Consider the following 57,671-nt stretch of genomic DNA (forward strand, 5'->3'; position numbering starts at 1 on the left):
TTCAGTCGGTGTCAGTTCCACCTCAATTCCATTCTTCCACAGCTTCCGTTCCTTCGACGATAACACAAAAATGCCCGACTGAAGCTGCCCCCCCATTTCATACGCCACAGGATGCAATCTGCGGTAGAGCGCATTAATCCGGGCCAACAGCTCTGTTGGACTGAACGGTTTGCATATATAATCATCCGCTCCCATTTCAAGAGCGGCCACCAGGTCTTCCTCCTGTGTTAGTGCTGTTAGCATAATAATGCCCATTTTCGGAAAGGAGCGCCTGAGCATTCTACACACATCAAGCCCGCTAATCGCGGGCAGTTGAATATCAAGCAAGGCTATATCTATGTCCTTCTCCCTCTCGACGGCTTCCATCGCCTCCTCACCAGATTCCGCCTCCACAACGACGATCCCCTGCCGTTTCAAGTTGATGCGCACAAAATTACGGATCGGGCGCTCGTCCTCCACAATCATTACTTTCATCTGTACAACCTCCAACACTGCCTCAAAATTTCGTATCTGTAAAACCGCTGACCAGTTCTTTCACCGAAATAGCCAACGATTGAATCGCATTCGGATATCCATCCAAACTCTCCGGGAAGATGCCAGCAATCCACTTGTCTTTGCCTTCGCGCAAGGAGACAAATTGATAGCCTGCGTTCTTCCATTTTTCAATCTCTTGACTCTTGCCGGACATGGGCACCATTTTGATCTCCAGGAGCGATATCTCAGGGTTTCGCAGGGGTCTGAACGATATGCCCTCGTTATTGTCGCCGATGTACTGCAGTGTTACCTGATCGGTCCAACGCACTGGCAGTTCAAAGCGATAATTGTTCTCAAAGTCGTAGAAGCTGTCCATCACGGGCTGCAGCTTGCCTTGTGGCGTCCACTGTATCCACTCATGAATGAACGGCATATCCGCGTAAGGGATATCCTCTGTTCCCGGAGGCTCCTTCATCCGGTCAATCTCCAGAATTCCGTCCCCGTTGACATCTTCGCTCAAGGTCGTCTGGGCATTGAAAAATTCCGGGTTGAGCGGATCGGCATTAAGCACATCCTTTAACTGTCCTTGCTCCTTAATCAGCATCGAAGTATAAGAAGAGTGGGCACCGATATCGGCCACGATGACAATTCCCTGGCGTTCTCCATTTACTTTGCCGGTAACAACCTGAGCATAGCCGTTAATGGCTCCATCTAGATCAAGCGCCGTTTGCTTGACCAACTGTCCATCTTGAAAATCATATAAAGCGGCTTCCGCTACCATTTTTTCGGAATCCCAGGACAGGTTGAACAGCTCCGGTCTGTTATTGCCTTCAAGATCGGTAACAAGCATCTGTGTATACAGCATATCCCCGTCCAGTTCAAGCTTGTCCTGCTCATTCACTGAATGAATCTGGAGCTCATTGCGTCCGCGGACCCCGCCTTTCCAGCCGGTAATGATCTCGCTGCGTCCATCTCCATCAAGATCGGCAAGCTGGAAGAAGTCGATACCGCGGCTCGGAACGGTGACCTGGTCCATCCGTTCCCATTTCCCTTTATTCTCCCGCAATACAATATACCCATGTTCAAATTCGTCGCTTTCATTGGCATAAAAGGCAATCACCTGCCGGTGGCCGTCCCCGAGAATGTCTTTAATGAATATCGCCGTCGCCCCATAAGGTCCGTTATCGGGTATGACCAGCTTGGAATGAGGCGGCAATTGCTGCAGTACCTCCTGGCGGATATTGGACTGCTGCTGGGACTGGGCAGGGGGCTGCAGCAGCTGAAATGGCGTACTACCCAGACCGCAGCCGCCGAGAAGCAAGACGATTCCGCTCATTATGAATACAAGGATCATTCGATTAATTCTCATGTCATCACCATTCAATTATTTCATAGACTGACTAACTATATCTCTAATCATATAGAATGACGAGATGAAGAGGTTACAGAACCATTACGCCAACAATGAACAAAGGCTATCACACAAGGTCAGATGACCTTAGGATAGCCTACATCAACGGTTCTCATTATCGAATCACCCTTGACGGGCTCTTAATTCCGCTCACCATTCAATATCTCTGTCTTCAGCCGTCGTCCTGTAGGCGTGTCTGCAAGTCCGCCTTGTGCGGTCTCTCGCAGTGCAACCGGCATCGCTTGACCAATCCGGTACATCGCTTCTATCACTTCATCACAAGGAATCGCACTCGTAATACCAGCCAGCGACATGTCTGCAGCTACCATGGCAATCGCTGCTCCCATCGCATTCCGCTTCACACACGGAACTTCAACCAGGCCAGCAACAGGATCACATACTAGACCGAGCAAGTTCTTAAGCGCTATGGCCATCGCTGTAGCAGATTGCTGCGGTGTCCCTCCGGCCAGAGCCACGATTGAACCTGCTGCCATACCCGTTGCAGAGCCCACTTCGGCCTGACAGCCTCCAGCAGCGCCGCTAATCGAGGCATTGTTGGCGACAACCATCCCAAACGCCCCGGATGTGAACAGAAAATCAATCATCTGATCCCGGGTCGGATGAAGCTTATCCACCAGCGCGAATAATACGCCCGGGATAACCCCCGAAGCGCCAGCGGTCGGCGTGGCACAAATCAGTCCCATTGCCGCATTCACTTCATTGGTAGCGACCGCTTTGCTAACTGCATCAAGCACAGTAAAGCCGCTTATTCCTTGACCACTAGCGATATATTGTTGCATTTTTACCGCATCACCACCGGTCAATCCCGAATGTGACTTCACACCGCTGAGTCCTCTTTCTACAGCCTTCTCCATCACCTCAAGATTGCGCGACATTTGCTCGCGGATCTGTTCCCGGCTCTTTCCGCTAACTTCCATCTCCTGGCGGATCATGATCTCCGCAATGGAACATGATTTCTCTTCCGCTAGTGCGATTAACTCTGCCACATTAGAAAACATTGTAGTCCTGCCTCCTTTACATATAATTTGTGTTCAAAAAGTAGGGCGCTCTGCTAATCCTCCATTGACAGAACCCGGTCAACACCCTCTAGCTTCCTAATGGTATCGATCACTTCGCCGCCAATCATCTCATCCGTCTCGATGACCATCAGAGCCATCTTGCCCTTTTCCTTACGGGACACCTTCATATTTCCGATGTTGACATGATTTTCACTCAATATATAGGTCACTCTGGCGATAACGCCATAGCGATCATGATTAATAATTAGAATAGCCGGACTTTCGCCAGACAGGCCCAATTGGAATCCATTCAGCTCACGCAGCTCAACCTTGCCTCCGCCGATAGAAATCCCTACCAGATCAATCTCCTCGCTCCCGCTCTGCATGGTGATGCGGACCGTATTCGGATGCTCCGGAATCGCCTCTTCTGTTCTAATGATAATCTCTACTCCCGCTTCCGCCGCATATTTTGCAGCCTGAGGCAGACGTGGATCATCCGTATCATACCCCAATAATCCGGCAATTAATGCCACATCAGTGGCATGTCCCTTATAAGTATCAGCAAAAGAACCGTACAGCGACAATACAACACGCTTCGGCTCTTTGCCAAATATACTGCGCGCCAGCCTGCCAATCTTCGCCGCCCCTGCTGTATGAGAGCTAGAGGGACCGACCATAACCGGACCGATTACATCAAACACGCTACGGTATTTCATTATCATTCTCCCTTGTACATAAATCATGAAATATCTCGAGCAAAAAGAATCACTAATCCATAATATGCGCTTCACAGAGACGATGCAATAAGATTGGCCATACCCGGCAACAGCACAAAGGCCGCCCTTTGGCCAAGCCTGACCGCAAGACAGCCTGTGTATCTAGTTATTGCTTATTATACCCGCAAACGATGAATTCCCTTGTTCTCGAGACCACGAATAAGTGGGGTCCAATCCTCATCCTCCGCGGTTGTGTTCAATGCATCTTCCACCATCTGCAGCTTCGCATCAAGTGCATCGATATGGTGCAAGGCCACCGCTTCCGCCGTCTGCGGCTGTACCGGACTACCCCACTCGCCCAAGTTATGATGTGAGAGCACCAGATGCTGCAGTCCCATCACCTTCGGTGAATCCAGGTCAATATCAAGCCGGATCGCCGCCTCTGTAATCCAGTTGGACGCCATTGAGATATGGCCTAGCAGCTTGCCTGCCGTGCTATATTCGGACACAATGCCGAGCTGTGCTACCATCTCTTCGGGTTTGGCAATATCGTGCAATATAATTCCCGCCCGGAGCATATCTGGATTCAGAAATGTACGCTGCCCACAGAGAAACTCACCAAGCTCCAGCATCCTGACCATGTGATAGGCAAGGCCGGCAAAATAGGCATGATGATGCGTCTTCGCAGCCGGATAATGCATCAGCTTCTCTTCCACTTTATCAACACAATAAGTTACGATGCTGCGGATCTCCGCATCCGATATAGTAGCGATCGTCGCCTGGATCGTATGGATCAAGTCCACCGCCCGAATCGGAGCGGAACGGACGAACTCCGTCAACTTCACTCCATCTTCTTCTTTGACCGGACGCATCTGGATGATCTTCATTTGCAGCCGCTCCCGATAAGTTTGTACAACACCGCGTACCTTTACGAGCCCCATTGGGAAGAAGGTCTCTTTATCAACCTCTGAAGCATCCCATAATTTAGCAGAGATTTCTCCACTGGAGTCGCTCAGCACGATATCCAAATAATTTTTGGGAGGCGTACTATTCGTTAATTTAACTTCTACTTCCTTCAGTAAATAATAACCGATGAATTCCTCTTGATTTACAAATTCTTTAATTAATGTCATGGATTCTCCCCCACAAAATAATCATATCTCTATTATACTATGGGTCCCTAGCTAAAGCAGAAAAAAGAATCGATGTTTCATCCAACCTTCTCGGTGCTGAAAATTGAAATTTTGAACTTCATATTAATGAGACAGTTCAAAAAGGCCGGCAGCCCCGGATCTATCCGGTACGACTGCCGGCCACACCTGCAACTATTCCACTATAGTATCGTGGACTCATCCTTGCTTGCGATCGCAATCCAGGTGATAAAGCCATAATTGATCGGACTATCCTTCAGTCTTGATATCTCAACAGTAGCCATATCCGGGGACCGATCCTTCAAACTAACATAGTACGCTGGATGATTGGTCATCGCCACAAGCACATAATGCGCATGATCAAAGGGCTCATCAAAATGAATTGTAATCTCGGTCGACTTCTCATAACCTTGCAGTAAGAATGCTGACATGCCGAACTGTTGTATAGCCTGTTGACCGCTGATTGCCTGGACCGGATTAATCCTTAAATGCTCGGAGCCTACAGAATTTGGCGACAGATGATTAGATGTGATTGATCCATAAGCCAGATGCCGGGACTGCACAGAATCATCCACCAGATGATACCCGAATACTGATCCTTCTTGGATATGTTCTGAGCTGACCGACCATTTCGACAGATGATTGGATTCTACTGCTCCGTCAGCCAAATGATGTGACTGAACAGATTCATTGACCAGATGATTTCCGGATACTGACTCTTCCTGAATATGCTCAGAACCAACGGAGTGCTTCGATAGATGATTGGATTCTACCGCCTCAGCAGACAAATGACGGGACTGTATGGATTCATCGACCAGATGATAGCCGTATACAGCGCCCTCCTGAATATGCTCAGAACCAACGGAGTGCTTCGACAGATGATTAGATTCTACCGCTTCAGCAGACAAATGACGGGATTGTATGGATTCATTGACCAGATGATTTCCAGATACTGACTCTTCCTGAATATGCTCGGAGCCAACGGAGTGCTTCGACAGATGATTAGATTCTACCGCTTCAGCAGACAAATGACGGGACTGTATGGATTCATTGACCAGATGATTTCCAGATACTGACTCTTCCTGAATATGCTCGGAGCCCACGGAGTGCTTCGACAGATGATTAGATTCTACTGCATCAGCAGACAAATGACGGGACTGTATGGATTCATCGACCAAATGATTTCCAGATACTGACTGTTCCTGAATATGCTCGGAGCCCACGGAGTGCTTCGACAGATGATTAGATTCTACCGCCTCAGCAGACAAATGACGGGACTGTATGGATTCATCGACCAGATGATAGCCGAGTACAGAGCCCTCCTGAATATGCTCAGAACTAACCGATTGCTGACTAAGTACGTCAGAATCTACCGTATTATCCTGCAGATGCTCTCGGGAGACCGAGCCCGCCTGGATATCTTCTCCCCGGATCCCGCCTTCAGGCAAGAAGCCGTGTTCTCTAATCTCCACTGCTAAGTGCTCTCTGCTGATCACGTTAGGTGCAATATGATGCGAAGCAATCGCCTTCTGCTCAATATGCGTGCCATCGATGCAATTCTCTGTAAGATGTCGCGAACTGACCGAATTCTCCGCCAGATGCTGCGCTTGCACCGACTCAGCAGTCAAATGCAGGCTGAAGATCGAATTGGACTGCAAATGATCGGCTCCCACAGAGTGACTCTGGAGCACACCCGCATCTACGGCATTTTGCTCTAGATGAACACGGCTAATTGAGCCGGGCTGCAGCTCTTTACCGCTGATACCGTTCTTCGGAAGTAGACCCTCCTGCTGAAGCTCAGGAGATAGATGAGCGCGATTTACAGAGCCTTCACGAAGATGCCGTGAATAAACAGCTCCTTCATGGATGTGGGAGTCATGCACACTGCCTTCCATCAAATGCTGTGCTTTGATAATATTCGAAGATAGATGCTGAATCTGCACAGCTTCATCCGCCAGATGATACCCGGACACCGAGCCTTCCTGAATATGTTCCGAGCTAACCGACCATCTCGACAGATGATTGGATTCTACTGCTCCATCAGCCAAATGGTGGGACTGCACAGATTCATTGACCAGATGATTTCCAGATACTGACTCTTCCTGAATATGCTCGGAGCCAACAGAGCGCTTCGACAGATGATTGGATTCTACCGCATCAGCAGACAAATGACGGGACTGTATGGATTCATCGATCAGATGGTGGCTGAATACCGATCCCTCCTGAATATGCTCAGAACCGACCGATTGCTGACTCAACACGTCGGAATCTACCGTATTATCCAGCAAATGCTCTCGGGAGACCGAGCCCGCCTGGATATCTTCTCCTCGGATCCCGCCTTCAGGCAACAAGCCGTGTTCTCTAATCTCCACTGCTAAATGCTCTCTGCTGATCACGTTAGGTGCAATATGATGTGAAGCAATCGCCTTCTGCTCAATATGGGTGCCATCGATGCAATTCTCTATAAGATGTCGCGAACTGACCGAATTCTCCGCCAGATGCTGCGCTTGCACCGACTCAGCAGTCAAATGCAGGCTGGAGATTGAATTGGCCTTCAAATGCACGGCTCCCACAGAGTGACTCTGGAGCACATCTGCATCAACGGCGTTTTGCTCTAGATGAATACGGCTAATTGAGCCGGGCCGCAGATCTTTACCGCTGATTCCATTCTTTGGAAGCAGCCCCTCCTGCTGAAGCTCGGGAGATAGATGAGCGTGATTTACAGAGCCTTCACGAAGATGCCGTGAATAAACAGCCCCTTCATGGATATGGGAGTCATGCACACTGCCTTCCGTCAAATGCTGTGCTTTGATAATATTCGAAGATAAATGCTGGATCTGTACAGCTTCATCCGCCAGGTGATACCCGGACACCGAGCCTTCCCGAATATGTTCCGAACTAACCGAACATTTCGACAGATGATTGGATTCTACTGCTCCATCAGCCAAATGGTGGGACTGCACAGATTTATTGACCAGATGGCCTCCAGATACTGACTCTTCCTGAATATGCTCGGAGCCAACGGAGTGCTTCGACAGATGATTAGATTCCACTACATCAGTAGACAAATGACGGGACTGTATGGATTCATCGACCAGATGGTGGCTGAATACCGATCCCTCCTGAATATGCTCAGAACCGACCGATTGCTGACTCAGTACGTCGGAATCCACCGTATTATCCAGCAGATGCTCTCGGGAGACCGAGCCCACCTGGATATCCTCTCCTCGGATCCCATGTTCAGGCAGTAGGCCTTGTTCTCTAAGCTCCTTTGCCAAATGCCCACGGCTGATCACGTTAGGAACAATATGATGCGAAGCAATCGCCTTCTGCCTAATATGGGCACCACCGATGCAATTCTCTGTAATATTCCGCGAACTGATCGAATTCTCCGCCAGATGCTGCGCCTGTACCGACTCATCCGTCAGATGTAGACTGAAGATCGAATTGGCCTGCAAATGCACGGCTCCCACAGAGTGACTCTGGAGCACATCTGCATCAACGGCATTTTGCTCTAGATGAACGCGGCTGACCGAGCCGGGCCTTAGGTCTGTACCGCTGAGTCCATCCTTCGGAAGTAGCCCCGCCTGCTGAAGCTCAGGAGATAGATGAACGTGATTTACGGAGCCTTCACGAAGATGTTGTGAATCAACAGCTCCTTCATGGATGTGGGAGTCATGCACACTGCCTTCCGTCAAATGCCGTGCTTCGATAATATTCGAAGATAAATGCTGAATCTGCACAGCTTCATCCGCCAGATGATAGCTTTGCACCGATTTCAGCTGCAAGTGCAGCGAACCAACCGATTCATTCTGCAGCGCTTCATCATCAACAGCACCTTTTTGCAGGTGCGTGCGACTGATTGAGCCGGATTGTAGACTTTTTCCGCCAATCCCCCCTTCGGGCAGGATGCCTTCTCGCACAATCTCCTCATCCATCAGTACCTTAGAAATCACGCCAGGCTGGATATGCTCAGCCGTAACCGACCCTTTCGCAAGCGTTTCGCTGTCAATAGTTCCCGGGACGATATGACGGGACTGGACAGCTCCGTCGGCCAGATGATCGCTCTGTACCGAAGAAGCAACGATATGCTGACTTTGGACGCTATGTGCCTGCAGATGGCCTATACCTACCGAGCCAAGCTGCAGAACCTCTCCATCGACCGCTCCCTTCTGCAAATGAGCGCGACGAATGGATGAAGGCTGAATGTCCATTCCGCTAATTCCTGCTTCCGGCAGCAGTCCTCCCTCCTGCAATTCAAGGGACAGATGCTCTAGCTTCACTACCTGAGGAGTGAGGTGATGCGATTCGATTACACCTTCCCCAATGTGTGTTCCCTTAATGTTGGCCTCTGCCAGATGACGAGACTGAACCGTGCGATCCGCTATTTTGTCGGAAGTGACTGCTTGATTTTGCAATGCTTGCCCGGGCACCGATTCGGTTGTAAAGTGATCCTCCGTGAGTACATTGGTTTGTAAGTGACTGGCGTCAACCGCAGCCTTCGCTAAATGCTGTGACTTAACGGCGCCCTCTGCCAAATCCTTGGATAGTATCGCCCCCTCTGCCAAATGCCAGGATTGAATCGTCTCTGGGGCGATTTTAGAGGAGACCACACTGCCTTCTGCCAGTTTACTGCTCGTAATCGACAGATCTGTAATCTTGTCGCTGCTCACGCTCTCTGGGGATAGCTTCAAGGCCGTCACAGCATGGTCCTGCAAATGATAAGAGAAGATGACTCCCTTCTGCAAATGGTCCTCATGAATCGAATCCTTCTGCAGTTTGTCGCTGCTCACGCTGTTCTGAGCCAGATGCTGCTGCTGAATCGAGCCGGAGACAATATGACTTGACTGCACTTGATTGTCCCCAATGATTTTGCTAGTGACTGCTCCCCTCACGAGTTTACTCTCGGTCACGCTGCCTTCGGCCAGCTTCTCCGATACAATGCTCCCAGGCTGGAGATGTCTCTCTTCGATGGCTTCCTCTGAAATATGCTCACCAATAATCGCATCGATATCGATCTTATCACCGGTAACTGCGGAACCGGCAAGATGCCATTCCTGAACTGCATTAGGGGAGATGTGATCGCGATGTACTGCCCCCTGCTGTATATGTGCAGCATTAAGCGTATTAGTCGCAATTTGCGGCCCTTGCACAGATCCTTTAGCCAAATGCCTTGTCAGTACGGATTCATCCGCCAGCTTATGTGGCAATATGCTCTGGTCGGCAATCTTCGAAGAAGTAACTGACTGCTCAACGATCTGTGAAGTTCCGACAGACTGATCGGCTAGCTTAGTAGAGATGATACTGCGATCCGCCAAATGCCTACCCTTGATTTCACTGCTTCCAATGTGTTCTTCTCTAACGCTGCCAGCTTGCAGATGGATACTCCCAATAGCGCCTAGAGCAATATGCCCCCCCTCTACGACTTTCTCCTTGAGATGATGCGCAGCCACGCTTCCCTTCTCAATCTGCTCAGCCCCTACGCTGGCATGGGCCAGATGCTCTTTGGCGATCAATCCGGGCCCGAGATTATTAATGGTGATTGCATTCTCAGCTAGATGACGGCTCTCAATCACGCCGTCCTGCAGCTTAGCTCCCGTTACGGACCCGTCCCTCAGCTTCGCAGAGGTAACAGCACCTTCGCTCAATTTGGAAGTATCAATCGCTGTATTGGCGATATGATAGGAATGAATACTTCCACTGCGCAGCTTCTCTGTAGTTACCGCCTGATCCTGAATCAGATCCGTCGTTACGATCCATTCCCGCAAATGGCGGCTCTCAATGGATCCGTCGGCGAGCTTCTCTCCACCAATCACACCATCAGCGAATTTATCGGCAGTAATACTACCTTCCTCCAGCTTGCTTCCGCTGATCGAACGTTCACGAATCTTTCGTCCTTCAATGGCTCCATCCACCAAATGATCGGCTGTGATGGAGCCGGGGGCGATCTTGGAGGAATTTACTGCCGATTCGGCAATTTTAATATTGCTTACCGAATAATCAGCGATCCATGCAGTACCGATCGCCCCATGCCTGATCTTGGTCGAGTCGATGGTAAACGGTGCAATTTTATCACCTGTTACAGATGAACTCGATAGATCGTCAGTGTAAATAATTCCTTTCTCGAGCTGTGAGGCTCTTTTTTCCTGAAGGGCTTCCTTTACCATCTGATCATGCCGGGCAAGCTGCCCAGATTCATTCTGCGCTACTCTCTCCTTAGCGCTCAGATCCTTGGCCTCCTGCAGTTTTGAAGCCTGCTCGGACCCCTCATGGGAAAGAGAACCCTGTGCATGCTTCTGTTCCACTGTGTATTCGTCAACCTCAACCATTGCAAGAGACTGGTGTAGTTTGATCTCCTTTTCCTCCTGCTGGCTCTCGGCCTTGAAAGAACTCAGCAGATTCAGTTCATTCATATCCGGGTTATCCACGAAGTATAGCGAGTTTTTTGGCCTGCCGTTTTTCGCGGTTTTCGTTCGCTTTTTCAGAGCCGTCCTCCCCTTTGCCAAAAGATAAATCTCCTTAGGCATCATATGCGGACAGTTAGGCTCCTGTCACAGCAACTCCGCGACTTATCCGGACTTCCCAGCATTATTTTTCGGATTCCCTTCAGGTTTCACGAAGAAACCCTGCCGCATCCGCAGCAGGGCTAATTTATTCTAAGCTATAAATTTTCACCTTCTGAACTCAATTCTGCAGGCTTGTGTACCGCATTCAGCATATTCGACACTCTCTGATAGAGATATGAAATACCAAGCAGCAGCAGACCGAAGCTGAAGTACGCGATAATCTTGCTGCCGGTCGTCATCAGCGACAGATCAAAGAGCAGCATTTTCCCTGTAGATAGCAGCGTCAGGCCAAGCCCCATCCGGCGGATTAAGATATATCTCCTGCGGAATCCGTAAGCGATATACGCGATCGCCAGCAGAAGGTAGATCAAGCTGAACAGCCAACTTACATCCCCAAGCCTGAATTGGATCCCTAAAAAGGCTGTAATAATACCGAAAATATAAACCCCAAGACATACCGGAATCCATTCCAGCCCCCCGGCTTGGCGGCCAATGACCCGAAGCAGCAAATCCCGCCCGCTAAAAAAGACAAATACGTTGAATACAATCAATATGACCAGCGCCAAATAATTCTCAAACGTATTGTATTCCCCGTTCGTATTCAGCGCAGGCATCCCAAGCGTAACTCCCAGGCACAGGACATACCCAATAACATACAGAATAAGGTAATAATACTTAATTACCCTGTCATACAATATCTTCGCCTTGCTCAAACCATAGGCCAGACCGAACGTAATCGCCGCGAAGAGCAGCCATTGATAGAAGCTATATAATATGGCGTCTGCAGGCATCAACGCCTCGTAGATCCGGTTGATTTCGTACAGCAGGTAGAACCATATATTGATAGATGATATATACTTTAATACCGCCAGCAGCGAATGATCTGTCTGTCTGTAACACTTGATCTCCTGTTCATCACGGAGACGGAAACCATAGAAGCAAGCCAGACCGAGCAGACCAATCGAGATAAAGCTGTATTTCCAAGCAAAATCAACTTCGGGATTACTGAACAAGCCTCCTACCAAATCGACCAGGACAAAAGCTCCCATCGTCAGCGCCAGAATCCCCCAGCCAATCCTCTCCACAAACTTCGAGCGCTGCAAATGTCCCAGCACGGAGAAGACGATCCCCTCTATTAACCAGCCTAGCGACATGTAGTTAATTCCGAACTGGAAAGGGATAACGAGTAGGGAGAAGGTAAGAGATGTGCCGTAGAACAACAGCCTCGTCTCGATTTCTTTGTCCAGATACTTGCGATTGAAACGTCCAAGCCCGTAATAGACGACACAGAATATGAGTGCGAGCATTCCGCGCAGCTGATTCCAGCCCGCGTTATCGAACAAGCTGTACAATATGCTGCAGCTGATAATCGTATTTAAGGCTAGTAGAGAGAAGTCAAGCCAATTCAGCTTGGATTGATAACGGAACGGCACCCACAGCGTAATGCTGAGATACATTAAGAATGTAATCAGTGCATAGATAATGGCGATCACGGTTAGATCTGCTAGATTGACAAGGATGATCATCGATAGGGTATTCAATCCAAAGCTTATATAATGCACGATAGGCCAGCGTTTCCGGAAGGAAATAAGCAGAATTAGTGCATTCAACAGGAATAAATATCCCATCGCCACATATACAGCATTACCGGCTAATCCGTATACCTCTAAATAAGAGAAGAACGGGAGATAGCCACCTACGAGCGCGAATGAACAGATTGTCTTGGATTGATAGCGCAGTGACATTAGCGCAGCTGCTGCGGTTATAATAACACAGAGCACAAGCCCTAACGTTAAATTGATAATCTCAAGTAGGAAATAGCTATAGAAGACAGAGCCATATAGAACGGAAATCCCGCCTCCTAACAAACCAAGTGCGAAAACTTGCTTGTTTCTCCGGAACAGCCATTCCCCGCCGGCCAGCATCAGTAAGCCGAGTACAAAGAATACAGCTCCTTTGGTATAAGCATTGAACCAACTATATGTATATTTGAATGCCGCCCCCATTCCAATGATGAGCAGCAGAATGCCCAGCTTGTTAATCCAGTTCAAGCCAATCTTCATCTCGAGCTGGTTCTGCTTCACGCGGCGTTGAATCGTATGTTCGTCCACCCCTTCGGCCTCCAGGCTCTCATAACCGTCTAAGGCCTCTCTATGGATTCGGCGCTCCTCCTCATATAAGTACTGGCGGTGAAGCTGGACCCGTTGATTAATCTCTCCTTGCAAATCGGCCAGCTTGGCGGTGATTACCTGCTGATCGCCCTGCAAATACCGATCCGCCTGTTCATACAATTGCTGGATTCTCTGCCTGCTGGAATATTCAAGTGCTTGGAGTCGGTTCATATGCTGATGGGACGCAGAGGTGAAATAAGTATTCAGCTTCTCCTGAGATACTCTGATGAAGGTGAGCTTCTCATCGAGAATCTGCTCGGCCAGAGCCTGGCGGAGTCCGCCGTTCTCCTTCTCTAACTGCCGCAGCCTGCTCTCTAATGCCGTAACCCGCTGCTTATACTCCTCATAATCCCGCTGGAGTACTTCATTCTCTTTTACCAGATCACTCGCTGCATATTCTTTGAGAAGTGCCTCATATTCTTCGGCAATGACGTTCTGTTGTTCTCGGAGTTTAAATAATCGGTCTTTGAATTCCTCCATTACATCCTCCTTTTGTTGCTTATTCAGTTCATTTTATATATTACTATATACCCCCACAAATTTCCTTTTAATTTTAACTTTTTATGATGCAATTGTCTCGAATACAATATGACGAAAAAAGGACCGATGTACGCAAAAAGAGGGAGAGTAACGACTCTCCCTCTTGAACTATATGAGCCCAAGCCTCTTAATTATTCCGTGAGCTATTATTATAAGTGCTCCGTCTCTTGAATATCTGTCGATGTCTGCATCGGCTCATTCGTGTTGCGGGCTGTGAACAGGAATACGATGATAAGAATGAAGGCGATCAGACACATTAGCGGGATCGTCAGGAATCCGAACCAGTTCAAGTAGTCAAAATCACACGGAATGCCTACCTTGCAAGGCAGCGCCTTAGCCAAGGCGGGAATCTTCTGCTCCGCATAATGGTACACCGAGATGGATCCGCCGATAAAGCTAAGCGGGAGGATATAAGGGATCACATTCCGGTCATTACGATACGCGGCAATTCCCAGTAGAATGACCTGTGGGTACATGAATATACGCTGGAACCAGCATAGCCTGCACGGCTCATAATGCAATACTTCACTTAAATACAAACTTCCGGCTGTAGCCACCATAGATACGATCCAGGCAAAATAAATACCATAATTTCTGAACAAAGAACGCACTGTTCTCGCTCCTCCCTTAATTAACGGATACAGTATACGACAGGTTCTCTACTCCCCGAGTGCCGTCTTAATCTGTTGCTCGAACTCGGCATAATCATCATAATGGCCAAGATACTCTACACCATCAATATAATAGGTTGGTGTACCTGAGACACCTAGCTTACTGGCTTTACTCTTATTTTCGTTCACTTCTTCGATATAAGTCTGATTCTCGATATCTTTCCGCAGCAAGTCAAAATCGATGGACAGATTCGCCTGCTTCGCTAAATCCACCAAATAATCTGGAGTCGCCCATGGGAGCCCCTCATCCGGCTGATTGTTGTATAAGGCATCAAAATAAGTCCAGTAATCATCGCTATTCTGGTGGAATATCGATTGCGCCGCTAACGCGGCTGTCGTTGAGTCCGGGGCGATGAACGGAAGGTTCATGAAATAAAAAGCCACCTTCCCCGAATCTATATAATCGCTGACCAAGTTCGGTTTAATCTTATCATTAGCAATTTTACAAGCCGGACACTTGAAATCCCCGAATTCAACAATCTTAATCGGAGCATCGGCTTGTCCTAACCTTGGGAGCTTCTCATAATCAAAAGATGCAGCCGTTGCTGCTGGCCTGATTGATAGCACGACCACAATCACAACCAGCAAAATGCCGATGGTCGAGAACCAGATAATCCGTCTGGTCTGCTGCTTCTTCTTGGCTTGCTCTGCGGCGGCATTACGCTGTGTCATCGTACTTTTTTGTTTTTTCGGTGGCATTATATCCCTTCTTTCTACCAAAATTTAATAGTTTATTATAGAATATATTAAATTCTCACAATCCTGCAACCATTCTAGTTACAAAAACATCTTTCGTCAAGTGATTCACTCCCAATGAATAATAGTTCGCATTAAAAATGGCGACCCTGTAGGCCGCCATGAATCATTGCTATTATAATCAGTTCTTACTATTCCTTTATTCGTCGATAGAGCGAACCAGTTCAACCACTTGCTGTGCGGTCTGCATACCCATCGCTTTGGCTGCAAGCTGCTCCATCTCTGCCTTCGAAAGACGAGAAATCTGTGAACGAGCCGGAAGAATGGACGTCGCGCTCATACTGAACTCATCAAGTCCAAGACCGAGCAGGAGTGGAATCGCCGTTGCATCCCCAGCCATCTCGCCGCACATGCCTACCCAGCGTCCTTCCTGATGCGCTGCATCGATAACCATCTTCACCAGACGCAGAATCGCCGGGTTGTATGGCTGATACAAGTAAGACACGCGTTCGTTCATCCGGTCTGCGGCCATCGTATATTGAATGAGATCATTGGTTCCAATACTGAAGAAATCGACCTCTTTGGCAAATTGATCTGCGAGTACAGCCGTCGATGGGATCTCTACCATGATTCCTAGCTGAATCGAATCCGAGACCTGAACTCCTTCCGAAGTCAGCTTCTGCTTCTCATCCAGGAGCAAGGCTTTGGCCTGACGGAACTCATCAAGCGTAGCGATCATCGGGAACATAATTCTCAAATTACCATACACGCTTGCCCGCAGCAACGCGCGCAATTGCGTACGGAATATATCCTGTCGTTCCAGGCATAGTCTAACTGCACGGAATCCTAGGAAAGGATTCATCTCCTTAGGCAGATCAAGATAAGGCAGTTCCTTATCGCCACCGATATCCAGTGTTCTAACCACTACTGGCTTGCCTTCCATCCGTTCAAGAACAGTCTTGTAGGCATTGAATTGGACATCTTCTGACGGCAGCTCCGAGCGTCCCATGTAGAGGAACTCTGTACGGTACAAACCGACGGCTTCTCCACCGTTCTCTAGCACACCAGTAACATCATTCGGAGTGCCTATATTGGCACCAAGTTCAACATGAACTCCGTCCTTGGACTGGGTAGGAACCTCTTTGAGCTTCTTCCATTCCTCAATCTGACGGAGATATTGGTCACGTTTAAGCTGGTACTGCTCCAGTACCTCTGCAGACGGATTGACAATAACTTTACCGTCTAGACCGTCAACGATGACGGTATCGCCGATCTGAATCTGGGCCATAACCTCTTGTGTGCCGACTACGGCCGGAATCTCCAGAGAACGGGCCATAATTGCCGAATGAGAAGTCCTTCCTCCGATGTTGGTCGTGAACCCTTTTACATATTGCCGGTTCAGCTGTGCTGTATCAGACGGGGTCAAATCCTCAGCGATTACAATAACTTCCTCGCTAATGTCAGCCGGATTAATATAATTCAATCCAAGCAGATGAGTAAGTACCCGCTTAGTCACATCTCTCATATCTGCAGCGCGTTCTCTTAAGTAAGCACTCTTCATATTCTCGAACATCGAGATGAATTGCTTAGCTACTTCATCCAGCGCATATTGAGCCGTCACTTTCTCAGAGGTGATCTTATCGCGGACGGCATCAAGCAGCTCAGGGTCATTCAGAATCAACAAATGCGATTCGAAGATCTCTGCCTTCTTAGCGCCAAGTTGTTCTTCCGTACGCTGCTTGATCGCTTCCAGCTCCTGCTGCGATTTAGCAAGAGCGTCGTCCAATCGCTTCAGTTCTGAATCGGAATCAGCTACATTCTCTTGATGTACGGTGTAATCAGGATGCTCCAGGCGGAAGGCAGATGCAATCGCCACTCCCGCAGATGCGGCAATTCCTTTAATTTCAAGCATGGACTTCGCCTAACCCTTCGTTAATCATCACTTCCGCAAGCGCATGAATAGCCTCTTCCGCTTGATCACCCTCAACGATTAACTTCAGGTCATCCCCCTTCTCCAACCCAAGGGACAGAACCCCAAGAATCGACTTCAAAGTTACCTTCTTGCCATTTGCCTCAGCAAAAGCCTCGGAACCTTTAAATTTATTTGCCGTATTTACCAGAGCGGTAGCTGGGCGGGCATGAATTCCATCCTCATCTGTAATTCGAAAATTTTTCTCCATGTTTATCTCATCTCGCTTTCCACAATTTTATGTCTTCTAGTCTCTCTCCCTTTATAATACGGGAATGCGACATTATTTGCCAAATTGTACCTCACATTGCAATTGCATCATATGAGAATAATTTCACCAAATTCTGTACTATTATCAAATTATCAAATTCCAATCGAATTTAATACCGAACTTACTACCACATAAGGGAGCGTTCCGGCGACCCCTTAAGCTTTGAGCAACATCCCTCCCCTGTCATAATATCTCTGACAGTAACAAATCGTTCAAAATGCAAAAAAGACATGAGCAATAAAGTACCCCGTTGCAATCGACTATTTCAGAGGATATTATCCCCAACAAATAGCATTGCAATCAAAACACTTTAATCAACTCATGCCTGATCGAATCAGTCACACATTGTGATAATAAATTTTCTGTTGTATTACTTGTTAAAAGTATAACAAACCTGCATAACGAGTGCAAGTTCCCTAGCTGTCACTTTGAGAGGTAGCGATGCGCTGTAAATGCATAGTCAAATAACTGAGCTCTGCATGACAGATCGGCTTATGCAACCGCTGCTCCATGATATCAGTCAACTTACCAGCCAGGGTGTACAGTCTTGGGTATTCCTGCTGCAATAGCACATCCAGTCGTTCGATTTCTCCAATTCTTTCGCCTCTACGCACTCGCTCAATGGCAAATCTCAGATGGGTAAGGAGTCTGGAATAATCCAGAGAATGACGTGAAATGGAAATCTGTGACTCCTCTTCAATGACGGTTACTAAATCAGCAATCAATTGCGCATGTCCCCGAACCTCGCTAATATGCCGGTTAGTAATTGCGCTGTTGATGTGCAGCGCAACAAAACCAATCTCATCATCGCCGAGGTCCACCCCCAATTTCTTATGAATCAGGTCGATCGCATACTCAGCCAATTCAAACTCGAGGGGGTATATCTCTTTTGTCTCATATAGAAAAGGATTATGGAAGGCAAGATCCTGTTCAGCACGCTTAATAGCGAATGCGAGGTGATCGGTTAGCGCAATATGTATATGTTCATTGAGCTCCGATTGCGTTTTCCGGGAAATATACGAGATAATTTCGCCAATGACTTCGATCAAATGTTCATCTACCTGTGGCACGAGCTGCTTGTACTGCTCCTGCTCCATCTGATTCGTAAGAATGAACATTTTCTCAATCGCTTCGAGAGGAATGGTATCCCCAGTCTTGCGATTGAAACCGATGCCTTTGCCGATTACGACAACTTCACCATGCTCAGGATGCCCGGCGATAATGACGTTGTTATTCAACACCTTGGCCACTCGTAGGATCTTCACATTTGCACCTCATTTAATTGATATTCAGTTGTCCGGAACGCTTACACCCATTATAACTGACCAAATAAAGCGTTGCCAGTAATTCTGGACAAAAGGTTGCTAGATCCACAAATTACTTATTATTTTGCTCTAATATAGAAAATAGTAAGTATGTAAATTAAACAAAAGACGTCTCACATAAAGGTGAGACGTCCGTATATATTATTCAACGATAAACGAATTATTCCTGCGGCGGTTGGATCGGATTTACGTTAGGGGCTGGCTTGGATGCAGCCGGAGCTGGAGCTGGATTAACCATCTTCCGCTGTGTAAGCCCCTTGATCAATTGCTCCACTTCAATTCCAGAAATATTCTTAATCATTTCTGGAGCCGTAGCCATCAGCTCAGTCACATAATTGCTGACACGAGCTGCGCCCTCTCCCTTACCGGTATCCACAACCGTAAGCTTCTCGATCGAAGCAATCGGTGCTGCGATCTTCTCGGCCAATTCAGGCAGCATCTTGGCGATAATATCGAGTACGGCGGCTTCGCCGAACTTCTGGAACGCATCGGCCAGCTTCTCCTTGGCTTCAGCCTCGGCCAGACCGCGAAGACGAATGATCTCGGCATCCGCTGTACCTTTGGCACGCTCTGCATCTGCGACCGCCAGACCTTCCAGACGCTTCTGCTCCGCCTCGGCACGCGCTTGCGCCTCAATGGAATACTGCAGTGCATCAGCCTCGCGCATTTTACGCGCCTTATCGGCTTCCGCCGCCTGTTCCACCGCATAACGGTCCGCATCTGCCTTCTTCTTCACTTCCGCGTCATACTGCTTCTGCCGCACCGTAATTTCTTTATCCTGCAGATCGATCTCCCGCTCTTTTCGGACCAATTCAACCTTCATTTGTTCCTCAACCATGGTCTGCTTAGCACGCGCTTCCTGAATTTCATACGCCTGATCCGCCTCGGCCTTGGCCGTATCCTGCTCCTTCTTAAAGGCTGCGACCTTCAGTTCCTTCTCCTTGGTCGCTTCCGCAATATTAGTATCACGCAGCAGTTCGGCCTTCTGTCCGGATTCCTCGGCGAGCGCCTTTTGGACCCTTGCATCCCGAAGCGCCTCTGCCTCAGCAATATCAGCGTCACGCTTTACAGCCGCGATCCGCGGCTTACCAAGCGCTTCCAGATAGCCGTGCTTGTCGCGCACATCCTTGATGGTAAACGACACAATCTGTAGACCCATCTTCTTCAGATCCCGGGCGGCTACTCCCTGTACCTCCTGAGCAAACTTATCACGGTTGCGGTATACCTCCTCAACCGTCATTCCGCCGAGAATCGAGCGCAAATGCCCTTCCAGCACTTCCTGGGCTTCGCCCTTCAACGATTCAATGGGCTTGCCCATGAATTGCTCTGCAGCCGTAGCCACATCCTCGACCGAGCTCCCCACTTTGATAATGGCAACACCGTCGGCGGATACCGGAACCCCTTGCTCTGTATATACCTCTGGCGTCATCACATCCAGCTTATGTGACAGCAAGGACATGAACTCCGCCTTCTGGAAGATGGGCCAGATAAATGCGCCGCCCCCGCGAACGATCTTAATTTTGCGACCAGATTCATCGTCTGACACGTTCTTACTTCCAAGGAAGGAACCCGTTACAAGCATTGCTTCATCCGGACTAACCGTCTTGTAGCGAGCCCAAAATGCGATACCTAGAATAAGAATGACAGCAATAATAACAGATGGAATTAGCAAATAATCTGGAAACCCTTCGATCAATTAGATCATCTCCTCTTCTTTCCTATTGTCATACAATTCGGATACGAGGGCCACTCCCTCCTTCATATCCACAACCACAACTTCTGTACCCGCGATAATATTCCTCTTATCCCAACTCGCTGCGATATGTAGCGTATTCCCTGCCACCTGCTTAACCATGATCTCACCGAAGCCTTCAGCGGCGATCGGTATGGTAACTTCCCCCAGCTTGCCGGGTAGATCGGCCTCTGAGAATCCGATTGAATTCTCACTGTTATCCATGGGTTTAACGTAAATGAAATACACGATGACGGAGAGGAGAAGGGCGATCAGGATCGAGAAAATAATAATCGCAGCATTCCCCAGGCTGGTATATTGGCTTAACAAAATACCGCTTCCCCCGAAGGTTGTAATCGCTGAAGCACTAATAATCGGCTTGAAAAAGTCAACAGAGATCAAATCGAAAATCCCATCGATCCAGCTTCCGATTATATCTCCCAGGAGCGTACTCGCCAGAGCAAAAATCGCTCCGCCGATAAAGCAGCCCCAAAATAATCCATCCATCCCTTCTCCTCCTTGAACCAAAATGACTCACCATATCATGATATGTAATATTTACTACGTAATATCCTATATTTGGTTGCAAAACTCCATTCTCCAAATATTTCATCCAATTCCATTATACTTGCAACTAAAGCAAAGCAACAGGAAATTCCAGCAAACTTCCCATTATTAATCTCCTGAATGAGGCTGAAGCAGATCTGAGCACTGGGCAACTCCCCCTCCCGCATCTGTTAACGAAACTGGGACACGCTATTTCAAGTCAAAAAGCACCTGCCACCTTCTAACGAAACTCCATATCGTTATTCAGGCATCATTCTGCCCTAACGTCTACTTTATGTCCAAATAGTGATACCAAGTTTCGTTAGAAATTTGAAGAGCCCCACTCAGCCAAAATAGCGATACCTCGTTTCGTTAGCTTCCTTCTCTTTATAAAAAAAGGGCCAAGCCCTATGATCTAGTGCTTAGCCCTGTTCATCTCTATGATTATTCACTAAACGGCTCATACCCAGCGCTGGTCACGAAGCGACGGAATGCTTCCCGCCCCTCATCAGTGACCTTGAACACGCCGGCATGTCCAAGAATCTCGGCAAACTTGCGACCGACCTCATCGCGAAGCAGCGCTTCCGCATCTTCTTTGGCCATCGACTGCCCGTGGTCTGCAACCAATTGCTTCACCCATGCAGCATGCACGGCCAATTTAGAATTGGAATTAGATGTAACATCATCATACAAGGTCGTATCTCCGCTCAGAATACCAGCGATGTCGGCTAGTTCTTCCTTGAGACGGCCTGGCAGAATCGCCAGTCCCATTACTTCAATCAGACCGATATTCTCCTTCTTGATATGATGCATCTCCCGATGCGGGTGGAAGATTCCTTCCGGATGCTGCTCATTCGTACGATTGTTGCGCAGCACGACATCCATCTCGAAGCTGCCGTCCGCACCGCGTCGAACGATCGGAGTCACCGTATTATGCGGTACCTTCTCACCACTGTCTGTACTGTAAGCAAGTACACCAACTGTCGGATCGCTATATACCTTCCACTGTTCATATATTTCATCCGCTGCTTCCAGCAATATATCGGGATCCTGACTGTTTAAGCGCAGTACCGTCATTGGCCACTGGACGATTCCAGCTGTAACACCCGGATAAGATAAATGTTGGAACTTCGCTACGATCGGCGATTTTTCCAATGGGAAGGTGTGTCTTCCCCCTTGAAAATGATCATGCGTCAGAATTGACCCGCCCACAATCGGCAAATCGGCATTCGATCCGATAAAATAGTGCGGGAACTGCGCCGTAAATGCTAATAGCCGTTTAAAGGTATCCTTCGTCAGCTTCATCGGTACATGATCATGATGGAATACGATGCAATGTTCGTTGTAATACACGTACGGCGAATACTGGAATAACCAAGGCTCACTATTTAACTCCAACGGAATAACGCGGAGATTTTGGCGCGCCGGATGGTTGATCCGACCAGCATACCCTATATTCTCCCGGCATAGCTGGCATTTCGGATAGATCGGAGGCGGTAGTAGCTTCGCCATTGCGATCTCTTTCGGATTTTTCTCCGGTTTGGACAGATTGATTGTAATCTCCATCGATCCATAATCGGTAGGTTGTTCCCAATATATATTCTGTGCAACCCGATCCATACGAATATAATTGCTTGCCACGGATAACTTATAAAATTGATCCGTCGCCGCCTGAATGCCTTGGTTCGCCTCCGTCTTGCGGAAGGCTGAGATTGTCTCTGACGGGCGAGGCATGATCAGTCCCATAATCCGCGCGTCGAGCAAATCGCGATAAGTCACTGTATTTTCTGGGATCAGTCCGATTTCAAAGCCATAATCAATCAATACCTCTAGCGGCTGCTCTGGACCCGTCAGCGTCTCTTCTGCAAGTTCCCCGGCATAAGGCTCATCGAAGGAGAACAATTCTAGCAGACGGTTACGGGAATACTCCAGGTCCCACCAATCGATTAATCCTTGTTCCAATGCATAGTGAAGCAGTCTTTCGATAGCTGCCTGCGCATCCTGCCTGTTCTTGTCTTCAGCTTTCACTTCTGCCCACTCCTTAGTCGTTATAGCCTTCCGGATGATTGCTGTGCCATCCCCAGGCACTGCCGATAATGTCTTGCAGATTGTCACGTGATGGCTTCCATCCGAGCACGCTTCTTGCTTTGTCAGAGGAGGCGACCAACACAGCTGGGTCTCCAGCCCGGCGAGGGGTAACCTGTACCGGGAAGTCACGACCGGTTACTTCGCGCACAGCTTCGATCATCTCTTTGACCGAGAATCCTTGGCCGCTGCCAAGATTGAACACATCACTGTCTCCGCCGCCCAGCAAATACTCTACAGCACGCAGATGGGCATCCGCCAAATCGCTCACATGAATATAGTCGCGTATGCATGTACCATCAGGTGTGTTGTAATCATCACCAAAGATTTTGATTGAATCACGTTGTCCAAGCGCTGCCTGAAGAATAAGCGGAACAAGATGCGTCTCTGGATCGTGGTCCTCGCCGATCTTACCACTAGCATGAGCCCCGGCCGCATTGAAGTAGCGCAGTGCAACATATTTGATGCCCAGCACCTGATCGAACCAGGCCATCATCCGCTCCATCGTCAGCTTCGTCTCCCCATAAACATTTGTCGGATGGGTAGGGTCACTCTCTTCGATCGGCACTTTCTCCGGTTCGCCATAGGTTGCCGCCGTAGAGGAGAAGACGATTTTACGTACATTTGCCTTATCCATAGCCTCCAACAGGCACAGTGTACCGTAGACGTTATTGTCAAAATATTTTACAGGATCCTTCATACTCTCCCCAACCAGAGAATTAGCGGCAAAATGGATGACCGCCTCGATCTCATTCTCAGCGAACAATCTCTTCAGCAGTTCCTTATCGCGCAGATCTCCTTCGTACAGCTTCCCGCCCAGCAGCGCATCCTTATGCCCTGTCTGCAGATTGTCGATAACGACAACCTCCTTGCCTTGCTCTAGCAGCTCCGCAACTGTATGGGAACCGATATATCCTGCTCCACCCGTGACCAAGATCGCCATTTTAATACTCCTCCTTCATTTCATGAACTCCGTTGCCTACACCACACACATAGAATTCGCCCTTCAAGCCCGTTCTCTTCTCATACGCTTCACCTACAGTAGATAAGAATCGGTCAATTGCGTCCTCATGTACGAGTGATACGGTACAGCCGCCAAATCCGGCACCAGTCATCCGTGAGCCCAGCGTACCCTCGATCTTCTGTGCCTCTTCGACCATAACATCAAGCTCCATGCAGCTGACTTCGTACAGATCGCGCAGTGAATCATGGGAAGCGTTCATCAATTGCCCGAAACGAACCAAATCGTTAGCGTGCAGCGCCTCAACGGATTGAAGCACTCTATCATTCTCTTCAACGACATGAGTTGCCCGTCTTAGCAGCACTTCATCTGTGAATTTGCCCTTCAACTGCTCAAATTGCTCTAGTGACAGATGTGCCAAATACTCCAGACCAGATACATCCTGCTGCAAAATCTTCAAAGCCGCATCACATTGCTCGCGGCGCTCATTATATTTGGAATCAACCAATCCTCTGCGTTTATTCGTATTGCTGATCACGAGCTTATAGTTACCCGTCACGAATGGCACAAGTTGATATTCCAGTGTATCGCACATTAGCAGAATCGCATGATCCTTCGCCCCGTTTGCAACAGCAAACTGATCCATAATTCCGCTGTTCACGCCAACGAATAGATTCTCAGCCCGTTGCGATAGCTTAGCGATTTCTACCTTATCGGTAGGTTGATTCTCCATCACCAGCAGTCCATATGCGGTAACAACTTCAATAGAGGCGGAAGATGAGAGACCTGCCCCATTTGGGATCTCGCCATGGAACAAAATATCGTAGCCATTGCTGAGCTGTACGCCAAGCTTGCCAAGCTCCACAATCACTCCGATCGGATAGTCGACCCACTCGCCAGTCTTGCCACTGCCAAGCTGATCCACATCAAATTCGCCCTGATAAGGAAGATTCGTAGACGAGAAGATCACTTTGCGATCCGAACGCTTACGAATTGCCATCGTTGTTCCAAATTCCAGCGCAGCCGGCAGCACATATCCGCCATTATAATCGATGTGCTCACCGATCAGGTTTACGCGTCCCGGTGCATTGAATACGGATATCGCTGCACCGTCCTCACCGTATCGTGATATTAACAATCGTTCCATCTCTTGTCGTTTCATCGTTATGGACACCTCATTATTCATGATTGATTGTTTCAAGCTTCCTTGAACCCAGTATAAGAAAAATTGAATATAATCGTAATGCATGTATGCGAGTTTTATATGGATAAATGTGACCTCAGAGAGTAGAATATAGACAGGATAATAGAGGAGGTCGCCCCATGCTTCAGGAAACCTATAGTGCCGCTGCTAATCCGGAAGTATTCGAGACTAGCGATCTGCACGTCTTGTTCGCAGGCGAGAGTCAGACCTCGGCTGATCATAGGCTAGGCCCGAAGGTATATGACTATTTCCTACTGCATTTTGTCGAGCAGGGAAGAGGAAGCTTCCAGACTGAATTTGCCTATTACTCTCTCAACGCTGGCGACTGCTTCCTGATTCAGCCTGACCAGCTCGTAAGCTATGCCTCGGATAAGCTTGAGCCCTGGCGATACCGCTGGATCGCCTTCGCAGGGGATAAGGCAACTGAGCTTGTCCAGCGTGCGGGGTTTACACCGCAACTAGCTGCGTTCAGCTCCGGATCAGCCAGCGCCATTCCTGAAATACTCGAATCCGTGCTTCAAGTCTTCCGCACACGGAAGCCTAGCTCACATCTGGCTTCATTAGGCTATCTACACCTGATTATGGCCGAAGCTGAGGAGAGACTTGTTCGCGAGTCTGCGTTGCCGACTGGAGAATCGGGAGTGCAGCGCACCGTCAAGCAAATGATCCATTATATGAGCAGTCAATACGCCCATCCCATATCCATTGAACAAATGTGCTCTAGCCTTGGGTACAACCGGGCCTATCTGTCACGTATATTCAAGAGGACGACGGGGCTGACTCCAGTCACTTACTTACTCAAGCTGCGGATAGACAAATCCCGTCAGTTACTACGGGAGCGGCCGGAACTATCCATCGAGCAAATCTCCGCGTCTGTCGGATTAACCGATGCCTTGTATTTCTCTCGCCAGTTCCGTAGATTCCACGGTGAATCGCCAAGCGAGTACCGTAGAAATGCCCCCGGACAGAACTAACACGCACTCTTACTTCATAAAGAAGCCGCGATCCTAGAACGGTATAAGGATGAACAGCCCCGTAATTCAAAAAAAGACACCCTCATAGCCTGACATCGCAGTTGAGGGTGTCCCCAATAATTTCCACTACCAACAGGATAGCTGATGTTCATCACGATATCAAGCAAGCAAATAGACACTCGAACCAATTCTCGCCATACCGTGACTCAGCCTCTGTGTATAAGCAAAATCCAAGGATTCTACATCATCCAGCATGTACGCTGACGTCGTACTCCCTGGCTTCCTTTGTGAATTTAAGGAGCGAATAATATGATCCGCAGTTACGATGCCGATGCCATGGCCATAATAGAGTCCATCTGGCAGCACGATCGCATTCTCCCCCTGCCATTCCGGCGTAGAAGGATCGAAATCGGGATTTTTGAAATAGACTACATCCCCTGGAAATGCCTCCGCCCCACTGACCGAATTAATGCGCAGATCGCTATCATACTTCCAATCATACAGCACCAGGTTAGCGAAGTAAGTATTGAACGCCTGATCCCCAATCACATCCATGACCCCTCGATACAAGACGATGACCATCGCTGTAGCACATTCGAAGGCATACTTGCGGCCATTACGGAAAATATCGCGGATCGCCTCCGCTGGGGTGACATCGCTGCGCTGTTGGAATCCCCCGTTGCTAAGCCGAACCCAGTAGTCCTGATTACAGCGCGAGTTCTCAAAAGTAGCAAAGCCCACGCCGCTGTCATATAGCGCTTTGGCTGCTTCTACTATTTTCCCCCTGGTTGTTAATTCAAATTTCAAATTGGTAATAGAATCATAGCGATATTGTACTGCACTCTCCTGCTTCATCCGCAAAATTTGCTGCTCAAGCCCCGTCAGATTCATCTGCCCAATCTGCTCCGATTCCCCCGGCGGAAGAACTATCATCATACCCACCTCACATTGTAGAATTATCCATCTTATTAGGATATTGTACGCTGCGCGGAAAGATAAGTGCCTATATTAGGTAGTCTCGATTCTCCTTATGACAGCAACCGGCTTACCTCTTCCATCACCGCACCGATCGGATCTGTAATTAATAGATCTGCATGTTGGTCATATGCCGTTGGCGAAGCACTCAGCAGCACCGTCCGATCTCCATTGAAATAAGTCACAAGATGCGCTGCTGGTTGAACCGTTAAGGACGTCCCTCCAATCAACAGCATATCTGCCGAAGCGATCGCTTGGATACTCTCTGACAGCACTTGATTATCGAGATTCTCTCCATAGAGCACGACATCAGGCTTGACGACCCCTCTACAGTTGTGGCAGACCGGTACAATAGAAGCGCTCTGCATCACCTCATCCAGGCTGTGAGACTGACGGCAATCCATACAATAATTGCGATGGATCGAGCCATGAAGCTCAAGTACGTTCCGACTGCCGGCCATCTGATGCAATCCGTCGATATTTTGTGTAATAATATGTGTCAGCTTACCCGCCTGTTCCAACTTAGCGAGGCAGAGATGCGCCGGATTAGGACGGGCCTCCGAGTGAATCATTTTCGTCTTATAGAAATCATAGAACACCTCGGGATGGCGGTTGAAGAAAGGACGGCTCAGAATTTCCTCAGGTGCATAGGGCGAAGCCGTCTCCATCTGATAAATTCCCGCTGCCGAGCGAAAATCAGGAATTCCACTCTCGGTTGAGATACCTGCCCCACCGAAGAAGACGATCCTCTGGCTCTCCTGCACCCAGGCGGCTAACTGTTCTATCTTCGTCATATCCATCGTCATTTGTCCCCTTTTTTATTCTTATTGTAAATGTTCAAAAAACCTCTATATTTACTGAACCGACAATTCATGATACCCGCGAATAATCATGTCCGCATCGAGCAGATACTGATGGCCGTCTCCGTCTGGAGCAATGCCAATCGTACATAAAGCGCCAGCTTGCTTGCCCATTACCATATCGCCATTGCTATCTCCAATGACGATGCATTGCTGTGGCACAAGGCCCATTTCCTGCGTGGCCAGTAGCGCCATCTCCGGATTCGGCTTTCCTTTGGATACCCGGTCTCTTCCGACAATCACTGGAAAATAGTGACTCAGATCCATCCAATCTAGATGCTTCTTGGTTTCTTTCACCGTGTCCGAAGTAACCACTGCCAGCTTCATCCCCGATTTATGACAATCCTGCAGGAACCTCGTCAGTCCCGGAAGAGGCACAGCCCTCCTGTCCTGCTCTAGCTTCTGCATCGCCGACTTGTTATAGCGCCTGACCAGCACTGTGGCTTCATTCCAAGGAATTCCAGCAGTATACAGATGCCAAGCCAGCAGCGCTGTAACCTCTTCCTCCGTCCCCATCGCAATCGGCCCAGCCTTATCATACCCGGTGATCTTTCCCGTCTGGTCGCTGAACAACCCAAGTGATTCCTTTCTATGATCAATCGGTTCTTTACCTAGAGTAATCAAATGATCATCGAGCAATCCTATAAGCACAGTGGCCCAAACTCCCCACATTGGCATAAAATCCAGCAACGTACCATCCTTATCGAACAATATCCCTCTGCACGGAACCTCTTGACCATGCACAGTAACTTTCGGCATCGACTCACTCCCCTTATTGACTCTTCACGAACAGATATCTTCTTCTATTGTACCTTGAAGCACGAATCCAGACAAAATTGGCGCGTCAGCAGTTGTCAACAGATCGACACATTCATTCCGTCTGATAGCGTTTTCTATTGTGATTATTATCACAAGGTAAATACTGCAAAAATAGTACCTTATAGCTGAACGAAGATTCCTCAAAATTTTCATTAATTTATTTTAAAACGTACCGCCAACCATACGGAAGCAGCCGGATAAGGAGAGATTCATCATGGCCAATCATTCAATAAGTTCGCGAGGAGAGACCTTTTTTCTGAATCTGCGCTTTTTGCTCATTGTATGTGTATTTATTGGCAATGCCATTGAACCGTTAATTACGAGGCTCGAAGGTATGGAAGCTTTATATATGTGGATTTTTACTTTTCATATGCCTTTATTCGTATTCGTCACCGGGTATTTCGCGAAGAACAATTTATTTGGAGGGGCTGGACGCAAGGTACTGCTGCAAATCGCGATGCAGTATGTTATTTTCCAGACTATCTATCTAGCGATGGACGCGCTATTATTTCATGTTCAAAACACGCATTATTCCTACTTCGCCCCTTACTTACTGCTCTGGTTCCTGGCCAGCCATTTATGCTGGCGTCTGCTATTGATCATGCTGTATAAGCTGACACCACTTCAACAGGTTATTACTGCAGTTCTACTCGGTGTGCTGGTTGGCTATCTACCGGTTGATGGAGTTTGGCTCAGTATTTCGCGGACACTCGTATTTTTCCCTTTCTTCATTATTGGTTATCATTTCTCTTACGCTCGGTTAAAGCTCTTGTTCACACATCAGGTAAAAATCTTCGCCTTAAGCGCATCAGCCCTGCTATTCCTTTGGATCGCCATGGGCGGACTGAATATATCCCCCGGCTGGCTCTATGGCAATATGACCTATGGCCAACTGGGACAGATCGCATGGTACACTGGGGTATTCCGTATATTGCTATATGGACTGCAAGCTCTGGCCGCAGCTAGCTTTCTTGCTTTCGTACCTTGGAGAGAAAGCAGAATCACTGATATGGGACGCAGAACGTTATATGTATTCCTGTTGCACGGTTTTATTATCCGGCTTGCTGCCCTGTCACCTATCTATAGCTGGATTCATAGCGACGCAGCATCATTGGTACTCGTTGTAGCTGCTATTGCCTTAACCCTACTGCTCTGTCAGCCATTCATCCGCAGACTGGCATCGCCGCTGATCGAGCCATCTGTACAATGGATCGTTGACCTGGAGCGCCGGGCCACGCACTCGTTCGGCACAAGAGCAGCCAGTAAGCATTAAGACCATTTTTTAGAAAAGCCTGCGAACGCGCGCAGGCTTTTTTCTGTCCCATCGACCTATCTCTAAATTCAGTTTAATATTCCCATGAGTCTTTTTTTGCTCAAACTTCCACTCAATTCGACGTTTTATCCAGATATTTTACTGTTTTTGTTTGCTAGAAAAAGCAGAATACATATGATAGACTGTAAAGAAAACCTTTAGCGGTGTAAAGTTCCAAAATCTAATAAATTCTTAAATCTGGGGGGATCGTCTATTATGACAGCCAAGAAAATGCGTTCAGACATGATCAAAAAAGGCTTCGACCGTGCGCCGCACCGCAGCTTGCTCCGCGCTGCCGGCGTCAAGGAAGAAGACTTCAACAAACCATTTATCGCCGTATGTAACTCCTACATTGATATTGTCCCTGGACATGTTCACTTGCAGGAGTTCGGTAAAATCGTCAAAGAGGCGATCCGTGAAGCTGGCGGCGTTCCGTTCGAATTCAATACAATCGGCGTGGATGACGGCATTGCTATGGGGCATATCGGAATGCGCTATTCTCTGCCAAGCCGTGAAATTATCGCCGACGCACTAGAGACCGTTGTATCTGCTCACTGGTTCGATGGGATGGTCTGCATCCCGAACTGTGACAAGATCACACCTGGTATGATGATGGGGGCGCTCCGCGTCAATATCCCGACGATCTTCGTCAGCGGCGGCCCGATGAAGGCCGGCGTAGACAGCAAAGGACGCAAGCTGTCGCTAACCTCTGTATTTGAAGGAGTTGGTGCGCATCAAGCGGGCCAAATCGATGATTCGGATCTGCTCGAGCTTGAACAGTTTGGCTGTCCAACCTGCGGCTCCTGTTCAGGAATGTTCACCGCCAATTCCATGAACTGTCTGGCCGAAGCACTGGGACTCGCGCTGCCAGGTAATGGTACAATTTTGGCTGTATCTGATGAGCGCCGAGATTTCGTAAGAAAATCCGCCAAGCAACTGATGGAATTGATCAAGCTTGATCTCAAACCTCGCGATATCGTGACCAAGGAATCGATCGACAATGCTTTTGCTCTGGATATGGCGATGGGCGGTTCTACCAATACCGTATTGCATACCCTTGCCCTGGCGCAGGAAGCTGGAATCGATTATCCACTGGAACGGATCAATGAAGTAGCTAACCGTGTCCCTCATATCTCCAAGCTGGCACCAGCTACAGATATATTCATCGAGGATGTTGATCGGGCGGGCGGCGTTAGCGCCGTTATCCATGAGTTGCTGAAGAAGCCAGGGGCTATCTTCGGAGACCAGATGACAGTTACCGGCAAGACGCTCGCCGAGAACGTGGTTGGCTGCGAGATTAAGGATACAAGCGTCATCCATCCGATCGATAATCCATACTCTGAAAAAGGCGGGCTAGCCATTCTGTATGGCAACCTGGCTCCGGAAGGCTCCGTCATCAAGGTGGGTGCTGTTGATCCATCTGTAGGCGGATATCATAAAGGTCCCGCCATCTGCTTCGACTCCCAGGAGCAAGCGTTGGAAGGAATCGCCAACGGCAAAGTTAAAGAGGGCTCTGTCGTCGTTATCCGTTATGAAGGACCGAAGGGTGGTCCGGGGATGCCAGAAATGCTCGCTCCTACCTCACAAATTGTAGGTATGGGCCTTGGCGCCAAGGTCGGCCTGATTACAGATGGCCGCTTCTCAGGCGCTTCGCGCGGAATCAGCATCGGTCATATTTCTCCGGAAGCTGCGGAAGGCGGTCCGATCGCATTCGTCGAAGATGGTGATATCATCGAGCTCGACTTGAATAACCGCAAAATCGAGCTGCTGGTCGATGAAGAAGTGCTGGCCAGCCGCCGTGCAAACTGGAAGGGCTTCGAGCCGAAGGTGAAAACCGGCTATCTGGCTCGTTATTCCAAGCTGGTTACTAACGCTAGCTCGGGCGGAGTTATGAAGATCTAATCCAAGCACATTATAGTTTTCCTTTTACATGTAAAAAAAGGCTTGGCTCCTCTGGTAGGAGCCAAGCCTTTTTGAATAAACAAATAAATAATTACTGATTACCGACAAGGAAGGGTGGAGCTGATGACCGTCTCTTCTTCCTCCTCGACGAGCCTGTCATGCTTAATCCGGTGATGGGAACCATCGTTGAGATATTTCTTCATCAGTAGATCTATCGGCATCAGAATCAACTTCGGCACCAATAGCTCCGGTGCCTGCTTCAATCTTGTCCCTCCATCTGGGTGGATCACTCTCATCAGGAATTTCAAATAGATTCGCGAAGAACTAGCAAAGAACCCCTTCGGCAAATCCGTAACTGTAAAGCCGAATTTCTCTGGTCCCCGGTTAATCATTGTCACTCCATACAACGCCTTTACATTATGCAGTTCAGGATGGTCGACCACGTATCTGGCAATCTCGGGTAGCGCCTTCTCCACCTGCCTGATCATCTGAATGGCCAAGTGAACAGTCGATTTCGACTTCATGCCGATCTGGAACAGCTTCTTATTATCTAAATGCAGCTCCAGCACCTCATCACCAGCCTGCAGCATCGTTCCGTCCGTCAATTCAACCGACTCACCATGATAAGGACGGCTGCGGAAATGAAAAATCGGGTCCTGTTCATTCGTCGTATGCAGATGAAACATCAAGTGGAACAGCTTCTCCCAGAGGAGCCATAATGCCACGACCCATCGCTTCCACCAGCTTAATGAGCGGGCGCTATCTGCAGCCTTCTCTACTCTCTTGTTATGCTTCAGGCTACTGTCTGTCTCCATCAAGCGGTCGATCCGAACGCTACGCAAGCCCCGCTTCTGCGCTTCCTCCAGCACTCGCTCCAGGGCTATTAGCATTTCCCTTGGAGCTTCATTATCAGCCCCCAGTGTAGCTCCGCAATCATGTAGCAAAAATACTTCGCCGCCGCCGAGCTTCTTCATCATCCGCTTCGTTAAGCGTTCAGCTCCGATGCGCTTGCGCCAATCGCTGAACATTGCCGACCAGAGCACAATCTGGACATCGCCTCGGTTAGCGAAGTCGAACAAATTCACAATTCCCCACGGCGGTCTATAGTAATGTGTATCTTTGCCCGTAACCTCATGGATAATCTTATTCGTCTTCTGAATTTGCTTCTTCACGGCACCCGGACCCATCAGCCAATTCGTCTTATGAACATAATTATGGATTCCGATCAAATGCCCATCTTCGTGCATCCGTCTGATCAGCTCAGGATTTTTCTCCGCATTGGAACCAACAACAAAAAAAGTAGCCTTGGCATCATACCGTTCCAGCAAATCGAGGAGCTGAGGAGTATAATAATGGTCTGGACCATCATCAAAGGTAAGGGCAAATTCATCCTTGTTCGAACCATGCTTGAAGACACGATAACCAAACAGACGCGTGATCAGCCCTGGTATAAAAGCATACAACGATGAAATGTAAAACAGCCATATCAGCAAAGTCTCCATGTCGCTTTCCCCACTTCTCTCTGATCTTAGCTTTTCCACGCACATATAGAGGTAGTTCACTCGTACATATTGAATAGCATCCTAACTATTTTAGCACATACTGAGCACAATGAGGCGCATTTTTTGAAATTTGAAAATGAATCAGATCTGCTCCGGCCTGTAGGCGGCAAGAAGATCCATCGTACGTCTGAACAAAGCAGTCGCTTGATGCTCCGATCCTTCCGGCTTGTTCTGCACAAGTACGCTTACCGCATATTTAGGCTTCTCCACGGGACCATATCCAATGAACCATTGGTGATTGTAGTTTTTACCTGCTTTTACAACCTGTGCTGTACCGGACTTGCCAGCCAAATGCCAATCGGCTTGTCTAAGCGATCTCCCCGTTCCCGATTCGACAACTTCATTCATCCAGGATAGTAGCAGAGCAGCCGTGCGAGGCGATACTTGACCAGCCTTTGTAACCGCTTGGTGCTCTAGCATATTCGTGAGCAAAGAACCATCCCGGAAGTGGACCTCGCTGACCAAACGTGGTGATGTAACCCGCCCTTGATGGAGCAGTGTCACGACCATATTTGCTGCCTGCAGTGGAGTAACCAGAACATCGCGCTGCCCGATAGCCGTCTGGGCCAGAACCCCACCATCAACCAGGGAGTTACCGTGAAAAACTGCCCCTGCTTCCTCATGGTCGAATTGCCAAAGATCATCACCGCCCATAAATTTCTCCTCATGCCAGCCAACCTTGTGACCAAGGCCGAGCTTGGCCGCAGCAAGCTCAATGCTGCCAGGCGACAAGCGTTCTCCCAATGTGGCAAACACGATATTGCAAGAATGGGCGTAGCCCTGTTCCAACGTAATATCGCCATGTCCGCCTTTCTTCCAACAGGCTAATCCGTACTTTCCATATTGCCCCGGGCAATGGAACACTTCACCTGGCTTAGTTACCCCACTCTCCAACGCAGCCGCAGCGATGACCGTCTTGAAAATGGAACCGGGCGGAACAGCCTTCAGAGCGCGGTTGCTCCAGCTGCCTCCGGCCAAATCAATATGATTGGGATCGAAGAACGGTCTTGAGACCATAGCTGCTACATCGCCGTTCTCCGTATCAAGAACGACTAAAGCGCCCTCCTTCACATTCATCTGTTCCGTAAGCGCTTCTAATTTCTGCTGCAGGACGATATCAATCGTCGTTCTGATCTGCAACGGATGGAAGCGTTCCTCTGGGCCCTTGACCCGGGTACCTACATCCGGGAATGGCTGTCGCTTCCCATCTACCGCATAATAAGCCCTTGTACTTCCAGCGCCGCGCAGGAATCTGTCGAATGTCTTCTCTAACCCCGCCGCCCCTACTTGCATTGTTAAAGGCAGGTGTTCACTCTGCTTCCCGCTACCACGAATCTGCTGGATCACATCCGGCCGCTGGGCCACATAACCGAGCCACTGCTGCCCATTCTGACCGGATTGGTAGCGTACGACATGAGGAAGCACCTCTATTCCTTCCAATTGAACAAGTGATTGCTCCTTGACCACGGATGAATGATTTAGGATCCCATGACTGCTATCTGAACCTGACCAAATATAAGGCACCTCAAGATTCGCCCATTTGCTCCTTAGCTCGCTCTCAGATATCCCTAGAGAAGTGGCGATGCGTGCCAGGTCCTCCTGAGCAGGTAGTTTCTTCACAGGAAATAGAACTGGCGACCAGGTTGTAATCCCAGTCAGTTGCCGGCCGTATCGATCGAAGAAATTTCCTCTTCCAGGATCAAGCTCGATCCCTTGTTCCCGTTGACGTACGGCCAATTCATTGATCGTTTTCCCTGAAGATGTCACTGCGGCGAACGCAGCATGAGTCTGAATCCAGGCAATCCTTAGCGTATATACAGCAAAAAAAATACTAAACACTATTAGAATATAAAATATGCGTCTTTTCCGTGCTAATGACATGGACATCCCCCTTTTTCCTTACTGCTTCATTATTTCCCTGGAGAGAGATGTTAACACATAGATAGAAGGAATAAGGGGGACCCACATGATTAAAGCAAAAAAATGCCCCAAAAGTATGATCCTACTCCTGGGACAGTTCCTATATACGCTGATTAAACTGTAAATTTGGACAGCGATTCCTTCAAGCCGTTCGAGACATTCTCCAGCTTGCCGGAGAGCTGCACAAGCTGATCGCTTACCGTCTGCTGCTCGCTGCTGAGCGATGCAACCTCTTCAGATGTAGCCGAAGATTGCTGAGCAACGGCGCTGACGTTACTCATCGCTTCAGACAGAACATTCTGCGATTCATTCAGATCATCAATCGAAGTCGTAACCATCTCAATTTGCTTCACAAAGCCTTCCATTTGCCCTTGTACAGATACAAAGATCTGACTTGTCTCTTTCACAGAAGTAATCTGCTGTTGGAACAACGGATTTGCATCCGACAAGGCTCGTACCGTCTCATTCATTTCCTGCTGGATATTGTCTGTGATCTCCCCAACCATCGTAATCGATTGACGGGATTGATCTGCCAGCTGACGGATCTCATCGGCTACGACCATGAAGCCACGTCCTGCTGCACCGGCCCGAGCCGCTTCAATCGTCGCATTCAGGGACAGGATATTCGTCTGCTGTGTAATATTCTGCATAACTTCCAGCACCTTCAAAACAGAAGATGTACTCGATTTCAGAGCGTCTACCTTCTCTGTCAGAGAATTGACAATATCTACAGTGGAGTTCGTCTGTGCCAGAAGCCCGTTCAGATACTCGGTACCTTGCTGACTTGACTTCTCTACCTGATGAGCAGCGGTCTCCATCTGCTTGTTCGCCTGTACAACCTGTTCCATCTGTCTGGAGATGTTCTCTGTAAGCTCATTACCTCGCTCAGCTTCATTAGCCAGACTGGTAGCTCCGTTAGCGATCTCCTCTGTCGCAATAGCAATCTCTTTGGCAGAGATGGCTGTCTTGTTAGAAGCCTGAGTCAATTCAGTTGCTGTGTCCAGAACATCCTTCGCGGAATGGTTCGTCTGCTTCACGAGCTCGGTAATCTGCTCCATCATCACATTGAAGCTGTTAGTCAATTGACCGATCTCATCCTGAGACTTCGCCTTTAAGCGTACATTCAGGTTGCCTCTGGAGCCTTCTTCCATCAAGTTCTTCAACTGTGCCAATGGATGAGCAATCATTCTAACCATCCACATGGCAATCAAGGTGGTGATCAAGGCGACGACAGCAGCCGATATGTATGTTGTTAACAAAATTCCTTTTGCATCCTTCACTAGTTCGGCAGTGCTCACTGTACCAATCAGCTTCCAGTCGGCAGCTGTAAAATTGTTATAGACAGCCAGTACGGAATTGCCCTCCGCATCCTTGATGCGAATGCCTCCATTCTTGTCTACCGCTTTGGACAAATCATACTCTGTAGGTTCACCTGATTCTGCTTCAACCGACGAACCGATAACCACATTATCTGTTCCGACGATTTGCAGCTTCGAGTTGTCCCCCAAATTAATTTCCTTCAAGTAGTTCTCCAGCACTTCAACATTCAGGTCTTGTACGAGAACGAACCGCTTAGAAGTAGTGACGCTCGATAATGAACGAATCAATCGTACTGTAGATTTTCCATTGCTCTTCTCAGGCACTTTCATCCAACGTGTGCCTACCGTCTTGGACATTTCTTCATACCAAGGTTCCTTACGTGCTGCTTCGAAGAATGTCTGAGTGGAGCTGCCAGTTGAAATATCATCCACGCTGCCATCCACACTCAACATATAGACCGCTTCCACACCCTTGCTTGAATAGACCAGAGAATTCAACCGGTTCCTAATATCGTTAATGGTTGTAAAACGGTCGTACTCAGACACACCGGAAAGGGAAGCATTCATAATCGCCTTCTGCATCTCATTGTCTAGGAATGTCTGTTGAAGATTCTCTTCGTACTTTTGTAGAATAATGTCCAGCTTCTGCGATGTTTGTACTATCGTTTGCAAGTTGGCATTTTCCGCATTATTCTGAATCGTCGACTTTGCCATTTGATAGGACAATATTCCGATAGCTAATACGAAGAACATGATCGCCACGAAGAAAATCAGAAACAGACGAACGCCTACAGATTTAGAAGGATTTATTTGTGTTGGAAGACGATCCGAAATTTTGCCTTTCCAACTTGAAATAAGCTTCTTTTCCCCACTTGATTTAGTTTGTTTCTTCTGCTTGTTCTTGCTGTCAGCTGCTTGGCCCTCCTTCTTCGGAACCAGACCCATGTCAATCACCCACCGCTCATAATAGTTGTATGCCGTGAAACTAGGCTAGAGGTCATGCCTCTATTACTAACTGGCAACATCGCCTCATACTTAGTCTATTCGACAAACGATGTCATACTCCTATATGTATCGGTAGAACAAGGGGGTATTTTTTAGTGGAATTTGTTGATTTTTATCATACAACACAAAAAAGGGCCTTTCGTCCTATGATCGAAAAGCCCTAATTTCAATTGAATACAAGCCATAAATTGTCTATTTCTTCTTACGCATCATGTCAAAATAAGATACAGGATGGTCCACCTTCATCTTGATTCTTTGCAGCGGATGACGAGCAGCATCGAGCTCATTGCCCTCTTCGTCCCAAATCTTGCCTACTGTTTGCTTGAAGAAGGTTCCATTCGGACCGAAGAATTCAATTTCGTGACCCGGCTTAAAATGATTACGTTGCTGAATTACAGCGATTCCCGTGGCGTGATCATAGTCCATGACAAGACCTGCAAAATCAAAAGGCATCGCCTTCTCCTCAGGTTCATAAATATGATCTTCATGATCCGGAATGTCGTAGAAAAATCCAGTATTCACCGGGCGGTTGGCCGCCTTCTGAATTTCCTCTAGCCATTCCTGCTTAAGAACGTAATTATCTGGATCAGCCATGTAAGAATCGATCGCCTGACGATAAACGTTAACAACCGTAGCCACATAGTGGATCGATTTCATACGACCCTCAATCTTAAAGCTGTCTACGCCGGAATCAATCAAATCAGGAATATGCTCAATCATGCACAAATCCTTGGATCCCATTGTAAAGGCATTGTCACCTTCATCGAATAACGGCAATTGATTTACACCAAGCTGGAAATTGCGCAATACAGAACTGTCCCTTGCCTCTTCTTCGGAGATCCAAGTTTCGACCGGTCTGGCATCTTCGAACAGATCGTATTTCCAGCGGCAAGATTGACAGCACCCACCCCGGTTGGAGTCGCGGTCTGTGAAATGATTGGACAGCACACAGCGTCCGGAATAAGAGGAACACATCGCTCCGTGAATAAAAGCTTCGATCTCGACATCTACATGCTGCTTGATCTCCTCGATCTCCTCCAGGCTTGTCTCCCGCCCCAGGACAACACGCGGCAGTCCTTCTTCCTTCCAGAACTTCACGGCCTGCCAATTCACAGTCGATTGCTGGGTGCTAAGATGCACCTCCAGCTCTGGTACAAGGCGACGAGCCGTATCAACAATAATTGGGTCGGCGGTGATTATAGCCGCAATCCCTACGGAATGCAGGCCACGCAGATAATCCTCTATCCCAGCCAAATCCTCGTTGTGAGCATATATATTTGTAGCCACGAATACTTTGGCTCCATATTTCTTGGCAAACTCAACGCCCTCGCGCATTTCCTCTAGACTGAAATTGTCGGCCCCTGAGCGAAGCCCGTATTTTTGTCCCCCGATGTAAACCGCATCTGCTCCATAATGGACTGCGAATTTCAATTTCTCGAGGTTCCCTGCCGGAGCCAGCAGCTCTGGCTTCTCCAAACGGTTTCGCTTGCCGGTATATTTACGTATATGTTTCTCCGCAGTTTGCATTTATTCGTTCACCTCTAGAAAATTATAATCATAAAAATACATGTTCAAAAAGTCCAGTTTTCAGCACTCTTAAATTAATATACTTGTTCTTTATAGAAAAACCCAAACGACAACTCGCGCTCAGGGTCCTGAACCTCACGGATCGTCTCCATCCATGCTTCATCGAATTCATAAGCTTCTGGATCGGCAAAATAAGTGTCAATCGCTTGACGATAGACACGGATAACTGTCTCATTATAGCTTACTGGTTTAAAGATCGTTTCGATCTTCAAGCTGTCCACTCCAGCACCTAACAGCATATGAAGATCTTCCAAAATGCAAATATCATCTGAGCTCATAATATGAGTTCCATTGCGATCCTCATAGATCGGGAATTTCTCATCTTGGCGCTCCGCCTCGATCAAGAATAATCCGCGCTCCTTACTTACGGATTCATTCTCCGCAATCACTCGGCCCTGATGCGCCATGTAGCTGCGAACCAGACTGCGCTTGGAATGGTAAATATTCGTCATGCCATGTACCTGAACCTCGGACTCGATCTGTAAATGCGGCTGCATTTCCGTTATCTCGTCCATATTCAGTTCACGTGCCAACACAACGCGGCATGCCCCTTTGCTTCCCCAATAGTTCGCTGTCATGTAATTGGTTGAAGTCATTTCCCCGTTCCAATGCAGCTTCAATTGTGGAGCTAACTCCCTAACTGTCTGTAATACGGACGGATCGCCAAATTGAACGGCATCCACCCCAGCAGCCTCAAGCTGTTTTACATAATCCGGTAGGTCCTTGAGTAGCTCATTACTCATCAGAATATTGATACATACATATATTTTAGCCCCGCGTTCATGGGCAATCTTGACAGCTTCAGCAATTTCGGCTGGGGTAAAATTACCTGGAAGACGCATGCCAAATATATCCTCGCCAATGAGGAAGGCATCCGCTCCACAATCAAGATACGCCTGCAGCTCTGCAATAGAACCTGCGGGAACAAGCAGTTCCGGTTTGTTACCCATTCTATACACCTCGGTTATTTAGCTGTTGCCTTGCTCTTCTCAATATTATTCAAATGCTCTTTATACGTCTTGGCAAATAGATGCTCACCGCTGCCATCCTTCTTCGTCACATAGAACAAATACTCCGAAGCTTCCGGCGCGAGTGCGGCCTCAATAGATTTCAGACTTGGCGCAGCGATCGGCCCTGGCGGCAGTCCCTCATACAAATAAGTATTATATGGGCTGTCCACTTTTCTCAGGTCCGAATTCATTAGGCGCTCTTTAGGTTTGTCTAATAGATATTGGACGGTGGCATCAATCTCTAACTTCATGTTTTTAGCAAGCCGATTATAGATGACGCCAGCTACCAAGCTGCGTTCCGAATCGACAACGACCTCACGCTCCACAAGAGATGCAACTGTCATTATTTCATTCAGACTGAGTCCGCTCTTCTTTAGCTTTTGCTCAAAATCAGCAATTTTGTGCAGACGCTGATCTGTTTCCGTGAACATCCGATTGATAATCTCCTGCTCGCTGCTGCCCTTCTTCAATTCATAAGTTTCTGGGAATAAATAACCTTCCAGTCTAAATTTCATCTCCGCACGATCTGGAATATCAGCTAACAGTTGACTGTCAATGCCTGTAGGAGACTTGGCCAATTTCAGGAAAGTATCCTCATTAACGAATCCTTGCTCGGATAAGATCTCCGCCATCTGCTTGACGGTATAACCCTCTGGTATGGTGAAGCGGATCATCTCAGCTTTGACAATATCTCCGCTGTTCAGCTTGACGATAATCTCATCATAATCGGCTCCGGGATTTATATCATAAGTACCCGCCTGAAAACGGCTACCCTCGGATTTCAACTTTAAATACGATTTGAACAAGAACGCATTCTTGATAAGTCCTTGCTGCTCCAGGGTATCAGCTATGCTGCTCGTCCGCATTCCTGGTTCAATCGTAACCCTCACCACTTCTTCCGAGGCTTTCACTGGCTGCATGCCGTAATAAATATAGGCACCGCCCGCTCCCGCTGCAATAATAATAATCAGAATAAATGCGAGGAACCATTTCAACGCTGTCTTCATAGCCCACTCCTTTACAGCAAAAAGAGCGGGATTCCCGCCCTTATGCCGATTTATATTAGCTCATCAGATAACACAATCGATCGTACTCAAGAGATGCCCTGCAGAACTCATTCAGGGAACGTAAGTTCACCGTATAGCTCAGATATATTCTCCCATTCGTCATCATCTTCGATGGTAACAAGTTCTAACTCCCCATCCGAGGACTGGACAATCTTGAACAATTCGGGCTCTTCTACGGAAGAGTCTTGTTCAGGGCGCAAAGCGGCGTAAGATGCTCCCGCTACGTCAAATTCATTCTCGACAGTATAATAGGAAGCCTTGCCTTGTTCATCTTGAAGCTCGACAATGGTACCGTAAGCGTCACGAACCCGTGACGTCCACACTACCTTCTCCGCTGAAAAATCAGTCATCGTTGTCCTCCCCGTCGAATTCATCAACCAGGGTATTGAATGTCTCTTCAACGATCTCCCATTCTTCATCGCTCTCGATTGTGTACAGTTTAAGGTCATCGCCGTCTTCCTCGTAGCGGAAGGCATATACTTCTTCGCTCTCTTCATCATCATCATGATCCTCGGAATCCAAAGGAACGACCATCATATATTTGGCGTCGGAACCGTCAACTTCGAACTTCATAATTACTTCGAATTCTTCTTCATTCCCCTCTTCGTTGGGAATATAAATAATCTCCGGTTCTTCTTCATAGCCAATACGATCTTTAGACATAGCGATCACCCTCACTTTTTACTCTTAGAGTCCAAATAATTTTGCAAAATCAAGCTCGCGGCCATTTTGTCCACGACCCCTTTGCGTTTCTTCCTGCTCACATCTGCCTCGATCAGCGTTCGATGTGCTGAGACCGTAGTCAGACGCTCATCCCACAAGTGCACAGGCACCTGCAGCATTTCATGCAATTGCTCCGCAAAGGCCTTGCATATTTCACCACGGGGACCAATCGTACCATTCATATTCTTCGGAAGCCCGACCACGACCTCTTCCACTTCATGCTGGCTAACCAGCTCAGCAATCCGCTTCAGCTCCGCCCCTTCTTTGCGGCGTTCAATGACTTCAAGTCCTTGGGCCGTCCATCCGAGCTCATCGCTAATCGCGACTCCGATTCGTGCATCCCCATAATCAAGACCTAGAATTTTCATAACTTCTCCTAACGATGACCAGCCAGATAGTATCTCACCAGTTCCTCAATCAGCTCGTCGCGCTCCTTCTTGCGAACCAAGCTTCTTGCGTTGTTATGCCGTGGTATATACGCCGGATCACCCGACAGCAAATACCCGACAATCTGGTTAATCGGATTATAATCCTTCTCCTGAAGCGCATCATACACCGTAAGAAGGATACCTTCTGCCGACGCTTGCTGCTCATCTCCTGTTACATTGAACTTGACGGTTTTATCCATGGAGTCCATGACGACACCTCGCTTCCTCAGACATCCACCATCTGCTTAAATCGTCTTGATCTAACCTTACTATATCATATCACGGGCTCCATAAGGAAACATTCACTGAATAAAAGCTTCCATGATCTCAGGACTTTAAGAGGTTGTTTCAAAAAGTCCACTTTTGATCACGATGTAATACTAAAGGCTTATTCGGCATCGAATCTTGAATTCACCCGGGACCTCCGGTGCTCACGTACCCACTACGTACGCTCCGCTCCTCAGTCCCTAGCTTCATCCAACCTTCTCGGTGCTGAAAACCGACCTTTTTTACACCTGGGAAGCGATCCATTCTTCTGCTACCTTCAGGGCTTCCTCCAGTTTGGAAGCATCCTTGCCGCCAGCTTGGGCCATATCCGGGCGGCCGCCACCGCCACCACCACATACCGCAGCGACTTCCTTGACCAATTTGCCAGCGTGCAGCCCACGCTTCACTTCCGACTCCGGAACTACGACAACAAAATTCACTTTATCTTGTGCAGGCGCTCCAAGAACTAGAACAGCATCAGGCAGTTTGCCCTTCAGCTCATCCGCCAAGGTGCGCAGCGCATCCATGCTTCCTGCATCGACGCGAGCGGCCAGTAGCTTCGTCTCGCCAATGGTCACGACCTGGCTGGTCAGTGATCCGGCTTCGATTGAGCTCAGCTTGCCTTGTAACGATTCATTCTCACGCTCCAGCTCTTTTAATTGATGCTGCAGTGCCTCAACCCGCTTCGGAACATCGGCGATGTTTGCTTTGAGTAAACCGCCAGCCTGCTTCAGAAGATCAAGCTGCTCTTCCATGAACTGATAAGCTCCGCGACCAGTTACTGCCTCGATCCGTCGTACACCCGAGCCGATTCCACTCTCACTGATCAGCTTGAACAGGCCAATCTCCGCCGTATTGTTCACATGACACCCTCCGCACAACTCGAGGCTGTAGTCCCCTGCTTTAACGACACGGACGACATCGCCATATTTCTCGCCGAACAGGGCCATGGCTCCTAATGCCTTCGCTTCATCAATTGGCATTTGCCGGGTGATGATATCGAGTGCATTCCAGATCTGCTCATTCACACGGCGTTCTATTACCGCAAGCTCCTCCGCAGAGATGCTGCCCAGGTGAGAGAAGTCGAAGCGCAAACGCTGCGGCTCTACCAAAGAACCTGCTTGATTAACATGTTCGCCAAGCGTCTCTTTCAACGCTTTGTGCAGCAAGTGCGTAGCCGTATGGTTCTTCACGATGTCGCGCCGCATCTCGCCACTTACTTCCGCCTTCACTTCCGTACCGGAACGCAGCTCGCCGGACAGTACGGTCACTTGATGCACATGCTGACCACGCGGAGCCTTGAATAATCCGGTAACCTCAGCACGCGAGGAAGCATCGGAGATGATCCCCTGGTCGCTGACCTGTCCACCGCTCTCCGCGTAGAAAGGCGTCTTCTCCAGAATGATTTGGCCTGTCTGCCCTGCGGACAGCACATCAACAAATGCACCCTCAGAGACGATCGCCACAATTTTAGTAGTAACATTAAGCTCATTATATCCAACGAACTCTGATTTAGTCGTTAAATCAGAGAGGACTCCGCCCTGAATTTTCATGCTAGCTCCATCATGACGAGCTGAACGCGCACGCGTACGCTGTTCCTCCATCGCCGCTTCGAAGCCCTCACGGTCTACATTCAGACCATGCTCAAGCGCAAAGTCTTCCGTCAAATCAAGCGGGAATCCATAAGTATCGTAGAGCTTAAAGGCATTGGCCCCACTAATCACCGTATGACCTGTTGACTTGGCCTCTGCACTCATCTCTGCCAGAATAGACAAGCCTTCCGTCAGCGTCTCATGGAAGCGTTCCTCTTCGTTATGAACGACCTTCTCGATAAATTCACGTTTCTCTACGACATCTGGATAGTAGCTGCCCATTACTTCACCAACAGTTTCCACTAGTGTGTACATGAACGGCTTGTCCAGGCCGAGCATCTTCCCATAGCGAACCGCACGGCGCAGCAAACGGCGGATGACATACCCGCGGCCTTCATTAGAAGGAAGCACGCCATCGGACACAGCGAACGCAACCGTACGAATATGGTCAGCGATGACTTTGAACGCTACATCCAGGTCTTCTTTCTCCCCATACTTCACATTAGCCAGCTTGGCCGTCTTCTGAATCAGCGGCTGGAAAATATCGGTATCGAAGTTGGAGTTCACATCTTGCAGAATTGAAGCAAAGCGCTCCAGGCCTGCCCCGGTATCAATGTTCTTGTTAGGGAGCGGTGTATAGCTGCCGTCCTTATTGTGATTGAATTGCGAGAATACGAGGTTCCATACTTCGAGATAGCGTTCGTTCTCTCCCCCCGGGTACATTTCCGGATCAGTAGCATCTCCATACGCTTCGCCGCGATCATAGAAAATTTCTGTACAAGGCCCGCATGGACCTTCACCGATATCCCAGAAGTTGTCCTCCAGTTTGATAATCCGTTCAGCCGGCAGGCCTACCTTCTCATTCCAAAGCTTGAAAGCTTCTTCATCTTCAGGATATACAGTTACAGACAGGCGCTCCGGATCGAAGCCAATCCACTCTTTGCCGGTCAGGAATTCCCAGGCCCAAGTGATCGCTTCCTCCTTGAAATAATCTCCAATGGAGAAGTTGCCCAGCATCTCGAAGAAAGTATGGTGCCGACGCGTCTTACCCACATTCTCAATATCATTGGTACGGATACATTTCTGCGAATTCGCCAGGCGCGGATTCTCCGGCTTCACCCGGCCATCAAAATAAGGCTTGAGCGGTGCCATACCGGCATTGATCCAAAGCAGGGATGGATCGTTATGCGGTACGAGCGAAGCGCTCGGTTCAATTTTATGCCCTTTGCTGGCAAAGAACTCCAGCCATTTGGAGCGAATTTCACTTGCTTTCATTGAATACTCCCCCTAATTATTAACGTTTGGTTAAGCTTGTTTGCTACATCGAATTGTAAACATTTGTGAAAATTTGTGACAATCTGAAAAACAAAAAAACGTCCTCTGAAATTCAGGGACGATTTAATCGCGGTACCACCCTGGTTATCGCTGGAACAGTGCCGGCTGAAGTATCCTATGGAACATTCTCCAAAGTCATCTTCCGTCATCCGGATTCTAGCGATCGCCTTGTCAGTCCGATAACGGGGACCTGCCGGTGATTTTGAACTCACACTCAGAAATCAGCTTTCCATCCGCCCGTATTTCGGGTTCTCTCAGCCATCATACCTTGCTATGTCTATACAGACAATCGGATATGAAGAAACCCTTCTCTGCAAAAATCCGTTTACGAATGTACTTCATCTCATCATCGCTTTTCTGCTATAACTGGGGCTTCCCCCAATAGCTTCAAGACATATTTTTCGAACATAACATTTTTAGTATATAGGGCAATATGCACAGTGTCAATGCACCAAGGGGATCACATCGTTATGCGCAAATACCGTTTGTACATCGCCGTTGCTTTGCAGGATATTCTCCATCACGCTAAGTCCTTTGGCCCGGTCGAGCTGTATATCACTCTATACCGTCTTCCGACGTACATAGTAAGTATAGAAATGTTGTAGAATCACCTTGCCAACCGCGAACATGGGAACCGCAACAATAAGCCCGGGAACGCCTGCGATCTCACCACCGACCAGCAGAGCGAAAATGATCAACATCGGGTGCAAATGTAACGTTCGTCCCACCACCTGCGGCGAGATAATATTGCTCTCGATTGTCTGGCACAGCATATTAACGAGCAGGACGAACAGCGCCATTTTCCAGGAAATCGTCAGTGCCATCAGCATGGCTGGAGCAGCCCCAAGAAAAGGGCCTAGATACGGAATGATGTTGCATACAGCAACGACACCTGCCAGTAAGAGAGCGAATGGCATGCCGATAATCATATAGCCAATATAAGCCAGCACACCGATAATGACGCAGACGAGCAGTTGTCCGCGTATATAGTTCCCCAACGCTTCGTCAATCTCCTTCAGTAACGAGACGATCGATTTGCGATGCGTTCGGGGAAGATACTGCAGAATCATACGCTCGAATGTATCAAAGTCTTTGAGGATATAGAAGATGAGGAAAGGGATAATGAACACGTTGAAGACAATGTTTAAGGTCGTGCCAATATTGTTAAGAAAATCAGAGATTGACGTGGCCATTCGTTGTTCGACCTGGAAGAACCAGTTGTTCATTCCCATGCGAATGCTTCCCGGAAGGATGCTGTTATCAAAGCGGTTCATAAATTGCTGCGTATGCATGGTAAGCTGCGGCAAATGTTCGCCCAATTCTTCAAGCTGTTCTACGAACATTGGGATGACATTCATTAGAATGACCGATAGGCTCGTTAGAAACACTGCATAAATGAGCAGTACCGCCATCGTCCTTGGTACCTTACGCCCGCCAAGCATTTTTACAATTGGATTAAGTACATAGGAGATTATCATAGCGATCACGAACGGGGCAAAGATCGCTTTCAGGAATCCGTAAATGACAGCAAACATCGGACGAAGTTGCCAAATAAAATATAAAATAATGAGCCCCAGCAGCAGCCAGACTCCATAACGGAATAGCTTGCTTTTTAGGAACGGCTCCATTGTCTCTCATTCCTCCCTGCATATGGACCAGCTATGGAAAGTATATGCGAAGGCCAGGAAAAATAACCGCCGACATGCAAAAAGCCCTTCTCCCGAAATGGGAGAAGAGCTTCGTTGCAATCAGACTGTTGTTTTCATTAAGAGAGATGTATTTGCGAGAAATCCTGCATGGATTCATCACCAAAGAACAAATCATCTAGAGAGCTGAGGGTTCCATCTTCTTCTACTTGATAGACCGACATCTTATCTCCGTTCACAGTCAATTCTATAAAGCAGCCCCAGCAATAATATTGGTGCGAACCGATCTTGCCAATATCCTTGGAACTGCAATTTGGACATTTCATCATACACATCACCTATCCTATACGTTAACTGAATTCATCGTTCTCCAGAAGTCTTTGCTCACTATTTGCAGGGACCATAATGGCATGCTCCCCCTTCGTCATTTCCGAAATATAAGGAAGCTTCTTGCGCCCCTCAATCAGATCGGACAAGAAGCCGTCACTGATTTCAATACCTGTAATTGTATTACCCATTTCCTGGTCAAAATAAACATCGCTAACATAACCTATCATCGAACCGTCCGCTGTAAGAATGGGCAGTTCCTTAATTCTGCCGCTACCTGATAAGAAGGTAAGCTGTATATTCTCGGCATTCCATACTTGGATAGCCTGTTGATTACGAATCATCACGGCATCTTCGCCGTACGCGACGATATCATTCCAAGGGACCGCTCTAAGATGCGGAGAGAAGAACATCTTCCCCTCTAATTGAATCCCCGAGATGGCCCAATCCTGATCTAGCAGGATATCAGAGACCTTCCCGACCCTTTTGCCGTTCTCTATATCAAATACAGCAAGTCCTATTAATTGCTGCAGCCTCATAGTATGCGGTCCTCCTAAAGCAGGGTATCCCTGAACGTACCGCAATAAAAAACTTAATCCTCCTCCCTCAGATTGGATAGAAAACGACTAATATTTTCTACTACGTATACGATCGAGAATGGTTGCAATTTTTTTTGCAGTAATTTTAATTTCTTCTATAGTATTACCCAATCCGAAGCTAAATCGAACCGCGGATTGTAAAAGATTTGGCGGAAGATGCATCGCTTCAAGCACATGCGAAGGCTCTAATGATCCTGAAGTACATGCCGAACCGCTCGAAATAGCAATTCCCTCCATATCCAGATTCATGAGCATCGTCTCTGTACCGCATTCCGGGAAGCTAATGTTCAGGATGTGAGCCAGATGATGCTCAGGATGTCCATTAATATGATAGTGGCTGCTGCCGACCAGTTCTTCAAGCTCTGTAAGCAGCGACCCGCGCAGCTCTTCATCACGGCTTGTCCGTTCGTGGAGTTCAAGTTTGGCCAATTCTGCCGCTTTGGCGAAGCCAGCAATTCCGGCCATATTTTCGGTGCCAGCCCGGCGTGTCCGCTCTTGCAGGCCGCCATACTGCAGCGGCTCCAGCTTGATATTCTTACCTACGTACAATGCACCTACGCCTTGTGGGCCGTTAATTTTATGTGAAGAGAAGCTCATCAAGTCGACTGGCAATTCGCTAAGATGGATCGGCAATGCTCCTAGCGCTTGCACAGCGTCAACATGAAAAGCGATGTCACGCTCAGCCGTTATCTGTCCGATCTCTGAGATCGGCTGAATCGTTCCAACTTCATTGTTCGCGTATATGACCGAGACGAGAATTGTATCAGGACGGATCGCTTCCGCAACTTGCTCCGGATGAATTCTACCATAGCGATCGACTGGTAAATAAGTAACCTCATACCCATCCTTTTCCAACCTTTGGCATGTATGCAGCACCGCATGGTGCTCAGTCCCTGTCGTGATGATATGCTTGCCCCGTTCCGCACGGGCGGCAGCGACTCCGAACAATGCCAGATTATCGCTTTCCGTCCCCCCCGCGGTGAAGACCAGTTCATCTGGTCGGCAGCCTACCACAGCGGACACCTGATCCCGCGCTGAACTGATCAGTCTCTTGGCTGCCCGTCCGAAGGAGTGAACGCTGGAAGCATTCCCGTATTGCTCGGTCATCACCTTCATCATCACTTCAGCCACTTCGGGGCGGATGGGTGTAGACGCCGCATGATCCAAATATATATTGTTCATTTTCATGAATATCACCTTATCCCTATAGATCTATGTCAATCAGTATTAACTGCACCTGATACTTCAATCTGAAAACTCAATCAGAACTTCAATCGGATACTTCAAACTGAACTTCAAATCTGACAATCCAACCTTCCACAAATGCAAACGGACGGCTTCCCAACGGAGAAACCACCCCATGAAAACTTCCCTAGCGGATCAAACTAATTATGACTCTTTTCGTGCTGATCCATTACGCTCTAAAACTGCCTTAATCCGCTCAACCATGCGATTCTTGGCATGGATACTATAGCACTGTTGTCACGGCTCAGCAATGCCCGCTTCTGCGATTTGATGCAAAAATGACTCCTGGTAAGGAGTCATTTTTGTGAATTTATATCCGGATTTTCCACTTAAGGAAGGTAAGTAGCACTAAATTAATCTACAGATTCATTTAGATATAGAACATATAGTTCTCTTTAGTACTTTGCTCTTCGAATGTAATTAAATCCTCCAGGGTCGTAGAATCCAACACTTCAGCGATGCTATCGCGGATTCTAAGCCACAGATCACGTTTGGCCGGATCGTCCTCCTCCGTAAAATCCACCGGTGAGATCGGTCCTTCAAGTACACGGATAATATCTCCGGCTGTAATCTCGGAGGCGTCGCGGGACAGGATATAGCCGCCATACGCGCCGCGGATGCTCTTGACAAGGCCAGCATTACGAAGCGGGGCAATCAATTGTTCCAGATAATGCTCCGATAATTGATTTTTCTCAGCGATACTTTTCAGGGAAGTTGGTCCCTCGCCGAATTTTGCCGCCAGCTCCATCATGATCGTTAAGCCATAGCGTCCCTTTGTAGAAATCTTCAAAGAAGCCACCTCTTTCAATTTTCAAATAATCTTTATATAATGGAACCTTGATCAAGAAGAGAATAGTATTACTCTCTATTCCTATCACTTACCTCTGCTTATCGTATCATATCCTTTATAGCTTTGGGAAATAAATCTCTCATCAAAATCGTACAATTTATTCAGCGATGCTAGCTGAGGGTAAACTGATCGTATACATCGCCGGGGTATATGTTACAATAAAGAACAGGCCAATATCGGTCCTAAAGGAGTGATTAAATATGTCTAAACCAAATAGCGAGACTCGCATCGTAGTGGGTATGTCCGGCGGCGTAGATTCCTCGGTAACCGCACTGCTGTTGAAGCAAAAGGGCTATGATGTGATCGGAATTTTCATGAAGAACTGGGATGATACCGATGAATTCGGGGTCTGTACTGCAGAGCAGGATGCCGAGGACGTACGGCGTGTCTGCGAACAGATCGATATCCCTTACTATACAGTTAATTTTGAAAAAGAATACTTCGATAAAGTCTTTGCCTATTTTCTCGAAGAATATAAGCGCGGCCGCACCCCAAATCCGGATGTCATGTGCAATCGCGAGATCAAGTTTGGGGAATTCCTTCAGAAAGCGCTCGATCTTGGGGCTGATTATGTCGCTACCGGACACTATGCCCGCGTAGTCAATGACGCTGACGGATACAAGCTGCTTAGAGGAATTGACAGCAACAAGGATCAAACCTACTTCCTGAATGCCCTGAGTCAGGAGCAGTTGTCTAAGGCCATGTTCCCGATCGGTCATTTGCCGAAGCCTGAGGTACGGCGCATCGCTGAAGAAGCTGGATTGTACACAGCGAAGAAAAAAGACAGCACCGGCGTCTGCTTCATCGGTGAGCGTAATTTCCGTGAGTTCCTGAGCCAATATTTGCCGGCCAAATCCGGGGATATGATTGACATCGTAACCAGCGAAGTCAAAGGCCGTCACGACGGCTTGATGTATTACACCCTTGGTCAACGACAAGGACTCGGCATCGGCGGATCGGGAAATGGAGAGCCTTGGTTCGTCGCCGAGAAGGATCTGGAACACAACATCCTGTATGTTGTACAAGGTGACAAGCATCCAAGCCTCTACTCTACCCAACTGACAGCTTCCGGTATCAACTGGATCGCCGGTCAGGACAAGCTGCCGCTAGAGCCATTTAAATGCTCAGCCAAGTTCCGTTACCGTCAAACGGATCAAGTCGTAACGATCATCCCGAACAAGGACGGCACCGTACGCGTTGTTTTCGACCAACCACAGAAGGCCATTACCCCAGGACAAGCGGTCGTCTTCTATGACGGCGAAGTTTGCCTCGGCGGTGGCACAATCGAAGCTCCGAAGAAGGTTGCTATTCCACATTCTTGAGCAACTGTCAGTTGAAGTTAATGTAATAAACAAACAGTGTATTGAGCAAAACCGGCTATTTCGGAAGCTAAGCGTACACTCAGGCATCTAACACAAAAAGAGAGGGATATTACGTATTACGCCCTCTCTTTTTGTGTTAGATGAAAGTTTCCAAGGCGTTGCCCAGGAAGCGGCTGCCCTTGATACTGGTGTACTAATCAATCCTCAGTAATGGTTGGAAAATATTAAGCAAAAGATAAGCATTCTTTAAGGTTTGGGCACGGATTCGTTAAGTTCTCCCCTCTAGACTGTTGGTAGAACATCTAAGAGGGGGATTTTTTTGAAGATTACCCAAAATAATATGAACAAGCTGATTATACCCGTCTTACTTTTACTTGCTATAGTGATCGGCTGTGTCCCAGATAAGAGCATGACAGAACAGCCGATTACCGTTACGTTGAACGGGCATGAGGTCAAGGAAGCCGACATTCGTCTGGTGAATGGACAACTCCATATGTCGACTTCCTTTATTGAGCAAGAACTAGGTATGCGCATTCAGCTGACCGAGGAAGAGGAACCGGGGAAAAAGAAGTCATACTACTCGAATCAAGTTTCCGTCCTTATGTATCATGATCTCGACGATATTCCGCAGGAACCGCAGATCCTTCCAGTTTCGACATTCGAAAAACATATGGAGCTGCTGAAAACGAATGACTTCCATGTAATCAGCATGGAGGAATACACTAACTTCATGCAAAAAGGCACAAGCATTCCGGATAATGCGGTACTGCTGACCTTTGATGATGGATATGTGAGCTTCTATACGAAGGCATTTCCAATATTGCGGAAATACGGATACACCGCCACTAACTTTATTATCGTATCCGCTGTCGACAATCAGACTGGCCGTCCGAAGATCACATGGGATCAGATGCGTGAGATGAAGGGGTACGGTATGAGCTTCTTTAGTCATACATATGATTCTCATCAATATGCGGAGATCAATGCCGAGAGGGAAGAAAGCCCCATGCTGTCCAGCCCCTTGTACTTGAAAGATAAGCAAAGAGCAGAGTCTGAAGATGAGTATATTCAGCGTATTACGCATGATCTATCGATGGCCGAGCAAAGGCTAAAGAAGGAACTGGGCAATACCTATGGTATCCTTGCGTTCCCATACGGAGTCTATAACAAGCATGTACTGGCTGTGTTGAATAAGCTGGACGTTAAACTCAGTTTTACGATAAAGGAAGGCATGACTTCGCAAAAGGACAGTATTGCTTACCGCTTCAATGCAGGCAGCCTTAAGAAGACGCCTGAAGAATTGATCCAGCTCTTAAAAGAGACGTCACGAGAAGAGGAAAACGGGAAAGTATCCGTTGGTGTCAAGAAGCCATCTCTTGGCAAAGTGTGGACAGATGATGGCGGCAAGGTAATGATACCGCTACGCGAATTTTGCACGTTGAACGGCATACGGGTGGACTGGGACAACGATCGTAAGCATCTCTATTTAACCCAAGAGTAATGGACAATTATATCATGGTACTGCAACAAGACTTATTGACGACTCAATGAGCCTTTTTGAGGCTAATCCATATGTGAGGCGTAATGCTTAACAAGAATACGCGGAGAATCCCCGTAATCCAGTATCCTAGCCTGAACGGGGATTCTGCATTCACTACTATCTGCGTCGCAACTCCTGGTTATGCCGGATCTTGGCTTCATTGCCTTGCTCTGTGGCTTCATAGAATATCCTCTTGGATATGCTATCCGGCAAGTACTGCTGCTTCACATAATGGCCTGGATAGTTATGCGGGTATTTATATCCTTCATGTCCCAGCTTAACCGCGCCTTTGTAATGAGTGTCCCGCAGATGAAGCGGCACCTCCGCCGACCTTACCTCTTCGATCGCCATCATCGCTTTGTCGATGGCCATCGTTACCCCATTGGATTTCGGGCTCTCCACCGCGAACAAGATAGCCTGAACAATGTTCAGTCTGGCCTCGGGCCAACCGTTGTTCCTGTAAGCTTGCAGAGCACTTACCGCCTGCACCATTGCCTGTGGATTAGCCAAGCCGATATCCTCGCTGCTGGCCGCGATCAGGCGGCGGATGAAGGTCATCGGATCCATGCCCAGCTTCTCGACCGCATACAGGAACCAGAACACCGCTGCATCGCTGGAGCCGCGAATGCTCTTGTGAAATGCCGATAAGACATCATACTGCGTGGACTCATCCGCTTTGACCAACGGCCGGCGGATCGATTCCTCCGCGACTACTAGCGTCACATGAATCGTGCCATCTTCTAGAGGAGGTGTCGTTAGTACCGCCAGTTCGAGTGCGTTCAAGGCCCGGCGTATATCACCGTTAGCCATCGTGGCGATATGCTGCAGCGCATCTTCATCCACCTTGAGCTTCATGAAGCCGAGCCCTTTCTCTCGATCCTCAAGCGCCCGTCGCATTGCCGAGAGCGAATGCTCCTTGTTCAGCGGCTCAAGCTGGAACAGCGTCGAGCGGCTCATCAAAGCGCCATTCACATAATGGAACGGATTCTCCGTCGTAGCGCCGATAAATATAATCGTACCCTTCTCTACCGCTGGCAGAAGTGCATCTTGACGAGAGCTGTTGAAGCGATGTACCTCGTCCAGGAACAAGATCGTCTTTGTACCGTAAAATGCTTTATCATTCTGTGCCTTCTCAATCACTTCCCGCACATCCTTGACGGAAGCGTCCACCGCATTTAGCCGGACAAATTCCGCCTGAGTATGGTTCGAGATAATATGAGCAAGCGTTGTCTTGCCGCAGCCCGGTGGGCCATATAGCAGAATCGATGATACCTGGTCCGCTTCGATCGCCCGTCGCAGCAGCTTGCCAGGCCCAATAATATGCTCTTGTCCGATATATTCATCCAGGGAAGCAGGGCGCATCCGATCCGCAAGCAAGCGGCCCGACGGCTTCTGTTCCTGGCTATAAGAGAATAAATCCATACCGTTCACTTCCTTACTCCAAGTTCAACGCTAAAATAAGTTCAACACTATAATAACGGAAATAGCCAAAGGGTGAAATGATTCTGGAGAAGCGTAGCGCTCGCCTTTGTGAACGGATTTCTACCTTGTTGGAATCTATAAGATCAAGAAATCCGTGAACAACAGCGATCGAAAGAACATTTCATCCGCAGCCTTATCCTGGTAATCACTTAACTTATGGAGCTCACACTCCCTCTATTCTAGCACACCAAAAGTAAAAAACATTTATAATCGTTCTTTCGCTTCCAACTGCTGACAATATATGAGTTAATATAGTTGTCGGGCCGACGAATCACGTGAAAGGGGGCTGATCGAAGTGATTTCAGTGATTGAGGTGGTTTCCGCGTAACGCGGAAACTCTAACAGTGAGGGTGGCTTCACAGCCATCCTCTTATTTCCGTTTGAACCAGACTATGCTAATATAAATGTTATGTACGACACTAAATTGCCGAAAGGGGGATTAACGAGCCATGTTGACTTTACTTGACTTGCATACCAAATACGAATTACTGAGCAAGGAGGAACATGACCGTGAATTACAAAAATGGGAAGGATGTGCTTCCCCCTAGGCTGCTGAAGGAGCTCCAATATTATATTCAAGGAGAGCTGCTCTACATCCCCAAACCGGAACGCGCAAAAGCGCATTGGGGAGAACTCAGCGGAACCCGCAAGCAAATTGCCAAGCGTAATGAAGAAATATATTATCATTACCGTACCGGACGCTCTGTCAAGGATTTGGCTGAGGACTACTACCTGTCCGATGAGAGCATCCGTAAAATATTGTGTAAAATGCGTGCTTCTCTCAAAGAAGTCGCTTCGGTTACAGAATGAAGATCATGAAGAAAAAGAAACTAAAAAAGACCGTCCGAACATTCACATAATTTCGGACGGTCTTTAACTTTATCTATAAAGGTAGTTCAACTGGCCTTTTGGAACCTTACCTATACCTCTGTCACCACGTACTCAGGAATTTGATCCCCGTACAGCAGCCACAGTTCATGCAGGGCCCGTGTGCATCCGACATACAGCAACTTTGCATCCTGCGGCCCATAATGCTGCGCATCTACATCCGTGACAATAACGGCATCGAATTCAAGCCCCTTGGACAAATACACCGGAAGAACCGAGATTCCCCCCGCATATTGCGTCTTGTCTCCATCGATCAAGTTAGCGATCAATCCCTCAGCCGTAAGCGACTCATACATCTGCTTCGCCTCATCCAACGTTCTTGTAAGAATCGCCGTTGTGCGATATTCGCCATTCAATACTTTGGTTAATGCCTGCTTAATCAGCTTCAGCTTACTCTCACCGGACTGCGCGTGCTCCAGCCGAACAGGATCGCCACTGCGGAATACGGGAACAGCCAGCAAGTCAGTACCTACTCCGCGCTTCAATATCTCATTGGCATACTCGATAATTTCCATCGTCGAGCGATAGCTCCGGGTTAGAGCGAAATACGCCGTCTCTTCTTGAGCGAATAGCCCCTGCATCTCTTGCCAATCATCAATTCCTTTGTAGTAATGAATGCCCTGCGACAGATCCCCCAATATTGTAAAAGAATGACCCTTCACGAACCGGTCCAGCACTGCCACCTGGAAAGGACTGAAATCCTGCGCCTCATCGATTACGATGTGGTCAAAGGTTAGCGTGCTATCCAATTCATTGACTCCGGCGAAGAGATACAACAGTGCGGCTAAATCGTCTTCCTGCACGGTTCCATTCTTCAAGCTGTCCTTCGTCTCTTTCCAGACCGCGGCCGGGATTCGAGCTTGTAAATCCTCCACCGCAAAATCAGCATTCTTCTTCATCTGGAACAGATTCCGGTACAACTGGAACGAATCCAGCTCGGGCCATTTCTTCGCATAAGCCTTCTCGCGCTGCTGCGCCTTCTTCTTCCGTTCCTTCAATGCCGCAGCCGAAGGAGATTTCTTCAGCTCCATTTCAACCCAGCGATGAATCCGGGCCAACAACCGCTCCTTGCGCCGAGCCACTGGATAGTATTTATACTCCCCTTCGAACCACTCCAAGATTTCCGCACGTGACAGCCGATTGCCGTCCCAAGGCTCAAAATCAACCTGAGGCACACACTCCGCCTCGATCCTCAGCAGATAATCGTCCAATAAATTCTTGAACTCCATCGAGCCTTTATACCTGCCAGGATAAATTTGTTCCGTCCGTATCTCTTGCTTCCGTGCATGATCGTCGAACCAGCGCATCAGCCCCGCAGAACCATCCGCTGGTACTGTCATAAGTCCGATCACCTTAGCGGCCCAATCGGTAAATGTGCACTGCTGAATATCACCAACGCCAAGCTCAGGCAGCACTTCGGAGATATAATCGATAAACATTAAGTTCGGAGCGAATATAACCATCCGCTCCGCTCTAATCTGTTCCTTATACTGATATAGCAAATAAGCCAATCTATGAAGGGCAACTGTCGTCTTACCGCTCCCTGCGACCCCTTGAATAATCAACGCGGTATTTTTCAGAGCACGGATAATCTGATCCTGCTCCGC

At 48.1% G+C, this 57,671-nt stretch carries 44 protein-coding genes and 1 pseudogene (2 of these 45 running past the window's edge); 6 read left to right on the plus strand and 39 right to left on the minus strand.

Annotated elements, in window-relative coordinates; translation table 11 throughout:
- From EI981_RS22260 to EI981_RS22340, 17 genes are all read right to left on the minus strand, one after another.
- A protein-coding gene (locus EI981_RS22260; RefSeq protein ID WP_127001991.1) for a response regulator transcription factor crosses the window boundary here: on the minus strand, positions 1-474 show its 5' portion. 225 nt of this gene lie to the left of the window's left edge; 474 of the gene's 699 nt are visible here — the first part of the coding sequence; the start codon lies at positions 472-474; its stop codon lies beyond the left edge, outside the window.
- A gap of 22 nt (positions 475-496) precedes the next feature.
- Positions 497-1,810: an FG-GAP repeat domain-containing protein gene (locus EI981_RS22265; RefSeq protein ID WP_227011539.1), complete on the minus strand. Its 1,314-nt coding sequence runs from the start codon at positions 1,808-1,810 to the stop codon at positions 497-499.
- Between the two features lie 215 nt (positions 1,811-2,025).
- Positions 2,026-2,904: an L-serine ammonia-lyase, iron-sulfur-dependent, subunit alpha gene (gene sdaAA / locus EI981_RS22270; protein ID WP_127001996.1), complete on the minus strand. Its 879-nt coding sequence runs from the start codon at positions 2,902-2,904 to the stop codon at positions 2,026-2,028.
- A 53-nt stretch (positions 2,905-2,957) separates the two neighbouring features.
- The gene (gene sdaAB, locus EI981_RS22275; RefSeq protein WP_127001998.1) at positions 2,958-3,620 is read right to left on the minus strand and encodes an L-serine ammonia-lyase, iron-sulfur-dependent subunit beta; all 663 of its coding nucleotides are present in this window, start codon (positions 3,618-3,620) and stop codon (positions 2,958-2,960) included.
- 176 nt (positions 3,621-3,796) lie between these two features.
- On the minus strand, positions 3,797-4,753 hold the full coding sequence (locus EI981_RS22280) for a 3'-5' exoribonuclease YhaM family protein (protein WP_127001999.1): 957 nt from the start codon (positions 4,751-4,753) through the stop codon (positions 3,797-3,799).
- Between the two features lie 200 nt (positions 4,754-4,953).
- A complete protein-coding gene (locus EI981_RS22285; RefSeq protein ID WP_162616248.1) occupies positions 4,954-11,277 on the minus strand; it encodes a WIAG-tail domain in 6,324 nt (2,107 codons plus the stop codon).
- A 155-nt stretch (positions 11,278-11,432) separates the two neighbouring features.
- On the minus strand, positions 11,433-13,988 hold the full coding sequence (locus tag EI981_RS22290; protein ID WP_127002003.1) for a DUF2339 domain-containing protein: 2,556 nt from the start codon (positions 13,986-13,988) through the stop codon (positions 11,433-11,435).
- A 209-nt stretch (positions 13,989-14,197) separates the two neighbouring features.
- Positions 14,198-14,608, minus strand: coding sequence for a disulfide oxidoreductase (locus EI981_RS22295; protein ID WP_237172678.1), 411 nt, complete (start codon positions 14,606-14,608; stop codon positions 14,198-14,200).
- Between the two features lie 99 nt (positions 14,609-14,707).
- Complete coding sequence (locus EI981_RS22300; RefSeq protein ID WP_127002007.1) at positions 14,708-15,418, minus strand: DsbA family protein; 711 nt, start codon at positions 15,416-15,418, stop codon at positions 14,708-14,710.
- 196 nt (positions 15,419-15,614) lie between these two features.
- On the minus strand, positions 15,615-17,327 hold the full coding sequence (ptsP, locus tag EI981_RS22305) for a phosphoenolpyruvate--protein phosphotransferase (protein ID WP_127002009.1): 1,713 nt from the start codon (positions 17,325-17,327) through the stop codon (positions 15,615-15,617).
- On the minus strand, positions 17,320-17,595 hold the full coding sequence (locus tag EI981_RS22310; protein ID WP_127002011.1) for an HPr family phosphocarrier protein: 276 nt from the start codon (positions 17,593-17,595) through the stop codon (positions 17,320-17,322). Before EI981_RS22310 ends, ptsP begins: the two co-directional genes overlap by 8 nt.
- A gap of 476 nt (positions 17,596-18,071) precedes the next feature.
- Positions 18,072-18,920: a glucose PTS transporter transcription antiterminator GlcT gene (glcT, locus tag EI981_RS22315; protein WP_127002013.1), complete on the minus strand. Its 849-nt coding sequence runs from the start codon at positions 18,918-18,920 to the stop codon at positions 18,072-18,074.
- 220 nt (positions 18,921-19,140) lie between these two features.
- Positions 19,141-20,676, minus strand: a complete 1,536-nt coding sequence (locus EI981_RS22320; protein WP_127002015.1) for a flotillin lipid rafts scaffold protein FloT — start codon at positions 20,674-20,676, stop codon at positions 19,141-19,143.
- Positions 20,677-21,219, minus strand: a complete 543-nt coding sequence (locus tag EI981_RS22325; protein ID WP_127002017.1) for an NfeD family membrane protein — start codon at positions 21,217-21,219, stop codon at positions 20,677-20,679.
- A gap of 483 nt (positions 21,220-21,702) precedes the next feature.
- A complete protein-coding gene (locus EI981_RS22330) occupies positions 21,703-23,286 on the minus strand; it encodes a UDP-glucose--hexose-1-phosphate uridylyltransferase (protein WP_127002019.1) in 1,584 nt (527 codons plus the stop codon).
- 13 nt (positions 23,287-23,299) lie between these two features.
- A complete protein-coding gene (gene galE, locus EI981_RS22335; protein WP_127002021.1) occupies positions 23,300-24,286 on the minus strand; it encodes a UDP-glucose 4-epimerase GalE in 987 nt (328 codons plus the stop codon).
- Between the two features lies 1 nt (position 24,287).
- Positions 24,288-25,466, minus strand: coding sequence for a galactokinase (locus tag EI981_RS22340; RefSeq protein WP_127002023.1), 1,179 nt, complete (start codon positions 25,464-25,466; stop codon positions 24,288-24,290).
- Positions 25,467-25,627: 161 nt separating this feature from the next.
- Here EI981_RS22340 and EI981_RS22345 point away from each other — a divergent pair, with 161 nt between their 5' ends.
- Positions 25,628-26,482: an AraC family transcriptional regulator gene (locus tag EI981_RS22345; RefSeq protein WP_127002025.1), complete on the plus strand. Its 855-nt coding sequence runs from the start codon at positions 25,628-25,630 to the stop codon at positions 26,480-26,482.
- Between the two features lie 159 nt (positions 26,483-26,641).
- Here the strand turns inward: EI981_RS22345 and EI981_RS22350 are convergent, their stop codons facing one another.
- From EI981_RS22350 to EI981_RS22360, 3 genes are all read right to left on the minus strand, one after another.
- The gene (locus EI981_RS22350) at positions 26,642-27,415 is read right to left on the minus strand and encodes a protein-glutamine gamma-glutamyltransferase (protein ID WP_127004897.1); all 774 of its coding nucleotides are present in this window, start codon (positions 27,413-27,415) and stop codon (positions 26,642-26,644) included.
- 95 nt (positions 27,416-27,510) lie between these two features.
- Complete coding sequence (locus tag EI981_RS22355; protein WP_127004899.1) at positions 27,511-28,251, minus strand: NAD-dependent protein deacylase; 741 nt, start codon at positions 28,249-28,251, stop codon at positions 27,511-27,513.
- Between the two features lie 60 nt (positions 28,252-28,311).
- The gene (locus EI981_RS22360) at positions 28,312-29,076 is read right to left on the minus strand and encodes an HAD family hydrolase (protein WP_127002027.1); all 765 of its coding nucleotides are present in this window, start codon (positions 29,074-29,076) and stop codon (positions 28,312-28,314) included.
- 274 nt (positions 29,077-29,350) lie between these two features.
- Here EI981_RS22360 and EI981_RS22365 point away from each other — a divergent pair, with 274 nt between their 5' ends.
- Positions 29,351-30,409, plus strand: a complete 1,059-nt coding sequence (locus tag EI981_RS22365) for an acyltransferase family protein (protein WP_227011540.1) — start codon at positions 29,351-29,353, stop codon at positions 30,407-30,409.
- Positions 30,410-30,664: 255 nt separating this feature from the next.
- On the plus strand, positions 30,665-32,350 hold the full coding sequence (ilvD, locus tag EI981_RS22370) for a dihydroxy-acid dehydratase (RefSeq protein WP_127002031.1): 1,686 nt from the start codon (positions 30,665-30,667) through the stop codon (positions 32,348-32,350).
- Positions 32,351-32,448: 98 nt separating this feature from the next.
- On the opposite strand, the gene EI981_RS22375 is transcribed toward ilvD, so the two are convergent.
- From EI981_RS22375 to cymR, 17 genes and pseudogenes are all read right to left on the minus strand, one after another.
- Positions 32,449-33,852, minus strand: a complete 1,404-nt coding sequence (locus EI981_RS22375) for a polysaccharide deacetylase family protein (protein WP_127002033.1) — start codon at positions 33,850-33,852, stop codon at positions 32,449-32,451.
- 141 nt (positions 33,853-33,993) lie between these two features.
- Entirely contained in the window at positions 33,994-35,751 is a 1,758-nt protein-coding gene (locus EI981_RS22380; RefSeq protein WP_227011541.1) for a peptidoglycan D,D-transpeptidase FtsI family protein, read from the minus strand.
- 194 nt (positions 35,752-35,945) lie between these two features.
- On the minus strand, positions 35,946-38,096 hold the full coding sequence (locus tag EI981_RS22385; RefSeq protein ID WP_127002037.1) for a methyl-accepting chemotaxis protein: 2,151 nt from the start codon (positions 38,094-38,096) through the stop codon (positions 35,946-35,948).
- A gap of 252 nt (positions 38,097-38,348) precedes the next feature.
- Positions 38,349-39,683: a peptidase U32 family protein gene (locus EI981_RS22390; protein WP_127002039.1), complete on the minus strand. Its 1,335-nt coding sequence runs from the start codon at positions 39,681-39,683 to the stop codon at positions 38,349-38,351.
- A gap of 74 nt (positions 39,684-39,757) precedes the next feature.
- The gene (locus EI981_RS22395) at positions 39,758-40,693 is read right to left on the minus strand and encodes a peptidase U32 family protein (protein ID WP_127002041.1); all 936 of its coding nucleotides are present in this window, start codon (positions 40,691-40,693) and stop codon (positions 39,758-39,760) included.
- Between the two features lie 14 nt (positions 40,694-40,707).
- A complete protein-coding gene (mltG, locus tag EI981_RS22400; RefSeq protein ID WP_127002043.1) occupies positions 40,708-41,760 on the minus strand; it encodes an endolytic transglycosylase MltG in 1,053 nt (350 codons plus the stop codon).
- Positions 41,761-41,867: 107 nt separating this feature from the next.
- Positions 41,868-42,170 carry a DUF1292 domain-containing protein gene (locus EI981_RS22405; protein ID WP_127002046.1) on the minus strand — a complete coding sequence of 101 codons (303 nt, stop codon included), beginning with the start codon at positions 42,168-42,170 and terminating at the stop codon, positions 41,868-41,870.
- Positions 42,163-42,483, minus strand: a complete 321-nt coding sequence (locus EI981_RS22410; protein WP_127002048.1) for a DUF1292 domain-containing protein — start codon at positions 42,481-42,483, stop codon at positions 42,163-42,165. The genes EI981_RS22405 and EI981_RS22410 overlap by 8 nt, the downstream gene beginning before the upstream one ends.
- An 11-nt stretch (positions 42,484-42,494) precedes the next feature.
- A complete protein-coding gene (ruvX, locus tag EI981_RS22415; protein ID WP_127002050.1) occupies positions 42,495-42,911 on the minus strand; it encodes a Holliday junction resolvase RuvX in 417 nt (138 codons plus the stop codon).
- A gap of 8 nt (positions 42,912-42,919) precedes the next feature.
- Entirely contained in the window at positions 42,920-43,180 is a 261-nt protein-coding gene (locus EI981_RS22420) for an IreB family regulatory phosphoprotein (protein WP_127002052.1), read from the minus strand.
- Between the two features lie 300 nt (positions 43,181-43,480).
- Entirely contained in the window at positions 43,481-46,105 is a 2,625-nt protein-coding gene (alaS, locus tag EI981_RS22425; RefSeq protein ID WP_127002054.1) for an alanine--tRNA ligase, read from the minus strand.
- Between the two features lie 512 nt (positions 46,106-46,617).
- Positions 46,618-46,710: pseudogene (locus tag EI981_RS30295) on the minus strand (D-ribose ABC transporter substrate-binding protein); the annotation flags it as partial.
- A 15-nt stretch (positions 46,711-46,725) separates the two neighbouring features.
- Complete coding sequence (locus tag EI981_RS22430; protein WP_127002056.1) at positions 46,726-47,793, minus strand: AI-2E family transporter; 1,068 nt, start codon at positions 47,791-47,793, stop codon at positions 46,726-46,728.
- A gap of 137 nt (positions 47,794-47,930) precedes the next feature.
- Positions 47,931-48,137, minus strand: coding sequence for a hypothetical protein (locus EI981_RS22435; protein WP_193556509.1), 207 nt, complete (start codon positions 48,135-48,137; stop codon positions 47,931-47,933).
- 24 nt (positions 48,138-48,161) lie between these two features.
- Entirely contained in the window at positions 48,162-48,677 is a 516-nt protein-coding gene (locus EI981_RS22440; RefSeq protein ID WP_127002061.1) for a PRC-barrel domain-containing protein, read from the minus strand.
- A gap of 87 nt (positions 48,678-48,764) precedes the next feature.
- Positions 48,765-49,919: a cysteine desulfurase family protein gene (locus EI981_RS22445; RefSeq protein ID WP_127004901.1), complete on the minus strand. Its 1,155-nt coding sequence runs from the start codon at positions 49,917-49,919 to the stop codon at positions 48,765-48,767.
- 433 nt (positions 49,920-50,352) lie between these two features.
- Complete coding sequence (gene cymR / locus EI981_RS22450) at positions 50,353-50,772, minus strand: cysteine metabolism transcriptional regulator CymR (protein WP_127002063.1); 420 nt, start codon at positions 50,770-50,772, stop codon at positions 50,353-50,355.
- A 260-nt stretch (positions 50,773-51,032) separates the two neighbouring features.
- Between cymR and mnmA the strand changes: the two genes are divergently transcribed.
- Both mnmA and EI981_RS22460 read left to right on the plus strand, forming a co-directional pair.
- Positions 51,033-52,154 carry a tRNA 2-thiouridine(34) synthase MnmA gene (mnmA, locus tag EI981_RS22455; protein ID WP_127002065.1) on the plus strand — a complete coding sequence of 374 codons (1,122 nt, stop codon included), beginning with the start codon at positions 51,033-51,035 and terminating at the stop codon, positions 52,152-52,154.
- A gap of 340 nt (positions 52,155-52,494) precedes the next feature.
- A complete protein-coding gene (locus tag EI981_RS22460) occupies positions 52,495-53,655 on the plus strand; it encodes a polysaccharide deacetylase family protein (RefSeq protein WP_127004903.1) in 1,161 nt (386 codons plus the stop codon).
- A 156-nt stretch (positions 53,656-53,811) separates the two neighbouring features.
- Here EI981_RS22460 and EI981_RS22465 read toward each other — a convergent pair whose 3' ends face one another.
- Positions 53,812-55,116, minus strand: coding sequence for a replication-associated recombination protein A (locus EI981_RS22465; protein WP_127002067.1), 1,305 nt, complete (start codon positions 55,114-55,116; stop codon positions 53,812-53,814).
- Positions 55,117-55,686: 570 nt separating this feature from the next.
- Here EI981_RS22465 and EI981_RS22470 point away from each other — a divergent pair.
- Positions 55,687-55,986 carry a CD3324 family protein gene (locus EI981_RS22470; RefSeq protein ID WP_068779822.1) on the plus strand — a complete coding sequence of 100 codons (300 nt, stop codon included), beginning with the start codon at positions 55,687-55,689 and terminating at the stop codon, positions 55,984-55,986.
- Between the two features lie 110 nt (positions 55,987-56,096).
- Here the strand turns inward: EI981_RS22470 and EI981_RS22475 are convergent, their stop codons facing one another.
- Positions 56,097-57,671, minus strand: the 3' portion of a protein-coding gene (locus EI981_RS22475; protein WP_127002069.1) for a HelD family protein. The gene runs 552 nt beyond the window's last position; 1,575 of the gene's 2,127 nt are visible here — the last part of the coding sequence; the start codon falls outside the window, past its right edge; it ends in the stop codon at positions 56,097-56,099.

Source organism: Paenibacillus lutimineralis (assembly GCF_003991425.1).
GTDB lineage: Bacteria > Bacillota > Bacilli > Paenibacillales > Paenibacillaceae > Fontibacillus > Fontibacillus lutimineralis.

Bases quoted from the DNA above. Each gene is read 5' to 3' on its own strand.
- EI981_RS22365 (WP_227011540.1), top strand. From the start codon at position 29,351: ATGGCCAATCATTCAATAAGTTCGCGAGGAGAGACCTTTTTTCTGAAT.
- EI981_RS22345 (WP_127002025.1), top strand. From the start codon at position 25,628: ATGCTTCAGGAAACCTATAGTGCCGCTGCTAATCCGGAAGTATTCGAG.
- EI981_RS22420 (WP_127002052.1), bottom strand. From the start codon at position 43,180: ATGGACTCCATGGATAAAACCGTCAAGTTCAATGTAACAGGAGATGAG.
- EI981_RS22360 (WP_127002027.1), bottom strand. From the start codon at position 29,076: ATGCCGAAAGTTACTGTGCATGGTCAAGAGGTTCCGTGCAGAGGGATA.
- alaS (WP_127002054.1), bottom strand. From the start codon at position 46,105: ATGAAAGCAAGTGAAATTCGCTCCAAATGGCTGGAGTTCTTTGCCAGC.
- EI981_RS22355 (WP_127004899.1), bottom strand. From the start codon at position 28,251: ATGACGAAGATAGAACAGTTAGCCGCCTGGGTGCAGGAGAGCCAGAGG.
- sdaAB (WP_127001998.1), bottom strand. From the start codon at position 3,620: ATGAAATACCGTAGCGTGTTTGATGTAATCGGTCCGGTTATGGTCGGT.
- sdaAA (WP_127001996.1), bottom strand. From the start codon at position 2,904: ATGTTTTCTAATGTGGCAGAGTTAATCGCACTAGCGGAAGAGAAATCA.
- EI981_RS22290 (WP_127002003.1), bottom strand. From the start codon at position 13,988: ATGGAGGAATTCAAAGACCGATTATTTAAACTCCGAGAACAACAGAAC.
- EI981_RS22390 (WP_127002039.1), bottom strand. From the start codon at position 39,683: ATGCAAACTGCGGAGAAACATATACGTAAATATACCGGCAAGCGAAAC.
- EI981_RS22385 (WP_127002037.1), bottom strand. From the start codon at position 38,096: ATGGGTCTGGTTCCGAAGAAGGAGGGCCAAGCAGCTGACAGCAAGAAC.
- EI981_RS22405 (WP_127002046.1), bottom strand. From the start codon at position 42,170: ATGACTGATTTTTCAGCGGAGAAGGTAGTGTGGACGTCACGGGTTCGT.
- EI981_RS22430 (WP_127002056.1), bottom strand. From the start codon at position 47,793: ATGGAGCCGTTCCTAAAAAGCAAGCTATTCCGTTATGGAGTCTGGCTG.
- EI981_RS22395 (WP_127002041.1), bottom strand. From the start codon at position 40,693: ATGGGTAACAAACCGGAACTGCTTGTTCCCGCAGGTTCTATTGCAGAG.
- mltG (WP_127002043.1), bottom strand. From the start codon at position 41,760: ATGAAGACAGCGTTGAAATGGTTCCTCGCATTTATTCTGATTATTATT.
- ruvX (WP_127002050.1), bottom strand. From the start codon at position 42,911: ATGAAAATTCTAGGTCTTGATTATGGGGATGCACGAATCGGAGTCGCG.
- EI981_RS22265 (WP_227011539.1), bottom strand. From the start codon at position 1,810: ATGAGCGGAATCGTCTTGCTTCTCGGCGGCTGCGGTCTGGGTAGTACG.
- EI981_RS22310 (WP_127002011.1), bottom strand. From the start codon at position 17,595: ATGGAGAAAAATTTTCGAATTACAGATGAGGATGGAATTCATGCCCGC.
- mnmA (WP_127002065.1), top strand. From the start codon at position 51,033: ATGTCTAAACCAAATAGCGAGACTCGCATCGTAGTGGGTATGTCCGGC.
- galE (WP_127002021.1), bottom strand. From the start codon at position 24,286: ATGGCGATCTTGGTCACGGGTGGAGCAGGATATATCGGTTCCCATACA.
- EI981_RS22375 (WP_127002033.1), bottom strand. From the start codon at position 33,852: ATGGAGACTTTGCTGATATGGCTGTTTTACATTTCATCGTTGTATGCT.
- EI981_RS22280 (WP_127001999.1), bottom strand. From the start codon at position 4,753: ATGACATTAATTAAAGAATTTGTAAATCAAGAGGAATTCATCGGTTAT.
- EI981_RS22340 (WP_127002023.1), bottom strand. From the start codon at position 25,466: ATGAAACGACAAGAGATGGAACGATTGTTAATATCACGATACGGTGAG.
- EI981_RS22410 (WP_127002048.1), bottom strand. From the start codon at position 42,483: ATGTCTAAAGATCGTATTGGCTATGAAGAAGAACCGGAGATTATTTAT.
- EI981_RS22350 (WP_127004897.1), bottom strand. From the start codon at position 27,415: ATGATAGTTCTTCCGCCGGGGGAATCGGAGCAGATTGGGCAGATGAAT.
- EI981_RS22300 (WP_127002007.1), bottom strand. From the start codon at position 15,418: ATGCCACCGAAAAAACAAAAAAGTACGATGACACAGCGTAATGCCGCC.
- EI981_RS22465 (WP_127002067.1), bottom strand. From the start codon at position 55,116: ATGGATTTATTCTCTTATAGCCAGGAACAGAAGCCGTCGGGCCGCTTG.
- EI981_RS22460 (WP_127004903.1), top strand. From the start codon at position 52,495: ATGAACAAGCTGATTATACCCGTCTTACTTTTACTTGCTATAGTGATC.
- ptsP (WP_127002009.1), bottom strand. From the start codon at position 17,327: ATGCTTGAAATTAAAGGAATTGCCGCATCTGCGGGAGTGGCGATTGCA.
- EI981_RS22325 (WP_127002017.1), bottom strand. From the start codon at position 21,219: ATGGATGGATTATTTTGGGGCTGCTTTATCGGCGGAGCGATTTTTGCT.
- EI981_RS22445 (WP_127004901.1), bottom strand. From the start codon at position 49,919: ATGAACAATATATATTTGGATCATGCGGCGTCTACACCCATCCGCCCC.
- EI981_RS22440 (WP_127002061.1), bottom strand. From the start codon at position 48,677: ATGAGGCTGCAGCAATTAATAGGACTTGCTGTATTTGATATAGAGAAC.
- EI981_RS22295 (WP_237172678.1), bottom strand. From the start codon at position 14,608: ATGGTGGCTACAGCCGGAAGTTTGTATTTAAGTGAAGTATTGCATTAT.
- ilvD (WP_127002031.1), top strand. From the start codon at position 30,665: ATGACAGCCAAGAAAATGCGTTCAGACATGATCAAAAAAGGCTTCGAC.
- EI981_RS22435 (WP_193556509.1), bottom strand. From the start codon at position 48,137: ATGAAATGTCCAAATTGCAGTTCCAAGGATATTGGCAAGATCGGTTCG.